We start from the raw sequence: 57671 nt of genomic DNA, 5'->3' as shown, positions 1-57671 counted from the left end.
GGCTGGTCAGATCGATGCGCAGCAGCGGCGCGAGGCGCTCCACATCGGCGCCGACGCCCAGCCGCCCCGTCAGGGCCTGGCCACGCGCATCGCGCAGGCAGAAGACGACGCGGCGAAAGCCCAGGGCGCGGTAGATGGTCTCCAGGATCATGCGCAGCACGGCATTGAGCTGGAAGTGCTCGACCATGGCGTCGGTGATGTCCTGCACCCCGGCCGCCAGCAGCTGGGTGGCGGCTTCAGCGGGCGTCTGCGGCGCGGTGGCCTGGGTGCGCTCCATGACGAGGGTGGGCGCGAGCTCGTGCGCGGTCAGCGAGTCATGCACCGAAGGCGTCAGCGGCGCGAGCAGGCGTTGGGCGCGCGAGTCCTTGGGCAGATGCAGCTCCAAAGCCTCGGTCATCTGCGCGAGATGCTGGCGCGCCGTGTCGGCGGCCTTCTCGAAGGCCTCGGCGCTCAGCCCCAAAGCGCGCGAATGCCGCTGGGCCATGGCACGCAGCTTGGCGTGGGCCTGCTCGGGCGGCGTGTTGAGGATGAGGTCGGCCATGTCGTTGCTGGCGCGCGCCAGCCAGCGCTGGCGCTCGGTGCCTTCTTCCAGCTGGCGCTGCGGCGGCTCGCCGCTGGGCCGGCGCATGGCGCGCTGCAGGCTGTCCGGCAGGCCCCATTGCTTGGCCACGCCCAGGCCCAGGGCCTCGTAGCTCATGCCCAGCACCTGGGCCGAGGCCGAAGCCTCGCTGAGGGCCGGCTGACCATCCTCGGCCGGGCTGACGAGGCGGCGCACGGCGTCGGCCTCTTCGGGGAAATAGAACTCCGTCAGCGAGCGGCCGAGGTGGTGGAACATCGCGCCGAGGAAGGCCTCCTCGGCCTCGCGCGGGTTGGGGCAGAGCTCGCGCGCCAGCGAGGCCGCCATCAGCGAGCGCAGATAGTCCTCGCGCAGCCGCTTCGCGTGGCCCTTGTTCTCCATGCGCTCCAGCAGCACCAGGCTCAGCGCCAGGTTGCGGATGCCGGCGAAGCCGATCAGCGCGACGGCCCGCGACACCGTGCTGATGCCGCCGCCGCCCGCATGCCGGTACTGGGCCGTGTTGACCAGGCGCAGCAGCTTCTGCGTGAGCGCCACGTCCTTGAGGATCTCGTTGGACAGGCTGGCCAGGCTCTCGTTCTCGGACTGCGTCAGGCGCTGGATGCGGCCGATGGCATCGGACAACGCCGGGAAGTCGCTCTTGTGGCGCATGCGGCGCAACAGGAAATCGAGCACGGGCGCGTCCTGGGCGTCGGCATCGGGCTCGGCGACGGGGCGCAGCCAGGCGGCCAGTGCGTCGCGCAGCAGTGCGGCGCTGGGCCAGCGCGCTTCAGGGCCGCGCGCCAGGCCGCGCTGCACGATGGCCCGCAGCGCGTCGTCGACGCTGGGGTCCAGGCCCGAGGGCAGCACGAGGTCGGTGGTCTGCACGCGCTGGACGGCGCGCCAGGGATCGGGGTCGTGGTTGAGGCGCTGGCCGCTCAGCATCTCGGCCAGCATGACGGCGGCGGCGAACACGTCCATCTGCGGATGCGGCGGCGCGCCGCGCGCGGCCTCGGGCGAGATATAGCCCGGCGTGCCGACGACGCGCGAGGGCGCATTGGCGTTGGACACGCGCGCCGCGATGCCGAAGTCCATCACGCGCGGCCGGCCGCGGGCGTCGATGAGGATGTTGCTGGGCTTGAGGTCGCGGTGCACCAGGCCGGCCGCGTGAGCGGCCGTCAGCCCGTCCAGGATGCCCAGCATCAGCGTGACGGCCTCGGCCGCGGTGGGCGGCGGGCCGGCGCGCAGGCGCTGGCTCAGCGTGCCGCCGCTGACGTACTCGAAGACGAGGTAGGACCAGCCGCCCTGGGTGTCCGCCTCGAAGACCGGCACGATGTTCGGATGGGTCAGGCGGCTGACGGCACGCGCCTCGTGCAGCCATTCGTCGACGCTGCCCTGCTCCGTCATGGCCTTGAGCAGCTTGACGGCGACCTCGCGGTCCAGCAGCGGGTCATGCGCCAGCCAGACCGTCGCCTGCGCACCCTCACCCAGACGCTGCAGCAGCCTGAAGCGGCCGAGCTGGGGAGGCATGTCGTCGGCCATGGCGAGCGTCTTACGAACCGCCGCGGGCAGACAGGCGTTCGCGCAGCGAGCCGGCCGCGCCGGATGCGTCCGCCGGTGGCGCGGCGGGCGGCTTCTGGGCGCCGGGGTTGAGTGCCTCCATGACCTCGCGCAGGCCCAGGCCCAGGGCCTTGGCATAGCGGCGCGTGGCCACTTCAACGCCCGCGCGGCGGCGCGCCTCGGGCAGGCCGAGGGCGTCGACGAGTTCGTTGGCGAAGCTGCAGGTCAGGCGCAGCGTGTCGGCGTCGCTGCGCGGCGGATGCACGGCGCCGTCCAGCGGCTGGCGGCGGATCATCTGCAGCAGCTCGTCGCCCAGGCCCCAGTGGCGGGCCACGGCCGCACCCAGCGCGTCCAGGTCGCAGCCGAGCACGGCATAGGCGGCAGCCTGCTCGCCCAGGGACGGCGGGTTGGGCTGCTCCTCGGTCGGCTCGGGCGGCACCATCAGCTGGCGGATCTGCTGGGCGTCGTCGGGGAAGTGGTACTGCAGCAGCAGGCGCCCCAGGTTCTGCATGACGGTGATCAGGTGCACGACCTCGCCGTCATAGCCGGCCGGGCGCAGCGCCTGCGCCACCTGAGCGGCCTTGGTCACGCGGGCCATCAGCTGGCGCAGCATCTCGGCGGCGACCGGCGGCAGCGGCCCCGGCCAGGGCTTGAGCGAATTGGCGGCGTATTGCAGCCCGTCCAGGCCCAGCATCTGGATGGCGCGCTGCATGTTCAGGATGGTCTCGCCCTGGTGGCCGGAAGCCTTCAGCGCGTTGTTGACGCGGCGCACCAGCTCCAGGCTGAGGGCCATGTCCTTGAGCACGTACTCCGACATGGCGCTGGCATGCTGGCCCTCGAAGCCCGAGCCGCCGGTGAAGCGGTGCAGGCCGGAGGTCGTCGTCGGCAGGTGGCCAATGCGCTGCAGCTTGTCCAGCAGCAGCACGATGGGCCCGCCGTCGTCGTGGGCGGCGGCCTGGCGCCAGCCGTCCAGGGCGCGCCAGAAGCTGCGCGCCAGGTGGTAGCGCTGGCGCAGCTGGCGGTCGGTGGCGCGGTTGCAGATGGCGCGCAGCGGGTCGGCGATGGGGTGGGGGGTCTCCCAGCCCAGCCTCACCATCTCGCGGCCCATGGGCTGCATCTGCTGCACCACATGCTGCAGGTCGTTCTCTTCCAGCACCGCCTTGCCGCTGAGGATGCGGTTGAGCAGCAGGCCGACGCAGAGCACGTCCTCCTCGGCCGACTCGCGCACGGCGCGGCGGGTCACGGCATTGAAGTCGACGGTGGCCGGGAAGACCTCCTGGGCCACTTCCAGGCCGACCAGGCGCACCTTGTCGCCGGCGTCGATGACAAGGCTGGCCGTCTGGATGTCGCGATGGGCATGGCCGGCCTCGTGCGCAAAGGCCAGGCCTTCCAGCAGCTGGGCGATCCAGTTGGCCGCGTCGATGGGCAGGGGCGCGTTCTGGCGGGCGAGGCGCTCGTCCAGGGTCTCGCCCAAGGCGCGGTCATAGGCGACGTAAGGCCAGCTCTCGACCTGGCCGATCTCGAAGGGCGGTGCGAGATTGGGATGCTGAACGCGCTCGGCACCCTGGGCCATGCGCAGCCAATGCTCCAGGGCCGCTGCGCTGTTGGGCTTGTCGCGCGGCATGCACAGCATCAGCTCCTGGCCATGGCGAGGATCGAAGACGCGCCAGATCAGGCTGCGGGCGCTCTTGGACAACAGGGCGCGCAGCTCGAAGCGGCCAAAGCCTTTCAGCGGTGGGGCGGCAGGGCTGGTTTCAGGCACGGCAGACGTGGGCAGGCTGTAACAGTTGGTGTCCCTGCATTGGACTCCAGGCTAGATGGGGCGAGCTTGCTGCCAAGCGTCGAAATGCGACGGATTTCCTCCCCATCCGCCTGCAATCGACAGCTTGTGTGCATCAGCTCACGCTCTGGCGCTTGTACACCCGCCCCCGCCACGGGCACGTCAGTCAAACCCTGGTTTCAGCTGGTCAGCTGAGACCAGACTTTGTCGAGTCTTTTCACGCTCACCGGCTGCGGAGTCCTGAGTTCCTGAGCAAACAGGCTGACCCGCAGCTCCTCCAGCTGCCAGCGGAAGTCGTCCAGGCGCGCGTCCTTCACGCCCTTCAGCTCGGCCAGGCGGCGCGTGTAGCGCTGCTCCAGCGGCTTGGCCTCGCTCATCAGCTTGGTATCGCGGGCGGGGTCGGCGCGCAGCTTGTCCAGGCGGACCGTGATGGCCTTGAGGTAGCGCGGCAGATGCTGCAGCTGGGCCCAGGGCGTGTCCAGCGCAAAGCGCTTGGGCACCAGGCGCTGCAGCTGGGCGGTGATGTCGTCGCCGACATCCTTGGCCGGCCGCGAGTCCTTGAGCTTGCGGGTCGCGTTGGCCAGCTCCTGCAGCACGGCATGCACGGCGCGGGCCACTTCCTGGGCAATCAGATTGAGCCGGCTGCGGCCTTCCTCGATGCGCTTCTTGAAGGACATCGCATCGGTGGGCAGCGGGTCGGCCAGGAAGGCGCGGTCCAGGGCCACGCCGATGATCTGGTCGCGCAGCTCCTCGGCCGTGCCCAGGCCCATGTAGAGCACCGACATGCGCTGCAGGTCGGGGATGTTCTTCTCGAGGAACTTCAGCGGCTCCTTCAGCTGCAGGGCGATCAGGCGGCGCAGGCCGGCACGGTGCTTGGCCGCCGCGACCTCGGGCTCGTCGAAGACCTCGATCTCGACCGCGTTGCCCTTGTCGATCAGGGCCGGGAAGCCGATCAGCGTCTGGCCTCCCTTGCGCACTTCCAGCAGCTCGGGCAGTTCGCCGAAGGTCCAGTCGGTGTAGGTCTGGCTGGCGTCGCGCGCCGGCGCCGCAGGCTTGACGATCTCGGCGCGGATGCCGCGCTCGGGTTGCGGCTTCGGGGCTAGCTCAGCCGCCGGCAGCTTCAAAGCCGCCAGTGCCTGGAAAGCCGAGCGCGCCTGCCCACCCAGCTCCGCCTTCAACGCGGCCAGCTGACGGCCCTGGCCGAGCTGGCGGCCGTGCTCGTCGACGACGCGGAAGTTCATGAAGAGATGCGGCGCCAGCTGCTCCAGCTTGAAGTCGTTGCGCTGCACGGCGATCTGGCTGCGGTCCTTCACGGCCCGGAGCAGGGTGTCCACCAGGCCGCCCTGGCAGAAGGGCTGCAGCTCGATGAACTCGGCGACGAAGTCCGGCAGCGGCGTGAGCCGCGCGCGCGGCTTCTGGTGCAGGCTCTTCAGCAGGGCCGTCACCTTCTGGGCCAGCATGCCCGGCACCAGCCACTCAGCACGTTCCTCGCTGACCTGGTTGAGGGCAAAGATGGGCACGGTCACCGTCAGGCCGTCGCGCGCATCGCCGGGCTGGTGCAGATAGGTCGCGGCGCAGTCCACGCCGCCCAGGCGGATGACCTTGGGGAAGGCCTCGCTGGTGACGCCGGCGGCCTCGTGGCGCATCAGCTCGTCCTGGCTGAGCTGCAGCAGCTTGTCATTGCTCTTGCTGGCCTCGCGCCACCACTTCAGCAGCGTGGCGCCGGAGTACACATTGGCCGGCAGCTTGTCGTCGTAGAAGGCGTAGATGAGCTCATCGTCGACCAGCACGTCCTGACGGCGCGACTTGTGCTCCAGCGCCTCGACCTTGCTGATCTGGCGGCGGTTGTGGCCCAGGAAGGGCAGCTGCTTGACGAGGTCTTCCGGCAGCTCGTCGTTGACCAGGCCCTCGCGGATGAAGATCTCGCGCGCCGCCTTGGGGTCGACGCGGCCGAAGTTCACGCGCTTGTTGCTGTAGAGGACGATGCCGTACAGCGTCGCCCGCTCCAGCGCCACGACCTCGGCGGCCTTCTTCTCCCAGTGCGGCTCCAGCAGCTGGGTCTTGATCAGATGGCCGGCAATCGGCGGCAGCCACTGCGGCTCGATGTTGGCGAGGCCGCGGCCGTAGAGGCGCGAGGTGTCCACCAGCTCGGCCGCGACGATCCAGCGGCCCGGCTTCTTGGACAGGTGGGCGCCGGGGTGGCGATAGAACTTGATGCCGCGCGCGCCGAGGTACCAGTCCTCGTCGTCGCTCTTCTGGCCGATATTGCCCAGCAGGCCGGCCAGCATGGACATGTGCACCTGCTCGTAGGTCGCATCGCTCTGGTTCAGCCGCCAGCCATGCTCGGCGACAACGGTCTGGAGCTGCGAATGCACATCGCGCCACTCGCGCACGCGCCGCGGGCTGACGAAGTTCTCGCGCAGCAGCGACTCGTGCTTGCGGTGCGAGAGCTTGTGGCCGCCCTCCTCGCCCTTGCTGTCGCCCAGCCATTTCCACAGCTTGAGGTAGCCCATGAACTCCGACTTCTCGTCGTCGAACTTCTTGTGCTTCTCGTCGGCGGCCTGGGCCTGCTCCTGGGGGCGGTCGCGCACGTCCTGGCCCGACAGCGCCGAGGCGATGACCAGCACCTCGGTCAGCGCATCCCGCGTGCGCGCTTCCAGGATCATGCGGCCCACGCGCGGGTCCAGCGGCAGGCGCGACAGCTCCTTGCCCAGGGCGGTGAGCTCGTTGTTGTCGTCGGTGGCGCCCAGCTCGGCCAGCAGCTGGTAGCCGTCGGCAATCGCCTTGGGCCGCGGCGCCTCCAGGAAGGGGAAGCGCTCGACATCGCCCAGATGCAGGGACTTCATGCGCAGGATGACGCCGGCCAGGCTGGACCGCAGGATTTCCGGGTCGGTGAACTTGGGCCGCTCGTTGAATTCCTTCTCGCTGTACAGCCGCACGCAGATGCCGTTGGACACGCGGCCGCAACGGCCGGCGCGCTGGTTGGCCGCGGCCTGGCTGATGTTCTCGATCAGCAGCTGCTCGACCTTGTTGCGGTAGCTGTAGCGCTTGACGCGCGCCAGGCCGGGGTCGATGACGTAGCGGATGCCCGGCACCGTCAGCGAGGTCTCGGCCACATTGGTCGCCAGCACGATGCGGCGCTGGCCGTGCGGCTCGAAGACCTTGTTCTGCTCGGCCTCGGACAGGCGCGAGAACAGCGGCAACACCTCCACGCCCGGCGGATGATGCTTGCGCAGGGCCTCGGCGGCCTCGCGGATCTCACGCTCGCCGGGCAGGAAGACCAGCACGTCGCCCCCGCCTTCGCGCCACAGCTCGTCCACGGCATCGGTGATGGCGTTGTTGAGGTCGTACTCGCGGCTTTCCTCGAAGGGCCGGTAGCGCTGCTCGACCGGGTAGAGGCGCCCGGACACCATCAGCACCGGCGCGGGCCCCTTGGCCGACTCGAAATGCTTGGCAAAGCGGTCGGCGTCGATGGTGGCCGACGTGACGATGATCTTCAGGTCGGGCCGGCGCGGCAGCAGCTCGCGCAGATAGCCGAGCAGGAAGTCGATGTTGAGGCTGCGCTCGTGGGCCTCATCGATGATCAGCGTGTCGTAGGCGCGCAAAAGCGGGTCGCTCTGCGTCTCGGCCAGCAGGATGCCGTCCGTCATCAGCTTGACGGACGCGCCCTTGGTCAGGCGGTCCTGGAAGCGGACCTTGTAGCCGACGACCTCGCCCAGCGGCGTCTTCAGCTCCTCGGCTATGCGCTTGGCCACGCTGCTGGCGGCAATCCGCCGCGGCTGGGTGTGGCCGATCAGGCCGCCGCCGTTCAGCCGCCCGCGGCCCATCGCCAGCGCGATCTTGGGCAGCTGGGTGGTCTTGCCGGAGCCGGTCTCGCCACAGACGATGACGACCTGGTGGCCGGCGATGGCCTGCGTGATTTCGTCGCGCCGCGCAGAGACCGGCAGCGATTCGGGAAAGGAAATGGAAAGAGCCGGTTGAGGCAACCGGCTCTCGGGTCGTTCGGAATTCATTGAGGCGGGATTGTCCCGCACTCGCTCATTCTTCTCTCGGGAAGTAGCTGATGACCTGGATGACCGCCCCTTGCGGGTCCTGCAGCACCGCCATGCGGCCTATGGTCGGGATGTCGAAGGGCCCGGCGCAGACCGTTGCCCCCAGGCCCTTGGCCTTCTCGACCGTGGCGTCGCAGCTCTCGACGGTCACATAGGCGCCCCAGGTCGCCGGCCCGGGCTGCTGCTGGCTCATGACGCCGCCGACGGCGACCTCACCGACCTTGATGACGTAATAGTCGCCCTGACCCAGGTTCATGGTGTCGAAGCTCCAGCCGAACAGGGTGCCGTAGAACTCGCTGGCAGCCTTGGGGTTGGGGCTGGACAGCTCGTTCCAGCTGAAGGCGCCGGGGGTCATGTAGACGTCTTGGTAGTCCTTCATCGCGGTCTCCGGGTGGTGAAAAGGCGATCCTCGGAGTCGGATATGGCAGCGTCAAGTGACCCGAGTCACGGGCGACAATTCGCCCATGACCGGTCTTGTCTTTCCCCATACCTTCGTGCCGTGGTTCCGCGCCGTGGCGCCTTATATCCACGCCTACCGCGGCGAGACCTTTGTCGTCGGCATGCCGGGCGAGCTGGTCGCCGCCGGCAAGCTGAACGCCTTCGTGCAGGACCTGTCCATCCTGCACGCCATGGGCATCAAGATCGTGCTGGTGCACGGCTTTCGCCCCCAGGTGAATGAACAGCTGGCCGCCAAGGGCCAGGTGCCGCGCTACAGCCATGGCCGGCGCATCACCGACGCCGTCGCCCTGGACTGCGCCCAGGAGGCCGCCGGCCAGCTGCGCTTCGAGATCGAGGCCGCCTTCAGCCAGGGCCTGCCCAACACGCCCATGGCCAACGCGACCGTGCGGGTCGTCTCGGGCAATTTCCTGACCGCCCGGCCGGTCGGCATCGTCGACGGCGTGGATTTCCAGCATTCCGGCCTGGTGCGCAAGGTCGACGGCGCCGCCATCCAGCGCGCCATCGACATCGGCGCCATCGTGCTGCTGTCGCCCTTCGGCTTCTCGCCCACCGGCGAGGCCTTCAACCTGTCGATGGAGGACGTGGCGACGTCCGCGGCCATCGCGCTGCAGGCCGACAAGCTGCTGTTCGTCTGCGAGGTCGACGGCGTGCCCGAGAACCCGGACGACCCGGAAAGCCCCATCGACACCGAACTGGCCGTGGCCGACGCCGACCGCATGCTGGCCAAGGCGGCTCCCAACCCGGAGCCGACCGACGTGGCCTTCTATCTGCGCCACTGCGCCGAGGCCTGCCGCGCCGGCGTGGAACGCTCCCACATCATCCCGTTCGCCGTGGACGGCGCCCTGCTGCAGGAGGTCTACACCCACGACGGCATCGGCACCATGGTCGTCGACGAGAAGCTGGAGAGCCTGCGCGAGGCCAGCGCCGACGACGTGGCCGGCATCATCCAGCTCATCGAGCCTTTCGAGCGCGACGGCACCCTGGTCAAGCGCAGCCGGACCGAGATCGAGCGCGATGCCGAGCTTTACACCGTCATCGAGCATGACGGCGTCATCTTCGGTTGCGCGGCCCTCTACCCTTATGTCGAGGCCCGCACCGCCGAGATGGCCGCCTTGACCGTGTCCAGCGAAGTGCAGGGCCAGGGCGACGGCGACCGCCTGCTGAAAAGAATCGAGCAGCGCGCCAAGGCCATGGGCCTGGACAGCATCTTCGTGCTGACGACGCGCACCATGCACTGGTTCATCAAACGCGGTTTCCAGCAGGTCGACCCGGAATGGCTGCCCGAGGAACGCAAGCGCAAATACAACTGGGACCGCCGTTCGCTGGTGCTGGTCAAACGATTCAACTAAGCCCCGCCGGGCGCCCCCGAACGGCCCGCGCGCTAAAGTGCCGGCCGTTTCTCTTTTCTCGTGTTTCAGGAGTCCGCCATGCCCCGCACCGTCCAATGTGCCTATCTGAAGAAGGAAGCCGAAGGCCTGGACTTCCCGCCCTACCCCGCCCATACCGAACTCGGCAAGAAGGTCTGGGAAAACGTCAGCAAGGAAGCCTGGGCGGCCTGGATGAAGCACCAGACCATGCTGGTCAATGAAAACCGCCTCAACCTCGCCGACCTGCGCGCCCGCCAATACCTGATGCGGCAAGCCGAGCAGTTTTTCTTCGGCACGGGTGCCGAAGCGGTGGCAGGCTATGTACCGCCGGCCGGCGAATAAACAAGCACTGCCAATTCAGCGCTTGCCCAAGGGGCCGGGACGAGAGTCGCCGGCCCTTTGTCATTTGACGCTGCCCTGTTGACCCAAGCGATTGGGCGAATAACCCGAACCCGTTAGAAACTCGTCGCTGCCGGCCAACGAAAACTCTTGCATTTATCCAGTCTGTCGCGATTTAATTCGCTCACGGAGATATTCGCGGCCAAACGGCCCAGGCCTCCGAGGCCGCGGCGGCCAATGCCGCGAGCCTCCCCGCTCAAATCGCAAGAGGAATAGCAGCATGTCCACCCTGAAAGAACTCCTGGCCCAGCGCGAGGCGCTCGATCAACAGATCAGCCAAACCAAGGACCGCGAACGCAGCGAGGCCGTGTCCAAGGTGAAATCCCTGATGAGCGAATATGGCCTGACGGTCGCCGACCTCAGCATGCGCACCCCCAAGCCGGCCAAGGTCTCCAAGGTGGCAGCCAAGTATCGCAACCAGGCCACCGGCGAAACCTGGAGCGGCCGCGGCCTGCAACCCAAATGGCTGAAGGCCGCCATTGCCGGCGGCGCCAAGCTGACCGATTTCACCGTCTGACCAGGGATTTCCGGGCCTCTTTTCACCGCCCGGGATCTGAACAAAACCCCGCTGCTCGCCACCATGGCGAGCCAGCCACCGGGCCATCCATCTACGGGATGGCCCTTTTCTTTTTTGGCGCCCCTCCCGCCTAAACTGCGCCATGCCTTTCGTCACGCTGTTTGCGGCCCAAATCTCGGGGTTTATCCCGAGTTCGCTGCGCCGCACCCGCGACGAGATTGTTCCGATGCCTGGCCCACGCCGCCCATCCCTGCTGCCCATGTCCGGTGCCCGCGCGCCGGCCCGGGTATCCGGCTGGCGGCCCGGGGCCTGAGCCATGGATCTGCATTCCGCCCCTCCGGAATCCATTGACGGCCAGGCGCCCGACCTGAGCGTCCAGGCCCCGCCGTCCACGACGCTGCCGCCCGGCCCGCGCCGCATCTATGACAGACGCGGCTGGCGCCGCCTGCGCCGCGTCGCGCTGGCGGGACTGGCCGGCCTGTGCGGTGGCCTGCTGGCCGCCTGGGGCCTGGCCGGCGAGGCGCTGCCGCCGATGCTGCGCATTCCGCAGCCCGCGGTGGCGGTGCCGGCCCAGGACCTGCTGCTGCCCATGCTGCTGGCGGCGCTGGGCCTGCTGGCACTGTGGCGGCTGAGCGCCTGGGTGCTGCCCCTCGTCATGGCCGGCCTGCTGCTGGGCGGCGGCCTGCCCCTGCTGGCGCGCTCGCCGACAGACCCGGCGGGGGCCATCGACCTTTTGATCTCCACCCCCGTGCTGACCGCGCTGGCCCTGCCCCTGCTGGCCCTGGTGCTGAACCGCACCCTGCTGCGGCGGCTGCATCTGACGGGCCGCCTCACCGGCAGGCGCGAGGTGCTGCTGTTCGGCCTGCTGGGCGGGCTGGCCGCGCCCGCGCTGGCCGGCCTGTTCGCATTTGCCGCCTTGATGATTGCCGGCCTGAGCTGGCAGGGCGCGGCCGGTGGCGCCTTCGAGATGGCGGCCGCCTGGGGTCTGGGACTGCTGAGCGTCGGCACCATCTTGCAGGCCAGCACCCAGCGCCCCCGCCGTGGCGGCCGCTGGACCGGCCGCCTGCTCGCCGCCGCCGCCGTGCTGGCCCAGGTCGGCCTGATCTGGCTGCCCCAGCCCGGCGCGGCCTTGCTGCTGCCGCATCTGCTGCTCTGCCTGCACGCGCTGCAGGCCTCGCCGCGCACCAACGCCCTGCTGGGCGCTGCGCTGCTGGGCCTGTGGGCGCTCAGCGCCCCCGCGGCCCTGGCCAGCTATGCCCTGGGGGCCGGCCTTGCCGCGCTGCCCCTGGCCCTCATCGCGCTGAGCCACCACCAGTTGCGCGACCGTGATGGCTGGCGCAGCGCCCTGGATGCCCAGGGCCTGGCCCTGGCCGAATGGCGCCTGCCCGAAGGCCGCCGCCACGCCTCGGCGCGCTGGCAGGCGCTGACGACACCGGTCGACGGCACGACGGCCGGTTCGGCACCACTGGATTGGGTGCGCCTGGCGCATCCGCGCGACCGCGAACCCGTGCGCCGCGCGCTGCGCGAAATGCTGGGCGATCCGCAGCGCAACCACCTCGGTGTCTCGCTGCGGCTGGCGGCCGACGGCGGCGACTGGCGCTGGCACGAGCTGCAGGCCCATGTGCCCGTGCGCGACCGCAACGGCCGGGCCCGCGGCCTCATCGCAACGCTGGCCGACGTCAGCTGGCGCCACACGGCCGAGGAACGCGAGCGCATGTCGGCCACCCTCTTCCAGCAGGCCAGCGAGGGCCTGGCCATCGTCGACACGCAGTGGCGCATCGTCGAGGTCAACCCGGCCTATTGCGACATCCTGCATGCGTCGCGCGAGGCGCTGATCGGCCGCATGGCCGCGCCGCTCAGCATTGCCAATCTGCAGCGCAGCGGACACGAGCCGACGGAGCTGCAGGCGATGCTGAATGCCGGCCAGCCCTGGGGCGGCCAGTTGCAGGCCGAGCTGGACGATGGCGGCCAGCATGTCTTCGCGGCCAAGCTCAGCCCGGTGCCCGAGCCCGAGGGCGTCAGCGCGCGCTGGCGCCTGCTGAGCCTGACCGATCTGGGCGAAAGCCTGCGCCAGCAGGATCTGCTGCGCCGCAGCCTGCGCTTCGACGTCGCCACCGGCCTGCCCAACCGCGACGAGTTCATGCGCCGCATGCAGCAGGCCCTGGGCGCGGCCAACCGCGACGGCTTCAAGCTGGTCGTCGCGCTGATCGACCTGGACGAATTCGCCCGCGTCAATGCCGAGCATGGCCCGCTCGTCGCCGACGCCGTGCTGCTGCAGCTCAGCGGCCGCCTGCAGGCCACGCTGCGCGGTTCGCGCGGCGACGCGCCCGACACCGCCGACCAGCTCGCCCGCCTGCATGGCGACGAGTTCGCCGTGCTGATGCGCGTGCAGACGCCTGAGGAAGCGCAGCGCGCCGCCGACCGCCTGCTGGCGGTGCTGTCCACGCCGGTGGCCATCCGCGAGAACCGCGTCGGCAGCGGCCTGGCCATCGAGATCGGCGCCAGCATGGGCGCCACCGTCTACCCCCAGGACGACGCCGACCCCGAGACCCTGCTGCGCCATGCCGGCCATGCCCTCTACCGGGCCAAGCACGCCGGCCGCGGCGGCATCCAGTTCCACGACCCGACGCTGGACCAGCGCGACGAGGCCGGCATGATCGCCGTCGCACGCCTGCAAAAAGCCCTGGACGGCAACGAGCTGCTGCTGCATTACCAGCCGCAGATCGACCTGCGCACCGGCCAGATCATGGGCGTGGAAGCCCTGCTGCGCTGGCAGCACCCCGAGCGCGGCCTGCTGGCGCCGGCCCATTTCCTGCCCCTCATCGAAACGACCGGCCTGGCCGTGCAGATCGGCGACTGGGTCATCGAGCATGCCCTGACGCAGGCCAACACCTGGCTGCGTGCCGGCGTCAACGACGGCAAGGGCCTGCCGGTCAGCGTCAACGTCGGCGCCCGCCAGCTGCGCCGCCACGACTTCCCGCAGCGCCTGCAGGAACTCATCCAGCGCCAGTCGCCCGATGTCGCCCACCTGCTGCACCTGGACGTGCTGGAATCCGACGCCCTGGCCGAGACCGCCGCCACCCAGGCCCTCATCCAGCGCTGCCTGGGGCTGGGCGTCGGCATCGCCCTGGACGATTTCGGCGCCGGCTACTCGCGCCTCAGCTCGCTGAAGCGCCTGACCGTCGACACCCTCAAGCTCGACCGCAGCTATGTGCAGGGCATGCTGGGCGACGCCCAGGACCTGTCGCTGGTGGAAAGCGTCATCGGCCTGGCCCGCAACATCGGCTGCGCGGTGCTGGCCAAGGGCGTCGAGAGCCGCGCCCATGCCCGCGAGCTGCTGCGCCTGGGCTGTCGCCTCGGCCAGGGCAATGGCATCGCCGCCGCCATGCCCCCCTCGGCCCTGCCCGGCTGGATGGATGCCTTCGGCAACGGCAACTGGGTCAGCCAGTTGCGCAGCCCCTCGCAGGCGAATCTCTAAAATCCCTGGGTGATCCCGCCCGGCTTTATCCATGACCTGCTGGCCCGCGTCGACGTCGTCGAGGTGGTGGGCCGCCATGTCGACCTGAAAAAGGCCGGCATCAACCACAAGGGCCTGTGCCCTTTCCACGGCGAGAAGTCACCCAGCTTCATCGTCAGCCCCAGCCGCCAGACCTACCACTGCTTCGGCTGTGGCGTGCACGGCAATGCCATCGGCTTCCTGATGGAGCACACCGCCGCCACCTTTGTCGAGGCGGTGGAAGACCTGGCCCAGCAGGTCGGCATGGTGGTGCCCCAGGACGACCGCAGCCCCGAGCAGCGCGAGCGCGCCAAGGCCGAGAAAGCCAGGCAGCAGAGCCTGACCGACGTGCTGGCGCGCGCCGCCGACTTCTACAAGGCCCAGCTGCGCAAGGCGCCACGCGCCGTCGAGTACCTCAAGGGCCGCGGCCTGACCGGCCAGATCGCCGCCCGCTTCGGCCTGGGCTATGCACCGGAAGGCTGGCGCTCGCTGGCCAGCGGCTTTCCGTCCTATGACGATCCGCAGCTGGTCGAGTCCGGCCTCGTCATCACGCCGGAGGCCGAGCCGGGCCAGGATGCCAAGCGCTACGACCGCTTCCGCGACCGCGTCATGTTTCCCATCCGCAACGTCCAGGGCGAGGTCATCGGCTTCGGCGGCCGGGTGCTGGACAAGGGCGAGCCCAAATACCTGAACTCGCCCGAGACGCCCGTCTTCCACAAGGGCAAGGAGCTCTACGGCCTCTTCGAGGGCCGCCAGGCCATGCGCCAGCGCGGCTATGCCCTGGTCGTCGAAGGCTATATGGACGTCGTGGCCCTGGCCCAGTACGGCATCGGCAACGCCGTCGCGACCCTGGGCACGGCCTGCACGGCCGAGCATGTGCACAAGCTCTTCCGCCACACGGAATCGGTCGTCTTCAGCTTCGACGGCGACGCCGCCGGCCGCCGCGCCGCCGTGCGGGCGCTGGAAGCCGCCCTCCCCCACGCGACCGAGACGCGCAGCGTCAAATTCCTGTTCCTGCCGGCCGAGCACGACCCCGATTCCTATGTGCGCGAGCTCGGCACCGAGGCCTTCGAGCGCTGTGTGGAGGGAGCTGTACCGCTGTCCCGCCAGCTCATCACCGTGGCTGGCGAAGGCTGCGACCTCGGCACGCCCGAAGGCCGCGCCCGCATGCTCAACCAGGCCCGGCCGCTGTGGAATCTGCTGCCAGACAGCCTGCTGCGCCGCCAACTGCTGGGTGAGCTGGCCCGCCAGGGCCAGATGCCCGAGACCGAGCTGCAGGCACTCTGGCTGGGTGAACCCTTGCCTGCAGCCGCTGCCGCCGGCGCCGAAGCCGCAGCGCCAGCCGAGAAGCCGGCGTGGAAACCCAAGGGCGAATGGAAACCCAAGGGCGAGTGGAAGGGCAAAGGCGACTGGAAATCGCGCCGCGAGGCCGAGCAGCGCCCCGCCGGCCCACGCGTGACACCGGCCACGGCCGCCGACAACGCCACCCGCCTGCTCCTGCAGCACAGCGAGCTCTGGGACAGCCTGCCGGACGAGGATCGCGCCCTGCTGCACGACCTGCCTGGCGGCCACGGCGAGCTGATCCACTGGCTGGAACGCCACCTGACCCACCACGGCGCCAGCCCCTGGGCCGTCGTGCAGGCCGGACTGGTGGCAGACGGCCATGCCGAGGCCGTGCACCGGCTGGTACGCAGCTTCCAGGAGCTGGGCATCGAGGAATCCAACCCCGGCGGCGACCTCGCCAGCGCCGTCGCCGGCCTTCGTACGCGCACGCCCGCCGCCCTGCCGGCCGGCAACGGCGCCACCGACGAGGAACGCCGCCTCGCCCTCGAGGCCCTGGCCCGTCTGCGCGAGCGGCACGGCGTGCAGAGCTAGGGTTTGCCTGTCACCGTTTTGCAATTTGGCTGCAAATCGCTGATAATCTTGTGTTTTCCGCGCGCGTCAACAAGAGTGACGGCAGAGAAATGCCGGACCCCGGCCACCCAGCGACACTGGGCAACCCAACGGGAAGACCCAAGGGGTTTTAAAGGCCAACTCATCCGCCAGCTCTGCATACCAAACGATCACGCCAGCTTGTTCGCGCCACGCCAGGGTCCCTCACTGATACCTTGACGACGAAAGCCACCGCCCCCATGCCCCGCCGGTTTGAGTCCGAGCCCGGGCTGGCAGCGGTGGCTGCTGCATTTCTGAATTGACCGCGCAAACCCGAAGGACCTGCATGACCGCCAAGAAGACCGCGCCCAAGGCTACCCCCGCCGAAGAACTCAAGAAGAAGCCTGCTGCCAAGACGGCAGCGGCTGAGGCGCCCGCGAAGACGACGAAGGCGGCAGCGGCCAAGCCCGCCGCCAAGGCGGCCAAGGCGACGGAAGAAGACAAGCCCAAGCGCGGCCGCAAGCCCAAGGCGGAAACCACGTCCAAGAAGGCCGGCGGCAAGAAGGAAACCGAGGACGAGGAAGACTTCTCCGACATCGACGCCGAGATCGAGGGCGAGGAAGGCGAAGCCGAAGTCGTCGAGGAGACGGCCGCGGTCGAAGAGGAAACCGTCAAGGCCAAGCCGCTGCGCATGAAGGTCAGCCGCGCCAAGGAGCGCGCGCTGATGCGTGAGTTCGGCCTGGAAGAGACCGCGCTGACCGAAGAGGAAGCCCACAAGCGCCGCAGCGAGCTGAAGACCCTCATCAAGATGGGCAAGACGCGTGGTTTCCTGACGCACCAGGAAATCAACGACCACTTGCCCGAGAAGCTGGTCAGCGAGGAAATCCTCGAGGCCATCATCTCCATGCTCAATGACATGGGCATCGCGGTCTACGAGCAGGCGCCCGACGCCGCCACGCTGCTGATCCAGGGCAACACGACGGCCACGTCGACCGAGGAAGAGGCCGAAGAAGCCGCCGAAGCCGCGCTGTCGACGGTGGACTCCGAATTCGGCCGCACGACCGACCCGGTGCGCATGTATATGCGCGAAATGGGCACGGTCGAACTGCTGACCCGTGAAGGCGAAATCGAGATCGCCAAGCGCATCGAAGGCGGCCTGCAGGCCATGATGCTGGCCATCTCGGCCTCGCCGACGACCATCGCCCACATCCTCGAGTTCGCCACCAAGATCCGCGCCGGCGAGATGCAGATCTCCGACGTCGTCGACGGCTTCGTGGCCGAAGACGAGGCCGACGACTACGTGGCCGAAGAAGACTTCGACGAATTCGACGAGGAAGACGACGACGACGGCAATGGCGGCTCCAAGGCCCTGACCAAGAAGCTCGAAGAGCTGAAGAACGCCGCGCTGGTCAAGTTGGACTCCATGTCCGCCGCCTTCGACAAGATGCGCAAGGCCTTCGAGAAGGAAGGCTACAAGTCGGCGTCCTACAACAAGGCCCAGCAGGCCATCAGCGCCGAGCTGATGACCATCCGCTTCACGGTCAAGACGATCGAGAAGCTGTGCGACATCCTGCGCAGCCAGGTCGATGACGTGCGCCGCTACGAGCGCGAACTGCGCAAGATCGTGGTCGACAAGTGCGGCATGCCGCAAGAGCACTTCATCAAGACCTTCCCGCCCAATGTGCTGAACCTGAAGTGGGCCGAAAAGGAAGTGGCGCTGGGCAAGCCCTACAGCGCCATCCTGGCCCGCAACCTGCCGCCGGTGCAGGAACTGCAGCAGAAGCTGACGGACATCCAGGCCAAGGCCGTCGTGCCGCTGGATGACCTGAAGGACATCAACAAGAAGATGAACGAGGGCGAGAAGGCCTCTCGTGACGCGAAGAAGGAAATGATCGAGGCCAATCTGCGCCTCGTGATCTCCATCGCCAAGAAGTACACCAACCGCGGCCTGCAGTTCCTGGACCTGATCCAGGAAGGCAATATCGGCCTGATGAAGGCGGTGGACAAGTTCGAATACCGCCGCGGCTACAAGTTCTCGACGTACGCGACGTGGTGGATCCGCCAGGCCATCACCCGCTCCATTGCCGACCAGGCCCGCACCATCCGCATCCCGGTTCACATGATCGAGACGATCAACAAGATGAACCGCATCTCGCGCCAGCATCTGCAGGAGTTCGGCTACGAGCCGGACGCCCCGACGCTGGCCGAGAAGATGGAGATCCCGGAAGACAAGATCCGCAAGATCATGAAGATCGCCAAGGAGCCGATCTCCATGGAGACGCCGATCGGCGACGACGACGACAGCCACCTGGGCGATTTCATCGAGGACACCAACAACACCGCGCCTATCGAGGCCGCCATGCAGGCCGGCCTGCGCGACGTGGTGAAGGACATCCTCGACTCGCTGACCCCGCGCGAAGCCAAGGTGCTGCGCATGCGCTTCGGCATCGAGATGCAGAGCGACCACACGCTGGAAGAAGTCGGCAAGCAGTTCGACGTCACGCGTGAGCGCATCCGCCAGATCGAGGCCAAGGCGATCCGCAAGCTGAAGCATCCCAGTCGCTCAGACAAGCTGCGCACCTATCTGGACAACCTCTGAGATAGCCACAAACACAAGGCCGGCTCGCCGGCCTTTTTTGCGCCATAAACTTGTGACATGACCGCGATCCGCGAGCGCACCGTCCTTTTTGCCGACCTGCGCGGCAGCACCGGGCTGTACGAGGCCCTCGGGAATGCCGAAGCCAGTGGCATGGTCACCCAGACCGTGGGCCAGATCAGCGAAGCTGTGCTGGAAAGCGGCGGCCAGCTGATCAAGACGCTGGGCGATGGGCTGATGGCCGCCTTCGATACACCGCGCGATGGTGTCCGCGCCGCCCAGCGCATGCAGGAAATGCTCGAGCGCACCGTGCAGCGCGCCCGCCGGCAGAACCACCCTGGCCTGCTGGCCCTGCGCCTTCAGGTGGCACTGGCCAGGGGCGAGGTGGTCGAACTCAACGGCGACTGCTTTGGCGATGCCGTCAACGTCGCGGCCCGCCTCATCGACCATGCCGGCGACGGCGAGATCCTCATCACCGCCGAAGTGCTGACCGGCCTGCATCACGCCTCCAAGGGGCGCTTCCGCAGCCTGGACCGCATCTCGGTGCGCGGCCGCATCGAGCCCGTGCATGTCTACCGCATGGATGCCGCTCCGCTGGTCAGCGCCGACGACACGGCCACCCAGTTCGGCGAGCCCATGCGCTCCACCGAGCCCGACGGCATGCGCCTGATCTGGCAGGACCTGGACCGCGTCTTCGACATCGGCGCCATGCCCATCGTGCTGGGCCGCAGCGTGCAGGCCACCTACTGCATCACCGACGCCCGCGTGTCGCGCTCGCATGCCCGCATCGACTGGCAGGGCAGCAGCTTCGAGCTGACCGACCTGTCCTACAACGGCACCTATGTGCGCTTCGGGGACTCGGGCGAGCTGCTCAGCCTCAAGCGCGGCAGTTGCACCCTGCACGGCAGCGGCATCATCGGCCTGGGCGGACTGCCCACCGACGAGCAGTCGCCCATCGTGCGCTTCGAGGTGCTGCACTTCTACGACACCGAGCCCCAACCCTTCGGCGGCCCGCGCTCACGCCGCTAACCCATGGCTTTTCTCCCCGAACCGCCGCAGCGCCACGGCGCGGCGCCCGCTGGCCCCGACGTTGCCGTGCTGTTCTGCAATCTCGGCACGCCCGACGCCCCGACCGCACCCGCGCTGCGTCGCTACCTCGCGCAGTTCCTGGCCGACCCGCGCGTCGTCGAGATCCCCCGGCTGCTCTGGCTGCTGATACTGCACGGCATCATCCTGCGCGTGCGCCCGGCCAAGTCGGCCGCCAAATACGCGACCATCTGGACGCCCGAGGGCTCGCCGCTGAAGGTCTGGACCGACAAGCAGGCCAAGCTGCTGCAAGGCAAGCTCGGCGTGCGGGTGGCCATGGCCATGCGCTACGGCCAGCCGGCGATAGCCGCGACGCTGGACGCGCTCAAGCGCGACGGCGTGCGCCGCATCCTGGTGCTGCCGGCCTATCCGCAGTATTCGGGCGCGACGACGGCCAGCGTCATCGACGATGTGGCGCGCTGGGCCCTGCAGACCCGCCACCTGCCCGAACTGCGCTTCATCAACCGCTATCACGACGAGCCCGGCTATATCGCCGCCCTGGCCCAGACCGTGCGCGAGCACTGGCAGCGCGAAGGCCGTGGCGACAAGCTGGTCATGAGCTTCCATGGCATGCCGGAGCGCACCCTGCACCTGGGCGACCCCTACCACTGCGAATGCCTGAAGACCGGCCGCCTGCTGGCCGAGGCCTTGGGGCTGCAGGACGGCGAATGGCTCGTGACCTTCCAGAGCCGCTTCGGCAAGGCCAAGTGGCTGGAGCCCTACACCGAGCCCAGCCTCATCAAGCTGGCCAAGGGCGGCACCAAGGCGGTCGACGTCATCTGCCCCGGCTTTGCGGCCGACTGCCTGGAGACGCTGGAGGAAATCAACCAGGAAGCCCGCGCGGCCTTCCTGGGGGCCGGCGGCCAGCGCTTTGGCTACATCCCCTGCCTGAACGACCATCCGGCCGGCATCAAGGCCCTGGCCCGGCTGGCCGAGCGCCATCTGCAAGGCTGGACCGCCGAGGTGCCCCACCCTGACACCCTGGCCCTGCAGCGCCAGCGCGCCCAAGCCGCGGGGGCCAAGCAGTGAGTGACGCGCCGACGAGCATGCGCCTGGACAAATGGCTGTGGGCCGCGCGCTTCTACAAGACCCGGGCCCTGGCCGTCGAGGAGATCAACCTGGGCCGAGTCCGGATCGGCGGCCAACCGGTCAAGCCGGCGCGGGACGTCAAGGTGGGCGATCTGCTCACCCTCCGCGCCGGCCAGATAACGCGCGAGGTGGAGGTCAAGGGCCTGTCCAACCAGCGCGGCCCGGCGCCGCAGGCCCAGGCCCTGTACGCAGAAACCGCCGCCAGCATCACCGCCCGCGAGGCCGCTGCCGAGGCGCGCCGGCTGGCGCCGGAGCCCGCGGCCACCATCGAACAGGGCCGCCCCACCAAGCAGGACCGGCGCCGCCTGGCGGACTGGGATCGCTGGTCGGCCTCGCTGGACGATGAAGATCCGGGTTGACCCGGATAATTCCTTTCCCAATCCCCCTCTTGAAACCAGGGCATCGCGCCCCATGTCGACGCGATAGCGTTTTTTCATGCCATGACGACCGAAAACCCCCTGCCCGAAGACGGCGCCCCCGACCCCACGGCCGCCGAACTGAACCCCGAAATCAAGATTGCCGAGCTGGAAGGCCGCCTGGCCGAGATGAGCGACGCCTATCTGCGCGCCAAGGCCGAGGCCGAGAATGCCCGCCGACGCGGTGAGGAAGATGTCGCCAAGGCCCGCAAGTTCGCGGTCGAGGCCTTTGCCGAAGCCATGCTGCCGGTGATGGACAGCCTGGAAGCGGCCATCGCCACGCCCAGCGCCACGGTCGAGACCGTGCTCGAAGGCGTGCACGCCACGCGCCGCCAGCTGTCCAGCGCGCTGGAACGCAACAAGGTGGTCGAGATCAACCCCGGCCAGGGCGCCAAGTTCGACCCCCACCAGCACCAGGCCATCTCCATGGTGCCGGCACCGGGCCAGGAGTCCAACACGGTGGTCACCGTGTTGCAAAAGGGCTTCCTGATCGCCGACCGCGTGCTGCGTCCGGCGCTTGTGACCGTGTCGGCTCCCAAGTAATTCACAACCCGCCGCCCTTGAAGGACGGCGAGTTATCCACAAATCGAAAACATCAACAAATCTTCAGGAGTTCCACATGGGAAAGATCATCGGCATTGACTTGGGCACCACGAATTCGTGCGTGGCCGTCATGGAAGGCAACACCACCCGCGTCATCGAGAACGCCGAAGGTGCCCGCACCACGCCGTCCATCATTGCCTACCAGGAAGACGGCGAGATCCTCGTCGGCGCCTCGGCCAAGCGCCAGTCGGTGACCAACCCGAAGAACACGCTGTACGCCGTCAAGCGCCTGATCGGCCGCAAGTTCTCCGAAAAGGAAGTGCAGAAGGACATCGACCTGATGCCCTACACCATCGCCGCCGCCGACAACGGCGACGCCTGGGTGGAAGTGCGCGGCAAGAAGTTCGCGCCTCCCCAGGTCTCGGCCGAAGTGCTGCGCAAGATGAAGAAGACGGCCGAGGACTACCTCGGCGAGGAAGTGACCGAGGCCGTCATCACGGTGCCGGCCTACTTCAACGACGCCCAGCGCCAGGCCACCAAGGACGCCGGCCGCATTGCCGGCCTGGACGTCAAGCGCATCATCAACGAGCCCACCGCCGCGGCCCTGGCCTTCGGCCTGGACAAGCATGGCAAGGGCGACCGCAAGATCGCCGTCTATGACCTCGGCGGCGGCACCTTCGACGTGTCCATCATCGAGATCGCCGACGTGGACGGCGAGATGCAGTTCGAAGTGCTGTCGACCAACGGCGACACCTTCCTGGGCGGCGAAGACTTCGACCAGCGCATCATCGATTTCATCGTCACCGAGTTCAAGAAGGAACAAGGCGTCGACCTGACCAAGGACGTGCTGGCCCTGCAGCGCCTGAAGGAAGCCGCCGAAAAGGCCAAGATCGAGCTGTCCAACAGCGCGCAGACCGACGTCAACCTGCCCTACATCACGGCAGACGGGACCGGCCCCAAGCACCTGAACGTCAAGCTGACCCGCGCCAAGCTGGAGTCCCTGGTCGACGAGCTGATCGAACGCACCATCGCCCCTTGCCGCACCGCGGTGAAGGACGCCGGCGTCGCGCTGAGCGACATCGACGACGTCATCCTGGTCGGCGGCATGACCCGCATGCCCAAGGTGCAGGACAAGGTCAAGGAGTTCTTCGGCAAGGACCCGCGCCGTGACGTGAACCCCGACGAGGCCGTGGCCGTCGGCGCCGCCATCCAGGGCCAGGTCCTGGGCGGCGAGCGCAAGGACGTGCTGCTGCTGGACGTCACCCCGCTGAGCCTGGGCATCGAGACCCTGGGCGGCGTGATGACGAAGATGATCAAGAAGAACACGACCATCCCGACCAAGTTCAGCCAGACCTTCTCCACCGCCGACGACAACCAGCCGGCCGTGACCATCAAGGTCTACCAGGGCGAGCGCGAGCTGGCCCAGGCCAACAAGTCGCTGGGCGAGTTCAACCTCGAAGGCATCCCGCCGGCCCCGCGCGGCGTGCCCCAGATCGAGGTCAGCTTCGACATCGACGCCAACGGCATCCTGCACGTCGGCGCCAAGGACAAGGGCACCGGCAAGGAAAACAAGATCACCATCAAGGCGAACTCGGGCCTGTCCGAAGCCGAGATCGAGAAGATGGTCAAGGACGCCGAAGCCAATGCGGCCGAGGACAAGAAGAAGGTCGAGCTGGTGCAGGCCCGCAACCAGGCCGACGGCTTGGTGCACAGCGTGCGCAAGTCGCTGAGCGAGCACGGTGACAAGCTGGAAGCTGCCGAGAAGGAAGCGATCGAGGCCGCCGCCAAGGACCTGGAAGAAGCCATCCAGGGCGACGACCAGGCCGCCATCGAGGCCAAGACCGAAACCCTGATGACGGCCAGCCAGAAGCTGGGCGAGAAGGTCTACGCCGACCAGCAGGCCGCACAAGCCGCAGCAGGTGCCGCAGCCGGTGCTGCCGAGCAGCCGCAGGCCGCGCCGCAAGGCGATGCGCCCAAGCGCCCGGCCGACGACAACGTCGTGGATGCCGAGTTCAAGGAAGTCAAGGACAACAAGTAATCCTTCGATGACTTCAACGGCCCGGGAGCACTCCAGAGTGCCCTCGGGCTTTTTCCCTTGAAAAGAGAAGCAGCAAGCATGGCTTCCAAGCGCGATTACTACGAAATCCTCGGCGTTGCCAAGAACGCCTCCGAGGACGACATCAAGAAGGCCTACCGCAAGCTGGCCATGAAGCACCACCCCGACCGCAACCAGGGCGACGGGGCGAAGAAGGCCGAGGAACAGTTCAAGGAGGCCAAGGAGGCCTACGAGATGCTGTCGGACGGCCAGAAGCGTGCGGCCTATGACCAATACGGCCATGCCGGCGTCGACCCCAACATGGGTGCCGGCCGCGGCGGCCCGGGCGCGGAGGGCTTTGGCGGCTTCGCCGAGGCCTTCGGCGACATCTTCGGCGACATCTTCGGCGGCCAGGGGGGCCAGCGCCGTGGCGGCGGTGGCCAGCAGGTCTACCGCGGCAGCGACCTCAGCTACGCGATGGAGATCACGCTCGAGGAAGCGGCCCGCGGCAAGGAAACGCAGATCCGCATCCCCAGCTGGGAGAGCTGCGAGACCTGCTCCGGCACCGGCGCCAAGCCCGGCACCAGCGCCAAGACCTGCGGGTCATGTCAGGGCTCGGGCACGGTGCATATGCGCCAGGGCTTCTTCAGCATCCAGCAGACCTGCCCACATTGCCATGGCAGCGGCAAGATCATTCCCGACCCCTGCACGACCTGCAACGGCCAGGGCAAGGTCAAGAAGCAGAAGACGCTGGAGGTCAAGATCCCGGCCGGCATCAACGAGGGCATGCGCATCCGCTCGGCGGGCAATGGCGAGCCCGGCGTGAACGGCGGCCCGGCGGGCGACCTCTACATCGAGATCCGCATCAAGCAGCACGAGATCTTCGAGCGCGACGGCGACGACCTGCATTGCACGATGCCAGTCTCCCTGGTCACGGCGGCCCTGGGCGGCAACATCGAGGTGCCGACGCTTGGCGGCAAGGCCGAGATCGAGCTGCCCGAAGGCACGCAGCACGGCAAGACCTTCCGCCTGCGCGGCAAAGGCATCAAGGGCGTGCGCTCCAGCTACCCCGGCGACCTCTACTGCCACATTGCCGTCGAGACGCCGGTCAAGCTCACCGAGCACCAGAAGAAGCTGCTCAAGGAGCTCGACGAGTCGCTGAAGAAGGGCGGCGAGAAGCACTCGCCGAACGCCAAGACCTGGACGGACCGGGTCAAGGACCTGTTCAAGTAAGTCCTTCGCTTGCGCGCCTAAGCCGTGGTCCCGCAAGGGTCCGCGGCTTTTTTCTGCGCGCTTCCTGCTCGTAACGCGAAGCCTCCCTGCGTCTTAAGTCACGGCAGGCAGCGCCGACACACGCAAACAAGGTCTCCCGGCTTGACGAGGAAACCCTAAAGTCCATCAATCGTCACACCGATGACTCATAAGTGATTCGATCTGCGCGCTTCCCGCTCACAGTCCACGGCTTTGCGCCGGGGAGGGAGCCCGCATGTTCCTGATGGATCAGACCATCCAGGAAGCGTCGGCGCTGATCATCGACAGCAACGCCAATTCGCGCAGCCTGATGTCGGCGCAGTTGCGCGACCTCGGCGTCGGCACGGTCAAGCAGACCCCGCGCGTCAAGGACGCCCGCGTGATGCTGGAGCACCAGACCTTCGACATCGTGCTGTGCGACTACCACTTCGACAGCAGCGACACCTCGGGCCAGGACCTGCTGGACGAGCTGCGCCGCGAAGGCCTGCTGCCCTATTCCACCGTGTTCGTCATGGTGACCAGCGAGGCCACCTACGCCAAGGTGGCCGAGGCCGCGGAAGCGGCGCTGGACGCCTATCTGATCAAGCCCTACACCAGCGCCAACCTGGCCGAGCGCCTGGCCAGCGCGCGGGCGCGCAAGCGCATCCTGAAGGGCATCTTCGAGGCCATCGAGAACCAGGACTTCGAGACCGCGGCCAACCTCTGCCTGGCGCGCTTCGAGGCCAAGGACAAATACTGGCTCTACGCCGCCCGCATCGGCGCCGAGCTGCTGCTGCGCCTGAAGCGCTTCGACGACGCCAAGACGCTGTACGAAGCCATCATCGCCGCCAAGACCGTGCCCTGGGCCCGCCTGGGCGTGGCGCGCACCGAAGTGGCCAGCGGCAATCTGCAGAAGGCCCGCCGCACGCTGGAAAACCTGATCGGCGAACTGCCCGACTACGCCGACTCCCATGACCTGATGGGCCATGTGCAGATGGAACAGGGCGACCTCGGCGAGGCGCTCAAGACCTACCAGACCGCCGCGACGCTGACGCCGGGCTGCCTGCTTCGCCTGCAGCGCTGCGGCACCCTGGGCTTCTACGCCGGCCAGCGCGCCGAGGCGCTGAAGATGCTGGAGCGCGCCATGTCGCAGGGCCTGCGCTCCAAGCTCTTCGACATGCTCAGCCTCATCCTGATCGGGCTGATGCGCTTCGATGCCAAGGACTTCAAGGGCTTCAAGTACACCCATGACTCGCTGATCGCGGCGCTGGAACGCGCGCCGGGCTCCATCCGCCTGCAGCGCTTCGACCTGGTCTTCCGCGGCCTGGCCTGCCTGCTGGAGCGCCGCGTCGGCCAGGCGCTGGTCATCGCGCGCGAGTTCACCGACCATGCCGATGCTGGCAATTTCGACCTCGAGGCCGCCTCGCTGCTGACGGCCCTGTGGGTGCGCCTGTCCAGCCAGGAGGTCGAACTCGAGGAGATGATGCCCATCCTGAAGGGCCTGGGTACGCGCCACTGCACGGCCAAGGCCAGCACCGAGATCCTGGTGTCCATGTCAGAGGGCCATCAGGGCGCGGCCGATCAGTTCCGCGACTGCCACCACCAGATCTTCAACGTCGCCGAGACGGCGATGCGCTATTCGCTGCGAGGCAGCGCCAAGGCCGCCGTCGAACTGCTGATCCAGCAGGGCGAGACGACACGCAACGCCAAGCTCATCGACATGGCCGGCCTGGTGCTCAGGCGCCATGCCGAGAAGATCGAGGGTGCCGAAGGCCTGGCCGAGCGCATCGAAGATCTGCACGGCCGCTATGTCAAGCCGATGACCGGCGCGCCCAGCAAGGCGCGCGCCGCCGGCGGCGTCACGCTGCGCACGGCGACGGCCCCGGTCGCGGCCTGAGCTGACCCGCCGCTGTCGGCCGTTCAGGCGCCGACTGAAAGCCCCCGCGGAGCCGCGAGAATTCGCGCCGCTCCCGCTGCCTTCCTGCTTCCTCGCATGCTCCTGCTCAAGCGCCTGCTGGCCTGGTTCCAGCCCGACACCTCGCGTCCCCTGACCCAGGCCTGGCTGGCCGCGCTGTGGATGGGCCTGGCTGCCAACTGGCCGCTGTGGCAGCAGCTGCAGACCCTGCCTGGCATCGGCATCGGCTTCACGCTCGCCTTCGCCGGCATGGTGACGGCGGCGACCGGCGCCGTGCTCAGCCTGCTGGCCTGGCCCCGCCTCATCAAGGGCGTGCTGGTCTTCCTGCTGCTGGCCGCCGGCGCCCTGGCCTATTTCATCGGCAGCTACGGCATCGTCTTCGACCCCACCATGGTCGTGAACATGGTGCAGACCGACGTGCGCGAAACGCGCGACCTGCTGAGCTGGCGGCTGCTCGTGAGCCTGGCGCTGCTGGGCGCCCTGCCCGCCTGGTGGCTGCTGCGCCGGCCTGCGGCACCGCCACAGGCCTGGCCGAAGCGCCTGGGCGGCAATCTGGCGGCCTTCGGCCTGGCGATCGTCGTCATGGTGCTGCTGGCGCTCAGTGTCTTCGCGACGCTGTCATCGACGATGCGCAACCACAAGAGCATCCGCTACATGGTCACGCCGTTGAACGCCGTCTATTCGGTCAGCACCGCCGCCGTGCGCAGCCTGTCCGGCCCCAAGGGCCCGCCGGCCGTCATCGGCGCGGACGCGCGCCTGCTGCCGCGCGGCGACGGCGCCAAGCCGCCCTTGCTGCTGCTGGTCGTCGGTGAAACCGCCAGGGCGATGAACTTCAGCCTGAATGGCTATGCGCGGCCCACCAACCCGGAGCTGTCCAGGCTGCCCGTGTTGAGCCTGCGCCAGGTGACGTCCTGCGGCACGGCCACGGCCGCGTCCCTGCCCTGCATGTTCGCGCCGCAGGGGCGCGTCGACTTCGACGCCGGCAAGCCGCAGGAGAACCTGCTGGACGTGCTGCAGCGCGCCGGCCTGGCCGTGCTGTGGCTGGACAACCAGAGCGGCTGCAAGGGCCTGTGCGACCGCGTGCCCAACAGCTTCACTGCCAAGCTGCCGGCCGGCGCCGCGCCGCTGCCTGCCGGCCTGTGCGACGGCGAGGAATGCTTCGACGAAGCGCTGCTGCACGAACTCGACAAGCGCATCGCGGCCCTGGACCCCGAACGCCTCAAGCGCGGCCTCGTCCTCGTCATGCACCAGATGGGCAGCCATGGCCCCGCCTACTTCAAGCGCTCCCCGCCCGACCTCAAGCCCTTCCAGCCCGAATGCCGCAGCAACGAACTGCAGCAATGCCCGCGCGAGCAGGTCGTCAACGGCTATGACAACACCCTCGTGACCACCGACCGCCTGCTGGCCCGCTCCATCACCTGGCTGCAGACGCAGCAGGCCTTCGACGTCGGCATGCTCTATGTGTCCGACCACGGCGAGTCCCTGGGCGAGAACGGCCTCTACCTGCACGGCATGCCCTTTGCCTTCGCGCCCGATGAGCAGACCCATGTCCCCATGATCCTGTGGACACCCGAGGGCGGCGCGCTGGCCAGCTCGCTCAAGCCCGGCTGCTGGAACGGCCTGCGCGACAAGCCCGCTTCGCATGACAACCTCTTCCATACCGTCATGGGCTGGGTGGGCGCGCGGGCGGATGTCTACCAACCCGAGCGGGATTTGCTGGCGGGCTGCCGAAGCTGAGGACCTTGCGGACCGCCCGGGCGCAGCGAGTAGCCCTGTCCTCAACTGGCTAAAACAGATCGCCCTGGGCCGAAGGCTTTCGGGGCTTCTGAAAGAGCGCCAGCTGCACGGGCCTTCGCTCCGTCCTCAACCCCAGCTTGGCCACCACCCGCCGCAGGCGCGCGCGCAGCAGGTCGGCCCAGATGCCCTCGCCGCTGAAGCGCGTGCCGAAGCGGGCGTCGTTGTCCTTGCCACCACGCATGTCGCGGATGCGGGCCATCACGCGGTCGGCGCGCTCGGGGAAATGGCGCTGCAGCCAGTCCTGGAACAGCGGGTTGACCTCCCACGGCAGACGGATCGGGATGCTGAAGGCTGAGCTGGCGCCCGCGGCCGCAGCCGCTTCCAGGATGTGCTCCAGCTCGGGCTCGTTGATGAAGGGAATGATGGGCGACACGCTGACGCCCACCGGCACACCGGCTGAAGCGAGTGCCTGGATGGTGCGCAGCCGCCGCGCCGGCGCCGCGGCGCGCGGCTCGAGGATGCGGGCCAATTCGTTGTCCAGCGTCGTGATGGACAGATAGACCGAGACCAGCCCTTGCGCCGCCATCGGCGCGATCAGGTCGAGCTCGCGTTCGATGCCGCTGCTCTTGGTGACGACGGAGAAGGGATGGCTGGTTTGCGCCAGCACTTCGACGACGCGCCGCGTGATGCCCAGCTTGCGCTCGATGGGTTGGTAAGCATCGGTCGCCGTGCCCAGCACCAGAGACTTGGGCACATACCGCGAGCCCGCCAGCGCCTCGCGCAGCCGCTCGGCCGCATTGACCTTGGCGACGATGCGGGTCTCGAAGTCCAGGCCCGGCGACAGGTTGAGATAGCTGTGCGTCGGCCGCGCAAAACAGTAGATGCAGCCGTGCTCGCAACCTCGATAGGGGTTGATGGAGTAGTCGAATGAGATGTCGGGCGACTGGTTGCTGGTGACGATGGTTTTGGCCATCTCCTCGATGACCTCGGTGGCCGGCGGCAGATGCTCCTCGGCGGCTTCCTGGTCCAGCGAGCCCCAGCCGTCGTCGTACTGCTCGCGCTCGCGCCGCTCGAAGCGATGCGGCATGGCCGTCGCCGTGCCGCGGCCCTTGATGGAGTCCAGGGTGACGAGGCCGGGCTGGGCGGCAGCGATGCGGATGCGAGCGGGCGACATGCTGTAAATATATACAGTATTTGGAGCCACTTCCAGGCAAACGCCGGCGCCTTCAAGGGATGGTCGCGCCCGCCGGCTTGCGTAGAGTGCACCCGATGCCCCATCCGCTTGCGCGGCGCCTGCCGCCGATCCTTTTCTCCCTGGCCGCGACCTGCGGCGCCGCATCCCCCCTGCCCTCGCCCGGCAACTACCGCATCGACGGCGAAGCCCATCTGCGCAGCGGCAGCGGCCCCCTGCTGGCCGAGCGCATCGAGCGCTGGGACGGCAGCAATGGCAACCGCGTCGTCACCACGCTGGCCGGCGGCCGTTCGCATCAGCAGACCTATGCGGGCACGGAGCCGGTGACCTGGTGCGTGTCGGGCGTCTCCGTATCGCCGAACCAGATGCCCGACCGCTGCAGGACGCGCTGGTGGCCGGCCCAGGGCGGTGCCGAACTGCATGCCGAATGCCAGGCCGGACGGCTGCAGGAACGCTGGAAGCAGATCGACGCCAGGACCTGGGAAAGGCAGATGAGTTTCACGCCGGCGCCAGGCGTTGGCGGCGGCGATCCCGCGGCCACGCTGGCCCTGGTCGAGAAAGGCCTGTCGCCCGCCGAGGCGGCCACGGCCCGCGCGGCCATCGCCGCGCTGCCTTCGGCCCAGCAACGGGCTGACGCCATGGCACCGGTCTACGAGAAGATCCACGAGACCATCCGCAACGGCACGCCGGAACAGGCGGCCGAGGCGCGCCAGCAGCTGGCGGCGCTGCAGGCCGCCCAGGGTGGCGGAGGTGGCGTGCTCTGGGCCACGACGCTGACCGAGCGCTGGACGCGCATCGCCGACAGCTGCAAGCCGCCGCGCAGGCCTTGAAGCGCCACCGGGGCCGACGTCCTTAGACTCTCGGCCGGATGAATATTTCGCAAGCTCTCCCCGGCGTGCCCGCCCGCCTGCGCGACCAGCGCGACTACCTGCACCTGCTGGCCGCCCGCGTGACCGGCGGCGCGGCCAACCAGATGCTGATGGTGGCCCTGGGCTGGCAGATGTACGACCTGACCGCCAGCGCCTGGGACCTGGGCCTGGTCGGCCTCGCGCAGTTCCTTCCCGCCCTGCTGCTGACGCTGCCCGCCGGGCATGTCGTGGACCAGCATGACCGGCGCCTGCTGCTGGCCGCCAGCCTGGGGCTGCAGCTCGTCGCGGCGGCCTTCCTGACCCTGGGCAGCGCCGGCGCCTGGGTGGGGCCGAACATGATCCTGCTGCTGTCCGTGCTGCTGGGTTGCGCCCGCGCGCTGCAGATGCCCTCGCAGCAGGCCCTGATGCCGACCCTGGTGCCGCCCGAGCTGCTGCCGCGCGCGGTGGCCGCGGCGAGCTCGACGATGCAGGTCTCCATCATCGCGGGCCCGGCCCTGGGCGGCGCCCTCTACGCCCTCGGCCCCTGGGCGACGGGCGCGGCCGCCCGCGGCGACGCGGCGCATTGGGGTGCGGCCATCGTCTATGGCGTCTCGCTGCTGCTGCTGGCCAGCGCCATCGCCAGCGTGCTGACCATCCGCCACCGCGCCGCCCAGCCGCGCCGCGCGGCGCCCGACCTCGCCCAGCTGACGGCCGGCATCCGCTTCATCTGGCAGCGCCCCGTCGTGCTCGGCGCCATCTCGCTGGACCTGTTCGCCGTGCTGCTCGGCGGCGCGACGGCCCTGCTGCCCATCTTCGCCAAGGACATCCTGCACACCGGCCCCGAGGGCCTGGGCCTGCTGCGCTCGGCCCCTGCGTTAGGCGCCGTCGTCGTCGGCGTCTGGCTGGCCCGCCACCCCATCGCGCGCCGGGCCGGCCACTGGCTGCTGGGCGCCGTGGCCGTGTTCGGCCTGAGCATGATCGCCTTCGCGCTGACGCGGTCCTTCCTGGTCGCCTTCATCGTGCTGGCCATCAGCGGCGCGGCCGACATGTTCAGCGTCGTCATCCGCCAGTCCCTGGTGCAGCTCGAAACCCCGGACGAGATGCGCGGCCGCGTCGGCGCGGTGAACTCGGTCTTCATCGGCGCGAGCAACCAGCTGGGCGAGTTCGAATCCGGCGCCACGGCCGCCCTGCTCGGCCCGGTGGGCTCGGTGCTGCTCGGCGGCATCGGCACGCTGGCCGTCGTCGCGCTGTGGTTCAAGCTCTTCCCGGCGCTGGCGCAGCGCGACCGGCTAGTCCAGTGAGGCGTTGGCGCGCTTGATGACGCCGGCGTACTTGGCCGACTCGGCCGCGACGAAAGCCGCAAATTGCTCGCGCGTGACCGGGAAGGGCTCGTAGCCCAGGGCCGCATAACGGTCCTTGATATCGGGCTCGGCCAGCGCGGCCTCGAGGTCCTGGCGCAGCTTGTCGGCCACGGCCTTGGGCACGGCGCGCGGTGCGGCGATGGTCGTCCAGCCCGTTACCTCGTAGCCCGCCGGGCCCTGGGATTCGGCCACCGTCGGCAGGTCCGGGAAGGCCGGATGCCGCTTGGGCGCCGTGACGGCGATGAACCTCAGCTTGCCGGCGCGCTGCAGCGGCCCGGCCGTCGCCAGCGAGCCCAGCGCGAAGCTCAGCTCCCCGTTGGCCACGCCGGTATAGAGCAGCGAGGTCTCCTTGTAGATGACGTGCTGCATCTGCGTGCCGCTCATGGCCTCCAACAGGGCCGAGCCCAGATGGACCGGATTGCCCACCGACCAGGAGCCGTAGTTCAGCTGGCCGGGGCGGGCCCTGGCGTCGGCCAGGATGTCGCCCACCGTCTTGTAGGGGCTGTTGGCCGCCACGGCGACGAAGAAATAGGTGCGGAACAGCGGCGCCAGCGGCTCGAAGTCGCGGGCCGGGTCGTAGGGCAGCTTCTTGAACAGATGCGGGTAGGCCACCAAGTGGACGTTGTCGAGCTGGATCAGCTCGCTGCCGTCGGCGGCGCCGCGCTTGAAGGCGTCGATGGCGATGAAGCCGTTGCCGCCGGGCCGGTTCTCGACGATGACCGGCTGGCTCCAGCGCCTTTGCAGCTTCTCGGCCAGCACGCGCAGCACAGCCTCCGGGCCGGCGCCTGCCGGGAAAGGCGTCAGGATGCGCGTCTGCCTTGCGGCATCGGCCGCCCAAGCTGGCCCAACGGTGCCTGCGGCCAGCAACGACCCCAGATAGCCCAACACCGCGCGGCGCGACTCTTCCATGCTCGTCATCTCGCTTGTCTCCTGTTCAGGCATGGGACGGGCCCAGCGCCAAGGTGCCGCGATCTTGTGGTGCGGCCGGCGCTGCGCCAAGCGCGGGGCGGCGCTAGCTGCTATGCCTTTGCGGCATGAGGCTGTCCACTGATCAGGCCGCGGTGCTGGTCGTCAGGTGGTGGGCGGCGCGATGCAGATGGGCGAGGAAATGGCGCACGCTGGGCTTGATCGCCGCGTCGGCGCGCGCCAGCGCCACCAGGTTCAGCTTCAAGGCGCCCTCCTGCACCGCGACGATCTCCAGGTGCTGCCCGGCGAAGGGATGCATGGCGATCTGGCGCGGCAGCAGACCCACGCAGTTGCCGCTGGCGATGATGGACAGCAGGCCCAGCGTCGAGTTGACGAGGGCGCCGGCCGGCGGCGGCTTCAGGCCATGGCTCTCGTACAGCGTCCGGGCATAGCCGGCATCGGCCGTCGCTCCGGTGTAGACCCAGGGCGCCTCGGCCAGGTCGGCCAGGCGACGCGCCCGCGCCAGCGGGTTGCCGCGGCGCACGACGATGACCATGTCGATGGGCATCAGCGTCTCCACGACGAACTCGCCCTGCGGCAGATGCTCGGGCAAGGGGCCCAGCGCGATATCGACCTCGCCCTTGCGCAGCCGCGTCAGTTGCGCGATGTAAAGCTCTTCGCTGATGCGCAGCTGGATGTCGGGGAACTCGCGGCCGAAGGTGCGCAGGGTTTCGGGCACCAGCAGCATGACGGCCAGCGGCACCGCGCCGATCGACAGCGTGCCCGTCATGCGGCCGCCGAGCTGCTGGATCTGGTCCACGGCCTGCGTGAGTTCGCGGTCGGCGGCGATGGCTCTTTCATAGAGCACCATGCCCTGGGCGGTGGCCAGCACGCCGGTCGTGGAGCGCAGCAGCAGCGTGGTCGCCAGCTCGCGCTCCAGCTCGCGGATCATCTTGGTCAGCGCGGGCTGTGACACCCCGATCTGCCGTGCCGCCGCGCGCAGGCTGCCCTGCTCGATGGCGGCGACCAGCGCGCGAAGATTTGTCAATTTCACGGGCTGATGATAACGAGCGGTTATCACGCCCCCTCGCACAGCATCTTCTGGCGGCAAGACCCGATTCCTAGACTGCGCCGCAGCTTGACCTGGATCAAGTCACGTCAGAGAGATTGCCGCCATCGCAGCGGCCACGCGAGGAGACATCGTTGGATTCACTACCCTCCGGCGCGCAGCCGCTGCTGCTGCGCCGATTGGAATGGCTTTGCGACGCGAGCGCCGCACTCGGCGCCCTGGTGCTCAGCGCCGTTGCACTGATGACGACGGTCAGCGTCGTCGGCCGCGCCTTCTTTGCCCACCCCATCCTCGGCGATGTCGAGCTGGTGCAGCTCGGCGGCGCCATCGTGGTCGCGAGCTTCCTGCCCTACACGCAGTTCCGCCGCGCCAATCTCATCGTCGACTTCTTCACCACCGGCGCCCGCGCCAGCACGCAGCGCTGGATGGACGCCTTCGGCACCCTGCTCTACACGGCGGTGCTGGCCCTCATCACCTGGCGTGTCGCCGCCGGCGGCATCGCCATGCACGCCTCGCAGGAGCGCTCCATGCTGATGGACCTGCCGCTGTGGATGCCCTATCTGCTGATGCTGCCGGGCCTGGTCCTTTGCGTCGTCATCGGCACGGTGCAGTCAGCCTCGCTGCTGCGTGGGCAGGTGGTGGCATGAGCACGATGTCCATTGGCCTTTCGATGTTCGGCGCCATGCTGGTGCTGATGGCCGTGCGCGTGCCCATCGCCATCGCGATGTTCGTGCCCGGCGCCATCGGCTATGTCTTCCTGTCGGGACTGGACCCGCTGCTGGCCCATCTGAAGGGCGCCGTCTACGGCCGCGTGTCGGTCTACGACCTGTCCGTCATTCCCCTCTTCATGCTGATGGGGGCAGTCGCCGTGCAGGGCGGCCTGTCCAAGGCGCTGTTCGACTTCGCCAACGCGCTGCTCGGGCGCTTCCGCGGTGGCATGGCCATGGCCGGTGTGCTGGCCTGCGCGGCCTTCGGCTCGATCTCTGGCTCGACGGTCGCGACCACGGCCACCATCGCCCAGGTCGCCTATCCGCAGATGCGCCGCATCGGCTACTCGGGGCGCCTGGCCACCGCGGCGCTCGCCACCGGCGGCACCATGGGCGTGCTGCTGCCGCCCTCGGTCACGCTGATGGTCTATGCCATCCTGACCGAGCAGAACATCACCAAGATGTTCTTGGCCGCCTATGTACCGGCGTTGATCGCGGCCCTCGGCTACATCGCGGCAATCGCCGTCATGGTGAGGCTCAACCCGCAGGACGCGCCCGCCGCCCAGGCTGCATCTCGCGAGGAGGTCGTCGGCGCGGCGCTCAAGGTCTGGCCCATCGTCGCGATCTTCGGCGTCGTCTTCGGCGGCATCTATGGCGGCCTGTTCACGGCGACGGAGGGCGCGGCCATCGGCAATGTGCTGACCTGCGCCATCACGCTGCTGCGCCGCGAGATGGACCGCGAGAAGTTCGTCGCCGCGGTGCGAACGACGGCCCAGACCAGCGGCATGATCTTCCTGATCTTCATCGGCGCCGACATGATCAACGCCGCCCTGGCGCTGTCGCAGCTGCCGGCGCAGCTGGCCGATGTCGTCAGCCACCTGCAGATCTCGCCGCTCTTGGTGATGGCCGGCGTGATGGTCTTCTACGTCGTCCTCGGCTGCGTGATGGACGAGATGAGCATGATCCTGCTCACCGTGCCCACCCTCTTCCCCGTCATCATGGGCATGGACTTCTTCGGCCTCGGCCCCGCCGACAAGGCGCTGTGGTTCGGCATCTTGATTCTGACGGTGTGCGAGATCGGCATGATCTTCCCGCCCGTGGGACTCAACGTCTACATCATGAACGGCCTGGCGCGCGACGTGCCCATGGTCGAGACCTACAAGGGCGTCGTGCCCTTCCTGATCACCGACGGCCTGCGCCTGTCGCTGCTGATCGCGTTCCCCGCCACGGCCCTCTGGCTCGTGCATCTGCTGACCTAGAACCCGGAGACAACATGAAACTCAACTTCCTGGCCGCTTGCGGCCTGGTTGCAGCCGCCGCATTGCCCGCACAGGCCCAGGACGTCACGCTGAAAGTGCACTTCTTCCTGCCGATCGGCTCCTTCGCCAGCACGCTGTTCATCCAGCCCTGGTGCGAGCGGATCGCCAAGGAGTCCAGCCAGCGCATGAAGTGCCAGCTGTATCCGTCGATGCAGCTCGGCGGCACGCCGCCCCAGCTCTTCGACCAGGTGCGCGACGGCGTGGCCGATGTGGTCTGGACCCTGCCCGGCTACACCGCCGGCCGCTTCCCCTCGGTCGAGGCCTTCGAGCTGCCCTTCATGATGCAAAGCCCCGAGGCCACCAGCAAGGCGCTGTGGGACTACGTGCAGCTGCACGGCCAGACGGAGTTCAAGGACGTCAAGCCACTGGCCTTCCATGTGCATGGCGACGGCGTCTTCCACATGGCCGGCAAGCCGGTGAAGAGCATGGCCGACCTGCGCGGCCTCAAGCTGCGTGCCCCCACGCGCATGACCAACAAGTTCATCGCCATGCTGGGCGCCACGCCGGTCAGCATGCCGGTGCCCCAGGTGGGTGATGCGCTGTCCAAGGGCGTCATCGACGGCGCCGTCGTGCCCTATGAAGTGGTGCCCTCGGTCAAGCTGCAGGAGCTGTCCAAGTACCACTCCGAGACCGACCCGGCCGAGCCGGCGTTCTACACGTCGACCTTCATCTTCGCGATGAACAAGGCCAGGTACGAATCGCTGCCGGCCGACCTGAAGAAGGTCATCGACAACAACAGCGGCCCGGCGCTGTCGGGGCAGATCGGCAAGGCCTTTCTGCAGGCCGACCACGAGGGCAAGAAGCTGGTGGCACCGGCTTCCGTCAACGTGATCCCGGCGAGCGAACTGGCCGGCTGGAAGCAGCTCGGCAACAAGCTGGCCGCCGACTGGGTCAAGGACATGGACGCCAAGGGATTGGCCGGCGCCAGGTTGCTCGACGACGCCAAGGCCTTGATTTCCAAGCACGCCGCGACGCGCTGAACACCCCATCCGGAGACACGACATGAAACCCTTGTTCGAGCGCCACCCGTTGGCGTTGAAGATCGCCCTCGCATGCGCCGCCGTACTGCCCGCGGCCTGCGGCGGCAGCAACCCCGATCCCGTGCCGCCTGCGCCGGCGGCCGCCGTCGTCGATGCCGAGGACGAAGCGCTGAAATTCGACGCCAGCAAGTACACGACAGTCACCGTCAGCGTCGACGGCGCCGCCGTCAAGCTGCGCCAGCACCGCATCGTCTACGTCGCCAAGCCCGTCAAGATGCTGCTGACCCAGGCGGGCCTGGGCGGCGGCAGCACGGTGACGCTGGCCGACCCCTACGCCTACCAGACCATGATCGTCTCGGTGCCGGAGGACCGGGTCGCCGACCAGAAGACCGCCCTGTACTTCCTCGTCAACAACGGCGGCTGGTGGGCCAGCCCGGTGTCGACCACGATCACCGAAGGCGCCAAGTTCGTCAGCACCAGCGACACCGACAACGTCGGCGCGGCGCTGAAGGCCGGCTATGTCTTCGTCAACGTCGGCACCCGCAGCCGCGGTGGCGCGGTGGCCGAGGATGGCCGCTTCACCGGCAAGGCGCCCGCGCCTGTCGTCGATGCCAAGGCCGCCATCCGCTATCTGCGCCTGAACGACGCGCTGATGCCCGGCTCGGCCGAACGCCTCATCGTCACCGGCACCAGCGGTGGCGGTGGCCTGACGTCGGCGGTGGCCGCCAGCGGCAATAGCTCGGACTACCTGCCCTTCCTCGACGAGGTCGGCGCCGCCGGCCTCAAGGGTTCGGGCGCCACGCTCGCGAGCACGATCAAGGACGATGTGTTCGCGGCGGTCGCCTACTGCCCCATCAACAACCTCGGCAATGCCGACGCCGGCTACGAATACGAGTACACCGCCGCGCGCAGCGACAAGAACACCGGCGCCCTCGGCGGCGTGGCTTATACGACCGGCCTGCAGCCCGCGGCGTCCACGGCCATTGCCGCCCGGTTTACCGCCTATGTGAGCAGCCTCGGCCTGAAGAACGAGGCCGGCGCGGCGCTGACGGCCCAGGGCCTGCGCGACAGCACCCAGGCCTTCATCAAGGCCGAGATCGAGCGCCAGATCGCCAAGGGTACGGCGGTGCCGGCCCTGGGCGGCAACTTCGTGACGGCGCGCGCGACACTCCCCAACGACTGGCTCACGCTCAATGGCACGACGGTGGCGAGCATCGACTACGCCAGGTTCGTCAGCTACGTCGCCGCCAACCAGGCGCTGAAGACGGTGGTGGCCTTCGACGCCGTCGGCGTCACCGGCAACAGGAGCGCGACGACGGGCGCCTGGAATGTCAGCGGCGAGACCAATCTCTTCGGCACCGCAAACACGCGCTATGCCAATTTCACCGAGTGGAGCTGGAACAACAACGCCGCCACCGGCGATGCCTCCGGCACCGACGACACGGGTTTGTCCTGGAACCAGTACACGGCGCTGACCACGACGACGCTGAACACCCAGCTCAAGCTCATCAACCCGCTGGCCTACCTCGGTACCGCTGCCGACAGCGCGCCCTACTGGTATGTGCGCCACGGCATGGTGGACCGCGACACGGCCTTCGCGATGCAGACCCTGCTGTACCACGCGATCAGGAACGACGCGTCGATCAAGGACGTGAACTTCAAGCTGCCCTATCTGGTCGGCCACAGCGGCAACTACGACGTGCAGGAAGCCTTTGCCTGGATCAAGGCCAAGCTGGACGCCAATCCCTGAGCAGCACCTGACATGGCCCAGATCATCGGCGGCATCGCCGCCTCCCATACGCCGACCATCGGCTTTGCCTTCGATCGCGACAAGCAGGACGACCCGGCCTGGGCGCCCATCTTCCAGGCCTTCGCGCCGGTGCAGCAGTGGCTCGCCGAGCGCAAGCCCGACGTGCTGCTGCTGGTCTACAACGACCACGTCACCTCCTTCTTCTTCGACCACTACTCGGCCTTCGCCCTGGGCGTGGGCGAGCGCTGGGCGGTGGCTGATGAGGGGGGCGGCGCGCGCGACCTGCCGGCCATCCAGGGCCATCCGCGGCTGGCCGCCCACATCGGCCAGTCGCTGATGACGGAGGAGTTCGACCTATCCTTCTTCCAGGACCGCGGGCTGGACCATGGCTGCTTCTCGCCGCTATCGGTGATGTGTCCCCACAAGCCGGCATGGCCCGTGCAGCTCGTGCCGCTGCAGATGGGCGTACTGCAGTTCCCCATCCCGAGCGCGCGGCGTTGCTACAAGCTCGGCCAGGCGCTGCGCCGCGCCATCGAAAGCTATCCCGAGGACTTGCGGGTCGCCATCGTCGCCACCGGCGGCCTGTCCCACCAGGTCCACGGCGAACGCGCCGGCTTCAACAACACCGACTGGGACGCGCGCTTCCTCGACCTCTTCGAGCGCGACCCCGAGGCGCTGGCCGACATGGCCCATGCGGAGTACGCGGAACTGGGCGGCTTCGAGGGCTCGGAGGTCATCATGTGGCTGGTCATGCGCGGCGCGCTGGCGGCCCAGATCAGGTGCCTGCACCGTGACTACACCTTGCCGTCCATGACGGGCATCGCGACGGCCATCTACGAGCCGGTTGAACAGGCCTTGCCGCCTGCCGTGCTGCGACGCCACCGCGCCCGCATGGCCGAGCAACTGAGCGGTGCCGAGGCCCTGCCCGGCACCTACCCCTTCACGCTGGAGCGCAGCGTCAAGGGCTACCGGCTGAACCGCTTCCTGCACGGCCTGGTGCGGCCCGAGTTCCGCGCCGCCTTCCTGGCCGACGAGGAAACGGCTTTCGAGCAGGCCAACCTGAGCAGCACCGAGCGCGACCTGGTGCGCCGCCGCGACTGGCGCGGCCTCATCCACTACGGCGCCATCTTCTTCATGCTGGAAAAGCTCGGCGCCGTCATCGGCGTGTCCAACCTGCACATCTACGCCGCCATGCGCGGCGAGTCGCTGGAGGCCTTCCAGCGCACGCGCAACACCCAGGCCCTGTATTCCGTCGCCGGCAAAGAGGCCGGCCCGCTGGACTGGAACAAGAACTCCTGATCCCGCCCACCAACCACAACGAGGAGACCAACCCATGATCAAGCAAGCAATCGCGCTGTCCGCCCTGGCCCTGGCCGCCGGCGCCCAGGCCCAGACCAACGTCACCATCTACGGCATCCTCGATGCCGCCGTGGAGCACCTCAGCAATGTCGGCGCCAACAGCGCCAGCCTCACGCGCGTGCCGGGCCTGACCGGCGGCATCTCGCCGTCGCGCCTGGGCTTTCGCGGCACCGAGGACCTCGGCGACGGCCTCAAGGCCGTCTTCACGCTGGAGCAGGGCCTGGGCGTGGACAGCGGCACGCTGAACCAGGGCGGCCGCGCCTGGGGCCGCCAGGTCTTCGTTGGCCTGCAGGGCAGTTGGGGCACGGTCTCGCTGGGCCGCCAGTACTCCATGCTGTTCTGGTCGCAGCTGGACGCCGACCTCCTCGGCCCGGCCATGTTCGGCTCCGGCTCGCTGGACAGCTATTTGCCCAATTCGCGGGTCGACAACGCACTGGCCTACCGCGGCACTTTCAACGGCTTCACCGTCGGCGCCACCTACAGCTTCGGCCGAGATGCGGTCAACGCCGGCCCCAGCCCCTCGGGCACCAACTGCGCCGGTGAGAACGGCAGCGACACCAAGGCCTGCCGGCAGTGGTCGGCGCTGGCCAAGTACGACGCGCCAACCTGGGGCCTGTCCGCCGCCGTCGACGAGATCCGCGGCGGCACCGGCGCCTTCGCCGGCCTGACCAGCAGCGCGCTGACCGATCGCCGCTCCACCTTGGCCGGCTGGGTCAAGCTCGGCACCGTCAAGCTCGGGGCCGGCGTCATCGATCGCAGGAACGAAGCCAGCGCCAGCACGCCCAAGAGCCAGCTCTGGTATCTGGGTGCCAGCTATCCCGTCAGCCAGGCCTTCTCGCTGGACGGCCAGGTCTTCAGGCTCGACTACCGCAACACCGCCAACCAGGCCACGCTGTTTGCCGTGCGTGGCGTCTACACGTTGTCCAAGCGCAGCTCGGTCTATGCCACGGCCGGCCGCATCGACAACGACGGCACGCTGGCCCTGGGTGTCTCCAACGCGGCCGCCGGCAGCGGGCCGGTGGCGGGTGGCAGTCAGACCGGCCTGGGCGTGGGGATGAGGCACAGCTTCTGACGCGTAGGCCGCGGCCTACACCCCGGCGCGGCCTCGGCGAGATGGCCGCAGCGAGCGCGAGCACCTAGAGTTGTTGCGTCGAAAGCCGGGAGCTGTTGCCTCAACAGGCCGCTCAGCAGGCCAACGACTGAAGGCCCGATGCCATGCGTCGGGCCTTCTCTTTGGGCGCTCAGCGTTCCGGCCAGTGCCAGGGCGGCGTGTCCGACAGGGTCTGCCCTTTCAAGCTCGTCTCGCCCAGCGTCTTGTCCAGCTCCCAGCTGCGGCAATCCTCCTGCTCCTCCAGCGTCGCGATGAGGCGGCGCGCATGCGAGACGACGATGAGCTGGCTGTGGCGGCTGGCGGCGGCGATGAGGCGGCCCAGCGCCGGCAGCAGGTCGGGATGCAGGCTGTTCTCGGGCTCGTTCAGCGCCATCAGCTCGGGCGGCCGCGGGCTCAGGAGAGCTGCCAGCAGCATCAGATAGCGCAGCGTGCCGTCGCTGAGTTCCGCTGCATCCAGCGGCCGCAGCAGGCCCGGCTGGCTCATGGCCAGCCGAAAGCCGCCGGCATCGCGCTGCACGGTCACGGCGGCGCCGGGAAAGGCGTCGTCCAGCGCCGTGTCGAGGGCGTCGCGATCGCCAATCTCGAGGATGGTCTGCCAGGCCGCCGCCAGGTCTGCGCCATCGCCCGCCAGCACGGGCGTGAAGGTGCCCGGCCGCACGCGCCGCGCGGGGGCCTCGGCATCGGTGCGCAGGCTGTCGTAGAAGCGCCAGCCGCGCAGCCGCTCGCGCATGCGCAGGGTCTCGGGCGCCTGCGAAGGGTCGGCATGCTGGGACAGCATGCTGTCAAAGCTCGCCACTGGCGCATCGACAGCCTGCCAGCCACGGCCTTCGCGCAGCTGCAGCAAGGCGTTGCGGCGCTCTGCCAGGGCCGAGGCAGGCCGGTAGACGGGCCCGGCCCAGATGGCTTCGCGCTTGATCTGCGGGTCCTGGGCAAACAGCGAGCCGCTGGGATGCGGCAGGCCCAGCTCGATGGCATAGCTCAGGTCCCCGGCCGCGATGCCCAGCTTCAGCGCCACGGGCTCGCGGCGCGCGCCGCCCTGCACGGGGACCTCGCCGGCCCGCATGGCCCGGGTGATCTCCTCCGGGCCGGCCCACAGCGCCGACGTGAAGCCGCCCTCCAGCGCCAGCGAGGGCAGCAGGCGATTCTGCGCCGCGTCCGCCAGCAGCCGCAGCGCGCGATAGAGGCTGGACTTGCCGCTGCCATTCGGCCCGGTGATCAGCGTGAGCTGGCCCAGCGGCAGGCGCAGTTGGCGCAGCGAGCGGTAGTTGGCAACGCAAAGGGCGGTCAGCATGGCGCGATCTTAAGAAGACCGCGCGGGCATATGGCTTGCCCCGCCCCGCGGGCGCGCGCATGCAGGCACACTGCCCGCACGCACCGCCCTCAACCCGGAAGGACGAACTTGAAAGCCGACGACGAAGGCCTGGCACCCGGCGAGGAACGGTTTCGCCTGCTGGTGGACAGCGTGCGCGACTACGCCATCCTGATGCTGGATACCGAGGGCCACGTGCTGACCTGGAATGCCGGCGCCGAGCGCTTCAAGGGCTACCAGGCCGACGAGATCATCGGCAGCCATTTCTCGCGCTTCTATCCGCCGGAAGCCCTGGCCCGCCGTCTGCCCGAGCATGAGCTGGAGATGGCCGCGCGTGACGGCGCCTTCGAGGACGAGGGCTGGCGCGTGCGCAAGGACGGCTCGCTGTTCTGGGCCAACGTCGTCATCTCGGCGATGCGAGCGCCGGACGGCCGCCTGGTGGGCTTCGCCAAGGTCACGCGCGACCTGACGCAAAGGCGCAACCACGAGGAGGCGCTCAAGCGCAGCGAGGAGCGTTTCCGCCTGCTCGTGGAGGGCGTAGCCGACTACGCCATCTTCATGCTCGACGTGAATGGCCGCGTGGCGTCCTGGAACGAGGGCGCCCAGCGCATCAAGGGCTACGCGGCCGACGAGATCCTCGGCCGGCATTTCTCGGTGTTCTACCCTGCTGAGGTGCGCGAGAGCGGCTGGCCGGAGTACGAGCTGCAGCAGGCCCAGGAGACCGGTCGCTTCGTTGACACCGGCTGGCGGCTGCGCAAGGATGGCTCCAGCTTCTGGGCCCAGGTGACGATCACGGCGCTGCGGGACGAAACCGGCCTGCTGATCGGCTATGCCAAGCTGACCCGCGACCTGACCGAGAGCATGCGCATCGAGGCCATGGAACTGGCCAGCCGCGAGCACGAGGAGATCCTGGGCGCCGAGCGCAACGCGCGCATCACCGCCCAGCGCGCCACGCGCATCAAGGACGAGTTCCTCGCCACCTTGTCGCATGAGCTGCGCACCCCGCTGACCGCCATCCTCGGCTGGACCCAGGTGCTGCTGCGCGCCAAGCCGGGTGACGAGCGCATCAACCTGCAGCGCGCCGTCGAGGTCATCGACCGCAATGCCCGTGCCCAGGTGCAGCTCATCGACGACCTGCTGGACCTGAACCGCATCATGACCGGCAAGCTGAGGCTGGACCTGCAGCAGCTGGGCATGGCTGCCGTCATCCAGGCGGCGGTCGAATCCGTGGCCCCCGCGGCGGCGGCCAAGGGCGTGGAGCTGCAGTCCCTGCTGGACGCCGGCCAGGCCAACGTCAACGGCGACAGCGGCCGCCTGCAGCAGGTCGTCTGGAACCTGCTGAACAACGCCATCAAGTTCACGCCGGCCGGCGGCCGCGTGCAGGTGCTGCTGCAGCGCGTCGACTCGCATGTCGAGTTCAGCGTCAGCGACACCGGCATCGGCATCCCGGCCTCCTTCCTGCCGCATGTCTTCGACCGCTTCACGCAGCAGGACGGCTCCACCACGCGGGCCCATGGCGGCCTCGGCCTGGGCCTGGCGATCTGCAAACAGCTCATCGAGCTGCACGGCGGCAGCGTGCGCGCCGAGAGCGCCGGCGAGGGCCGCGGCGCGAGCTTCTTCGCCCGGCTGCCGCTGTCCATCCTGCAAAAGGCCGAGGAAGAGGGGCAGCACCCGGCCCTGGCCGATGCCCGCGCCAGCGAGAACCTCGCCCTGCCCAAACTGGATGGGGTGCACATCTTCGTGCTGGACGACGAGCCCGATGCGCGTGGCCTGCTGCGCCGCATCCTGGAGGACCAGGGCGCTCGCGTGGTGGCCTTCGCGTCCGCCCAGGAGCTGCTCAAGGCCGTCCAGCTGTCGCGCCCGACCGTCATCGTCAGCGACGTCGGCATGCCCGGCGTCGACGGCTACCAGATGATCCGCGCGCTGCGGGCCACCGAGTCACGCGAATCGCGCATCCCCGCCCTGGCCCTCACCGCCTTTGCCCGCGCCGAGGACCGCAAGCGCTCGCTGCTGGCCGGCTTCCAGGCCCACCTGGCCAAGCCCTTCGACGTGGCCGAGCTCATCCTGCTGGTGGCCAACCTCGCCGAGAAATAGCCGGCGTCAGTACTCGTCGCGCTCCACGCCGACATAGCCCGGCGCGAGGTTCTCGAACTTGGTGTGCATGCGCTGGAACATCAGCTTCACGGTACCCACCGGGCCGTTACGCTGCTTGGCGATGATGATCTCCGCCACGCCCGGTTCCTTGCACTCTTCCTTGGTGTAGTACTCGTCGCGGTAGATGAACATGATGATGTCGGCGTCCTGCTCGATGGCGCCGGACTCGCGCAGGTCGGACATCATGGGCCGCTTGTCGGGGCGCTGCTCCACGGAGCGGTTCAGCTGCGACAGCGCGATGACGGGGCAGCGCAGCTCCTTGGCCAGGGCCTTGAGGCCCCGCGAGATCTCGCCCAGCACGGTGGCGCGGTTTTCCTCGCTGCCGCCACCGTTGCCGCTCATCAGCTGCAGGTAGTCGATGACGATCAGCCCCAGCTGGCCGCAGATGCGGGCCTGGCGGCGCGCACGGGCGCGCACTTCCGAGGGGGACAGGCCCGGGCTCTCGTCGATGAAGATGCTGGCCTTGCCGAGCTTGTCGACGGCCTCGGACAGCCGCCCCCACTCGTCGTCCTTGAGCTGGCCGGTGCGCAGATGGCTCTGGTCGATGCGGCCGATGGAGCCCACCATCCGCAGCGCCAGCTGGGCGGCGCCCATTTCCATCGAGTAGATGACGACGGGCAGGCCCTCGTTGATGGCGACGTTCTCGGCGATGTTGACCGCGAAGGCCGTCTTGCCCATGGAAGGGCGCGCCGCCAGCACGATGAGGTCGCCCGGCTGCAGGCCGGCGGTCTGCTTGTCCAGGTCATAGAAGCCGGTGCGCACGCCGGTGACGTCCTGATGCCCGGCCTCGGCCAGTTCATTGACGCGGTCGATCAGCTGCACGACGAGCTGGTCCATGCTCTGGAAGCCCTGCTTGCTGCGCGAGCCTTCCTCGCCGATCTTGAAGATCTTGCCTTCGGCCTCGTCCAGGATCTGCGTGACGGCGCGGCCCTGCGGGTTCATCGCGGCTGTCGCGATCTCGTCGGACGTCGACACCAGCTTGCGCAGGATGGCACGCTCGCGAACGATCTCGGCATAACGGCGCAGATTGGCGGCACTCGGCACGCTCTGGGCCAGCGCGTTCAGATAGGCCAAGCCGCCGCACTCCTCGGCGCGACCCAGCGAGGTCAGCTCGTCGAAGACGGTGACGACGTCGGCCGGCTTGCCCGCGTTGATGAGCTTACCGATGGCCGTGTACACATGCTTGTGCTCGAAGCGATAGAAGTCGCTCTCGGTCAGCAGGTCGGCCGCGCGGTCCCAGGCGGAGTTGTCGATCAGCAGGCCACCGAGCACGCTCTGCTCGCCCTCGACCGAGTGCGGCGGCACGCGCAGGCGCGCTACTTCATCGTCATGCGGTGCGGCGGAGGAGGAAGCGGGAAAGATCGCGGACATGCCTGTGGACAAACCTGTGGACGAACTGGGTACAGCCGGTGGGTCGAGCGGTAAAACTCAGGCCATAAAGACCGAAGGCCGAAACCCTGAGGGTATCGGCCTTCGTTCGATGATGCGGCGACCAAGTGTCACCGCGCCATCAGGGGAAGCGAGATTTACTCGGCTTCGGCAACCACCTGGACGGTGATTTCCACGACCACATCGGTGTGGGCGGCGACGCTGACCGGGAACTCGCCCACGGTCTTCAGCGGGCCGTTCGGCAGGCGCACTTGCGACTTGGCGATGGCGTTGCCACCCTTGGTCAGCGCGTCAGCGACATCGGCGTTGGTCACGGAACCGAACAGGCGGCCGTCCACGCCAGCCTTCTGGGCGATGCGGACGGTCTTGCCGGCGATGGCTTCACCCAGCTTCTGGGCTTCGGCCAGCTTGGCGGCGGCGATCTTTTCGAGTTCGGCGCGCTTGGCTTCGAATTCCTTGATCGCGGCTTCCGTGGCGCGGCGAGCGGCCTTGGTCGGGATCAGGAAGTTGCGGGCATAACCGTCCTTGACCTTGACGACGTCGCCGAGGTTGCCGAGGTTGGCCACTTTTTCAAGCAGGATCACTTGCATGTCGTCAGCTCCTTAGACCTTGTGCTGGTCGCTGTACGGCAGCAGGGCCAGGAAGCGCGCACGCTTGATGGACACCGTCAGCTGACGCTGGAAGAAAGCGCGCGTGCCGGTCAGGCGAGCGGGCGTGATCTTGCCGTTCTCGGAGATGAAATCGCGCAGCGTGTCGATGTCCTTGTAGTCGATCTGCTCGACACCGGCGACGGTGAAGCGGCAGAAACGCTTACGGCGGAACAGCAACGACTGTTGGTTGCGCTTGGGCTTCTTGTCCTTGGAGAAGCGACCTTTGCCACGAAGAGGGGGCATGTTGGACCTCTGTTAAATCTATCCGGATTCAATACATCCAGGTCTCAGGAAGCAGCGGGTTCGATCACGGTGACGTGGGCGATGAAGCCCCGGCCGTTGCGCTGGTGGGTCAGGAAGCCGCGAAAGATCGCGATGCCACCGACTCCCAGCGCCTGCAACTGCTTGGCCACCTCGCCCACCGCGACCGCCTTGATCTCCAGGGAGATCTTGCGCGGCTTGCCGGCTTCGATGACTTCGGACTCAGCCTTGAGGCTTGCGTCCAGGGCCATCAGCCCGGCGGGGGTGTAACGGATCAGACCGAGTTGCTGGATCTGTGCCTGCAGGTGAAGCTGGTTCACTCAGTAAGCACGCTGCTCGAAAAACCTGGTTCTTTTAGCGATGAGCAGTGCTCAGGCCGCTTCCTGTTGCGGAGCCTTGCGGGCTTCTTCGCGCTCGACGGCCTTCATCATGACCGAGGGGGTCGTGATGGCCTTGTCCTGAACCACGGTGAGGTGGCGCAGCACGGCGTCGTTGAAGCGGAAGCCGGTTTCGAGCTCAGCCAGGACTTCCTTGCTGCACTCGATGTTCAGGCACAGGTAATGGGCCTTGGCGAGCTTCTGGATCAGGTAAGCCATCTGGCGACGGCCCCAGTCCTCGACTCGGTGCACGACACCACCACCGGTGGTGATCAGGCCCTTGTAGCGCTCCAGCATGGCCGGAACTTGTTCGCTTTGATCCGGATGGATCAGCAGAACGATTTCGTAGTGACGCATATTGACTCCTTGTGGATTCCAGCCCGACGGGGGTGTCGGTCTGTGGAAGCCGCATCACGGCGTCTACACGCGGTGCGGCAAGGGGGAACCAAGGATTCTAGCCCGGAAGCGGTAAACGACCAAATCAGGACGCCGCGCGCGGGCGCATCAGAGCGGCGAGCGGCTGCGCAGGCCGTCAACGAAATCACGGTCGCGCTGGGCTGGCGCCGGAGTCAGCAGGCTGACGATGGCCAGCACGAGAGCCCCCGCGGGCACGCCGAACAGCCCGGCCGAAGCCGGTTGGATGCCCCAGATCAGCGTCGCCGGCCCGGGCAACCCGATCAGGGCCCGGGCGCCCGGGTGGGCCATGACGAGATAGCACAGGCAGACGACGAGGCCGGTCAGCATGCCCGCCAGCGCGCCGGCACGGTTGGCGCGGCGCCAGAACACGCCGGCAACCAGGGCGGGGAAGAAGGTCGAGCCGGCGATGGAGAAGGCCGCCGTGACGACGGCCAGGATGTCCGCTGGCCGGCTGGACGCCACCGCCGCCGCAGCCAGGGCCGCGGCCAGCAGCAGGGCCTTGGTCAGCGTGACGCGGCGGGTGCGCGAGGCCTCGGGATTGATGGCCTTGTAGTAGAGGTCATGGGACAGCGCGCTGGAGATGGCCAGCAGCAGGCCGTCGGCGGTGGACAGGGCCGCCGCCAGGCCGCCGGCCGCCACCATGCCCGAGATGACATAGGGCAGGCCGCCCAGTTCCGGCATGACGAGCATGACGAGGTCGGGATGCAGGCGCAGCTCGCCCAGCTGCAAGCGGCCATCGCCATTCAGGTCCACGGCCGACAGCAGGGCCGGATCGACGCGCTGCCACTGGCGTATCCAGGCCGGCAACTGGTCGAAGGACGTGCCGACGAGGCTGTTGAACACCTCCGTCTTGACCATGACGGCCAGGGCCGGCGCCGTCAGATAGAGCAGGCAGATGAAGACCAAGGACCAGGCCACCGACTGGCGCGCCGTCGAGACCGAGCTGGTCGTGTAGTAGCGCGTCAGCAGATGCGGCAGGCCGGCCGTGCCCACCATCAGGCACAGGGTCAGCGCGATGAAATTGCGGCGCGCCTCGCTGGCCTGCTCGCGTTCGGGCGGGCTGCCATCGGGGTTGCCGGCAAAGGGCTGGAGATGCGGCACCAGCCCGGACAGGGGCTGGGCCAACTGAGCCTCGCTGGCCTGCTCGCGCCGCCAGCGCTCCTCCGCTTCATGCGGCGTGCGCGGCAGGGCGGCGCGCTGCTTCTCGGCGGTCTGGATGCGGGCCAGGGGCGCATCCAGGGCCTTCAAGGCGGCGACCTGGGCCGCCGCCCAGGCCTGCTCGTCGGCCAGGGCCTGGGGCACGTCGGCCAGGCGCGCGGCGGCGGCGGCGGCACGCTGCTGGTGGATGGCGCGCACCTGCAGCTCGCCCGGGTCGTGCATCAGCTCGCGCTCGCGCTCGGCCAGCTGGTGCAGCTGCTGGCCATAGACGAGCTGGGGCAGCGGCCAGCCGGTCTGCTTGACGCTGAGCCAGATGACCGGCACCAGATAGGCCAGGATCATGATCAGGTACTGGGCCACCTGGGTCCAGGTGACCGCGCGCATCCCGCCCAGGAAGGAGCAGACCAGCACGCCCCCCAGGCCGACGAAGACGCCGACCTCGAAGGCCAGGCCGGTCAGCCGCGTCGTGATGAGGCCGACGCCATAGATTTGCGCCACCAGATAGACGAAGGACACCAGGATGGCCGCGCAGGCCCCGACGACGCGCAGGGCGCGGCTGTCGAAGCGCTCGGCGAGGAAGTCGCCCAGCGTGAACTGGCCGAAGCGGCGCAGATAGGGCGCGATGCACAGGGCCACGAGGACGAAGCCGCCGGTCCAGCCCAGCACATAGGCCAGGCCCGCGTAGCCGCCGGCATAGAGGGTGCCGACCAGGCCGATGAAGGTCGCCGCGCTCATCCAGTCGGCGCCGGCGGCCATGCCGTTGTACAGCGGCGGCACGCGCCGGCCGGCGACGAAGTATTCGGCCGGGTCGGTGGTGCGGCAGAGGATGCCGATGACGGCATAGACCGCCACCGTCGCACCCAGGAAGGTGTAGCCGATCCAGGACTTGGGCAGGCCGCGCTGCTCGGCCAGGCCCAGGCCGACCACCAGCGCGATGAAGCTCAGCGCGAAGAGGAAGTAGCGGCGGTGGAGGAAGCGGGCGGACACGGCCGCGATGATGGCAACAAAAAGCCCGGATTCCCCTTACGGAGAACCCGGGCTCAGCTTCAATCGCTCAATCGCGAAGACTTACTTGGCCGCCAGGCGCTGCCAGGTCTCGATGACGGTGTCCGGGTTCAGCGAGATGGACACGATGCCCTCCTCGGCCAGCCAGTCGGCGAAGTCGGGGTGGTCGCTGGGACCCTGGCCGCAGATGCCGATGTATTTGCCGGTGGCGCGGCAGGCGCGGATGGCGCGCGAGATCATGGCCTTGACGGCCGGATCACGCTCGTCGAAGTCGCCGGCCAGTTGCTCCAGGCCGGAGTCGCGGTCCAGGCCCAGCGTCAGCTGCGTCAGGTCGTTGGAGCCGATGGACATGCCGTCGAAGTGCTCCAGGAACTGCTCGGCCAGGATGGCGTTGCTCGGCACTTCGCACATCATGATGATGCGCAGGCCGTCGACGCCGCGCTTCAGGCCCCGGTCGGCCAGCATGGAGACGACCTTCTCGGCCTGCTTCACGGTGCGCACGAAGGGCACCATGATCTCGATGTTGCTCAGGCCCATTTCTTTGCGCACGCGCTTCAGAGCCTCGCACTCCATCGCGAAGGCGTCCTGGAAATCACCGCTGATGTAGCGCGACGCGCCACGGAAGCCCAGCATGGGGTTCTCTTCGTCCGGCTCGTAGCGGCTGCCGCCGATGAGCTTGCGGTACTCGTTGGACTTGAAGTCCGACAGGCGCACGATGACCGGGCGCGGGAAGAAGGCGGCGGCAATCGTCGCGATGCCTTCGGCCAGCTTGTCCACGTAGAAGGCGCGCGGCGAGGCATGGCCACGGGCCACCGATTCGACGGCCTTCTTCAGGTCGGCGTCGATGTTCGGATAGTCCAGGATGGCCTTGGGGTGGACGCCGATGTTGTTGTTGATGATGAACTCGAGGCGGGCCAGGCCCACGCCGCCCGAAGGCATCTGCGCGAAGTTGAAGGCCAGCTGCGGGTTGCCGACGTTCATCATGATCTTGATGGGGCAGTACGGCAGCTCGCCGCGGTGTACTTCGCTGACCTCGGTCTCCAGCAGGCCGTCGTAGATGTAGCCGGTGTCGCCTTCCGAGCAGGCCACGGTGACCAGCTGGCCGTCCTTGAGCTTGTCGGTGGCGTCACCGCAGCCGACAACGGCCGGGATGCCCAGCTCGCGCGCAATGATGGCCGCGTGGCAGGTGCGGCCGCCGCGGTTGGTGACGATGGCGCTGGCGCGCTTCATGACCGGCTCCCAGTTCGGGTCCGTCATGTCGGTGACGAGGACGTCGCCCGGCTGTACGCGTTCCATCTCGGCGACGCTGTCGACCAGGCGGACCGGGCCGGTGCCGATCTTCTGGCCGATGGCGCGGCCTTCGGCCAGCACGGCGCTGTGGGCCTTAAGCTTGTAGGCGAGTTCGACCTGGCCGGCCGCCTGGCTCTTCACCGTCTCGGGGCGGGCCTGCAGGATGTAGATCTTGCCGTCGACGCCGTCACGGCCCCACTCGATGTCCATCGCGCGGCCATAGTGCTGCTCGATGATCATGGCGTACTGGGCCAGCTCGGTGACCTCGGCGTCGTTCAGCGAGTAGCGGTTGCGCGACTCGACGGCGGTGTCCACCGTCTTGACCAGCTTGCCGGACGCGGCCTTCTCTTCAGGCGACGCGAACTCCATGCGCAGCAGCTTGGAGCCCAGGTTGCGGCGGATGATGGCCAGCTTGCCGTTCTTCAGCGCCGGCTTGTGAACGTAGAACTCGTCCGGGTTCACGGCGCCCTGCACCACCGTCTCGCCCAGGCCGTAGCTGGAGGTGATGAAGACGACGTCGGGGAAGCCGCTCTCGGTGTCGATGGTGAACATGACGCCGGCCGAGCCGAGGTCGCTGCGCACCATGCGCTGCACGCCGGCGGACAGGGCCACGTCGTTGTGGGCGAAGCCCTTGTGCACGCGGTAGCTGATGGCGCGGTCGTTGTACAGGGACGCGAAGACCTCGCGCATCTTGTGCAGCACCTCGTCGATGCCGACGACGTTCAGGAAGGTTTCCTGCTGGCCGGCGAAGGAGGCGTCGGGCAGGTCTTCAGCGGTGGCGGACGAACGCACGGCGAAGGACACGCCGGGGTTGTCGGCGGTCAGTTGCGCGAAGGACGCGCGCACGCCGGCTTCCAGGTCGGCCGGGAAGGGCTGGTGCTCGATCCAGCCACGGATCTCGGCGCCGGCCTCGGCCAGCGCGCGGACGTCGTCGGTGTTGAGCGTGGCCAGGCGCGCCGCGATGCGCGCGTCCAGGCCCTCGTGCTTGAGGAACTCACGGAAGGCATGCGCCGTGGTGGCGAAGCCTCCGGGGACACGCACGCCGCTGGCGGCGAGCTGCGAGATCATTTCGCCGAGGCTGGCGTTCTTGCCGCCAACAGACTCGACGTCGGTCATCCTCAGGTTCTCAAACGGTACGACCAGGGCGGTCGCCTCGAACAGGGTGGACATGGGGAAACTCCGGGAGGTTGAAAAACCGGTGTCGTCGCGTCGTCCGTGCCCAATGCCGAGCCAGGTTGCTCAAGGCAGGCGCGGCTCCACCCATTTCTGGATTCTTCTCGGAGGATGGGGCGGCGCATGGGGCTGATCGCGAGGAATTGCGGCGGATTCTAGGCTGCGGGTTTCACCTGGGTACGGGAAAAGCCTGTGCAATAAGTCCCAACCCGTCGCCATGTCCCCTCTTCCGGGGTGCCGTGAAAACGTTGCCACCCGGCCGACGCAGCCCGGCCGCCCCAACGCCCAGTCTGTGCAAAATGCCCATGTGACCACCGAAGCCGCTCCCGAAGTCAATCCGCACTATCTGGACCATGTGATCCAGACCTCCGAGTCGCGGCCGGTCGAGGCCAGCGAGGACATCCTGAGCCAGAACGGCATCAAGCTGCTGGCCAAGGGTGCCCAGATCAACGACAAGGTGCGCGAGCGCCTGCTGATGCACAAGCTGCAGAAGCCCCTGGAGGACTGCATCCAGGTCACCGACGGCGTCATGCCGGAGAGCTTCGGGCCGCTGGGCCAGGCCCTGTTCGAGCAGCACCCGCTGCTGCGCGCCCTCTGCGCCCACGACCTCTACCCCAGCGCACCGACGACGCTGGCCACGCTCAAGCTCAGTGCGCCGGTGCAGTCGCTGCTGACCGTCTACGCCGAATACCAGGGCGACCGCCTCAAGCACACCGTCGGCGTCGCCATGCTGGCCCTGGCGCTGGCGCGGCGCATGCTGCCCGGCGAGACCGAGCAGCACAGGATGCTGGCCCTGGCCGGCCTGGTGCACGACGTCGGCGAACTCTACATCGACCCGCAGTACATGCGCCCCGGCACGCCGCTGGGCCCGCAGGAGTGGCGGCATGTCGCCTCCCACCCCGTCGTCGGCGAGCGCGTGCTGCGCGGGATGCCGGGTGCGGGCAAGGAGGTGGCCAGCGCCGTGCTGCATCACCACGAGCGCCTGGACGGCTTTGGCTACCCGCGCGGCGTGCAGGGCAGCGCCCTGCCCCTGGCCGGCCAGATCTTGGCCGCCGCCGAATGGCTGATGGCCCTCATCGAGACCGGCGTGACGCCGCTGACGCGCGCCAGCGTCGCCACCAAACTCATTCCGGGCGAGTTCAGCCGCGAGCTGACCGAAGCCATCACGGCTGCGGCCCAGGCCGACCAGACCCCGGCCGCCAAGCCCGTCGAACCCCAGCCGCTGGAGACGGCCATCCCGCGCGTCGTCAACATCGCGGCCATGCTGAAGCGCTTCCGCGAAGCGCGGCCCTGGATCGAGGAGCGCATCGCCGCCGCCCGCCCGGGGCTCAAGGCCGTGCTGCAGGCCGGCCTGCAGCGGCTGCTGCGCATCCAGACCGCCTTTTCCAGCACCGGCCTCGACGCCCACGACCCCGACGCCCTGGTCGCCGTGCTGTCCGAGCAGCGCGATGCCGAGTTGCAGGTCGAGCTGATGACGGTGGTGGGCGAGCTGGAATGGCGGCTGCGTGAGCTGGAGCGCGAATCGCTGCTGCGCGCCGGCCTGCTGCCGGCCGAGGAAAGCGCCGTCATGGGCGAGCTCATCGCCAAACTGAAAGGCTAGACTGGCCTCGCCCTGAACTTCGCGAGCAGTCCCCATGAACGCCAGAACCGTCTATTTCGTCTCTGACGGCACCGGCATCACCGCCGAGACCTTCGGCAACTCCATCCTCGCCCAGTTCTCGATCAAGGCCCGCCATGTGCGCCGGCCCTTCATCGACTCGGCCGACAAGGCCCATGCCGTCGTCGCCGAGATCAACGAGGTCGCCGTGCGCGAGGCCCAGAGGCCCATTGTGTTCGCCACGCTGGTGGACCGCGATGTGCTGAAGGTCGTGCGCGAACACTGCCAGGGCAAGGTCATGGACATGTTCGGCACCTTCATCGAACCGCTGGAAGAAGAGTTCGGCATCAAGAGCAACCACCGCGTGGGCCGTTTCTCCGATGTGGCCGAGAGCAAGGAATACCACGACCGCATCGAGGCCATCAATTTCTCGCTGGCCCATGACGACGGCCAGTCGGCGCGCAACCTCGACGTCGCCGACGTCATCCTGGTCGGCGTGTCGCGCTCGGGCAAGACGCCGACCTCGCTCTACCTGGCCATGCAGCACGGCATCAAGGCCGCCAACTACCCGCTGATCCCCGAGGACTTCGAGCGCCGCAAGCTGCCCGCACCGCTGCTGCCACACAAGCGCAAATGCTTCGGCCTGACCATCGACCCCGAGCGCCTCTCCTCCATCCGCAACGAGCGCCGTCCCGGCAGCAAATACGCCGACGTGCTGAACTGCCGCTATGAAGTGAACGAGGCCGAGGCCATGATGAAGCGCGACGGCATCTCCTGGCTGTCGTCCACGCACAAGTCCATCGAAGAGATCGCGACGACCATCCTGCGCGACATCCGGCCGGATCGATTGATGTACTGATGCCGGCCCACGCCTTAGCGCTCGTCCTCGCCGCCGCCCTCCTCCACGCCCTCTGGAACCTCGCCGCCAAGAAGTGGGGCGGTGGCACGCATTTCGTCTTCAGCTGCGCCTTGGGCGTCTGCGTGCTGTGGCTGCCCGCCGTGCTGTGGGTGGGCCTGGACGAACTGCCACGCTGGTCCTGGCTGGCCTGGGGCTTTGTCGCGGCCAGCGCCGTCATCCACCTCGGCTATTTCAACTGCCTGATCGCCGGCTACCGCGCCAGCGACCTGACGGTGGTCTACCCCGTCGCTCGCGGCAGCGGGCCCTTCCTGTCGGCGCTCGCCGCGGTTCTGCTGCTCGGGGAGCACCTGGGCGTCTATGGCGCCCTGGGCCTGACCGGCGTCGTCGGCGGCATCCTGCTGATCACGATGGGCCCGCGCCTCATTGGCCGCGGCATCACCCATGACGCCGAGGCTGCCAGGCGCCGCCGCCATGGCGTCTACTGGGGCGCCGCCACGGGCACGCTGATCGCCGGCTACACCGTGCTGGACGGCTATGCGGTCAAGGTGCTGGCCATCTCGCCGCTGATGCTGGACTACTTCGGCAATGCGCTGCGCGTGCCGCTGCAGCTGCCGACGCTGCTGCGCCAGCCGCACAGCTTCTGGCCGGAGCTGAAGCGTTCATGGAAAGGCGTGCTCGCCGTCGCCGGCCTGGGGCCGCTGGCCTACATCCTGGTGCTGATGGCCATGCGCGAGGCGCCGCTGTCGCGCGTGGCGCCGGCGCGCGAGGTGTCGATGCTGTTCGCGGCCTTGCTGGGTGGGCAGCTACTGGGCGAAGGCGAGCGCGGCTGGCGCATCGCGGGTGCGGCGCTGATTGGCGTCGGGGTCATCGCGCTGGCGGTTTAGGACAGCATCGAGGCATTCACCGCGCCGCACTCGGCATCGTCGTCATCGAAGATCACGATGAACCAGAAGGCCTGCTCCGGTGCTCCATGCACCTCGCTCAAGGCCGATGCCGGCCTGGACAGCTTCAGCCTGAGGTCCAGCGACAGCTCCTCGGCCGCGGCCAGGTCTTCACGCGCCACGGCCTGCAGCTCCACGGGCTGGTCGCGGAAGTCGAGCACTACCACGAGGTCATTGGTCTTGAAATGACGCTGCGCGGCTTGCGCGAAGTCGGTGACGCGTTCGTCGAGGATCTCTTGAATGCGGTCGGGCAGGTTGTCACTCACGGAGGCCCCCATGGATGGATGGGCCCATTGTGACAACCCGATCAGAAGCGCTGCGCCTTCAACTGCGCGCACTGCCTGGTCGCGTCCGCCGAGCAGGGCGCACTCGGCTCCACCCAGGCAGCGATGGCGTCGCCGTCGTAGGTGATGGACACCAGCGGCGCGGAGCTGCCGGCGGCCATCACGAGCTTGGTCTGCTTGAGGGTCCAGCTCGTGGTGCTCTGGGACTTGGTCAGCCAGGTCGTGCACACGGCATCGGCTGCCATGCTGTCGCACTCCTGCCAGGCGATGGCGATCCATCCCGACATGGTGGCCTGGCCCAGCAGCCGGGAGACGGCCAGTTGGGACGCCTTGGTGAAGCCCGACCAGGTGTACGTGGTGGTGGAGTACTGGTTCACGAAAACCGAGGGCGGGCCGGACTTGTCGTTGAGTGCCTGCTGCTCGGAGATCGCCCAGACGCCCGACGAGACGACCTTGCGCACATGGTTGATGCGCGGGTTGATGACGACGTATTCCACATGCATGTCGCAGCCCGTGCCGGCATCGTTTGACTCCAGCCACATCACCCGGGCGCCGAGCGAGCCCGGCGAAGTCCCGGTCACGGAGGGGAATCCGGGGCTGTCGTTGCGGCAACCGGGCACGTCCGTCAGCCCCGCACGCGGGTCGCCGTTCATCATGCCTGCGCCGGAATAGGCACCGCTGCCGTCGCGGTTCACCGCAATGCTGAAGCCCTGGCCGAGACCGTTGGAGCCCAGCCATTGGATGGCCGTCTTGCCCTGGAAAGTCATGTACGGCAGCAGGCGTTCGCGAACCGGCTTGGTCGTCATGTAGCCGATCAGCGGGGGCAAGGCTGCGACGTAGCCCTGGACGCCGCCACCCAGATTGATCGAGCCGGGTGTGGCGCCCCAGGAGAAGGTGGTCAGTTCGTTGTCGGCGGCAATATCCCCGTAATTCAGGATCTCGGTGAAGTTGCGCACCTGCTCGTCGGGCAGGCCCGTCGTCAGCTTGTCCGAAAAGACGGGCTCACCGGACGAGGCGGTCGAGAAATCCGCCAGGAAGCCCCGCCAGGTCGTCCCCCACTCCTTCAGCAGCACCGTGTACTTGTTGGGCGCTGCGGTCAGCACCCGGAAGGCGTAGTCCACATTGGCCGAGATCTGGCCGCGCCGCAGCACGCTGGCGCCACTGGGGAGCAGGCCCATGTGTGAACCGGTGGCATAGCTCGGCGCGCGCTCGCGCCAGGACAGCATGGTGCGTCCGGACCGGTCCAGGCGAACCGCATCCAACGCGAGGCAATCGTTCGTGCCCTTGGCGCACGGCGCCGACAGCTCGGCCAGCACCATCGCTGCGGGAGCCGGTGCCGGTGCCGGTGCCGGTGCGGGTGCGGGTGCGGGTGCGGGTGCGGGTGCGGGTGCGGGTGCGGGTGCAGGTGCAGGTGCAGGTGCAGGTGCAGGCGCAGGCGCAGGCGCAGGCGCAGGCGCAGGCGCAGGCGCAGGCGCAGGCGCAGGCGCAGGCGCAGGCGCAGGC

43 protein-coding genes (1 of these 43 only partly in view) are annotated in these 57671 nt (G+C 68.4%); 26 read left to right on the top strand and 17 right to left on the bottom strand.

Going from position 1 to position 57671, the window contains the following annotated elements; all coding sequences use genetic code 11:
* The 4 genes from AC07OY_RS05650 to AC07OY_RS05635 form a co-directional block, all read right to left on the bottom strand.
* On the bottom strand, window positions 1-2095 hold the 5' portion of the coding sequence (locus tag AC07OY_RS05650) for a protein kinase domain-containing protein (RefSeq protein ID WP_495041536.1). Its footprint begins 284 nt before the window's first position; only the first 2095 of its 2379 coding nucleotides appear in the window; its start codon is at window positions 2093-2095; its stop codon lies off the left edge, out of view.
* A gap of 10 nt (window positions 2096-2105) precedes the next feature.
* Window positions 2106-3875 (bottom strand): HDOD domain-containing protein, encoded by a 1770-nt coding sequence (locus AC07OY_RS05645; RefSeq protein WP_495041535.1) that lies wholly within the window; start codon window positions 3873-3875, stop codon window positions 2106-2108.
* Window positions 3876-4072: 197 nt separating this feature from the next.
* Window positions 4073-7906, bottom strand: a complete 3834-nt coding sequence (hrpA, locus tag AC07OY_RS05640) for an ATP-dependent RNA helicase HrpA (RefSeq protein WP_495041534.1) — start codon at window positions 7904-7906, stop codon at window positions 4073-4075.
* Between the two features lie 25 nt (window positions 7907-7931).
* Window positions 7932-8324 carry a VOC family protein gene (locus AC07OY_RS05635; RefSeq protein ID WP_495041533.1) on the bottom strand — a complete coding sequence of 131 codons (393 nt, stop codon included), beginning with the start codon at window positions 8322-8324 and terminating at the stop codon, window positions 7932-7934.
* Window positions 8325-8409: 85 nt separating this feature from the next.
* On the opposite strand from AC07OY_RS05635, the gene argA reads away from it, so the two are divergent.
* The 14 genes from argA (at window position 8410) to AC07OY_RS05565 (ending at window position 28702) form a co-directional block, all read left to right on the top strand.
* Window positions 8410-9753 (top strand): amino-acid N-acetyltransferase, encoded by a 1344-nt coding sequence (argA, locus tag AC07OY_RS05630; protein ID WP_495041532.1) that lies wholly within the window; start codon window positions 8410-8412, stop codon window positions 9751-9753.
* A 78-nt stretch (window positions 9754-9831) separates the two neighbouring features.
* Window positions 9832-10113, top strand: coding sequence for an oxidative damage protection protein (locus AC07OY_RS05625; protein ID WP_495041531.1), 282 nt, complete (start codon window positions 9832-9834; stop codon window positions 10111-10113).
* Window positions 10114-10390: 277 nt separating this feature from the next.
* Window positions 10391-10687, top strand: coding sequence for an H-NS histone family protein (locus AC07OY_RS05620; RefSeq protein ID WP_495041530.1), 297 nt, complete (start codon window positions 10391-10393; stop codon window positions 10685-10687).
* A 316-nt stretch (window positions 10688-11003) separates the two neighbouring features.
* Window positions 11004-14165, top strand: coding sequence for a putative bifunctional diguanylate cyclase/phosphodiesterase (locus AC07OY_RS05615; RefSeq protein ID WP_495041529.1), 3162 nt, complete (start codon window positions 11004-11006; stop codon window positions 14163-14165).
* A 9-nt stretch (window positions 14166-14174) separates the two neighbouring features.
* A complete protein-coding gene (gene dnaG, locus AC07OY_RS05610; protein WP_495041528.1) occupies window positions 14175-16058 on the top strand; it encodes a DNA primase in 1884 nt (627 codons plus the stop codon).
* Between the two features lie 343 nt (window positions 16059-16401).
* Window positions 16402-18654 carry an RNA polymerase sigma factor RpoD gene (rpoD, locus tag AC07OY_RS05605; protein ID WP_495041527.1) on the top strand — a complete coding sequence of 751 codons (2253 nt, stop codon included), beginning with the start codon at window positions 16402-16404 and terminating at the stop codon, window positions 18652-18654.
* 57 nt (window positions 18655-18711) lie between these two features.
* A complete protein-coding gene (locus AC07OY_RS05600) occupies window positions 18712-19680 on the top strand; it encodes an adenylate/guanylate cyclase domain-containing protein (RefSeq protein ID WP_495041526.1) in 969 nt (322 codons plus the stop codon).
* A gap of 3 nt (window positions 19681-19683) precedes the next feature.
* On the top strand, window positions 19684-20766 hold the full coding sequence (gene hemH, locus AC07OY_RS05595; RefSeq protein ID WP_495041525.1) for a ferrochelatase: 1083 nt from the start codon (window positions 19684-19686) through the stop codon (window positions 20764-20766).
* A 17-nt stretch (window positions 20767-20783) separates the two neighbouring features.
* Window positions 20784-21185 (top strand): RNA-binding S4 domain-containing protein, encoded by a 402-nt coding sequence (locus AC07OY_RS05590; protein WP_495041980.1) that lies wholly within the window; start codon window positions 20784-20786, stop codon window positions 21183-21185.
* Window positions 21186-21266: 81 nt separating this feature from the next.
* Window positions 21267-21785, top strand: a complete 519-nt coding sequence (gene grpE / locus AC07OY_RS05585) for a nucleotide exchange factor GrpE (RefSeq protein ID WP_495041524.1) — start codon at window positions 21267-21269, stop codon at window positions 21783-21785.
* 76 nt (window positions 21786-21861) lie between these two features.
* Window positions 21862-23823 carry a molecular chaperone DnaK gene (gene dnaK, locus AC07OY_RS05580; protein WP_495041523.1) on the top strand — a complete coding sequence of 654 codons (1962 nt, stop codon included), beginning with the start codon at window positions 21862-21864 and terminating at the stop codon, window positions 23821-23823.
* Window positions 23824-23901: 78 nt separating this feature from the next.
* Entirely contained in the window at window positions 23902-25053 is a 1152-nt protein-coding gene (dnaJ, locus tag AC07OY_RS05575) for a molecular chaperone DnaJ (protein ID WP_495041522.1), read from the top strand.
* 253 nt (window positions 25054-25306) lie between these two features.
* Window positions 25307-26947 (top strand): response regulator, encoded by a 1641-nt coding sequence (locus AC07OY_RS05570; protein WP_495041521.1) that lies wholly within the window; start codon window positions 25307-25309, stop codon window positions 26945-26947.
* 96 nt (window positions 26948-27043) lie between these two features.
* Window positions 27044-28702, top strand: a complete 1659-nt coding sequence (locus AC07OY_RS05565) for a phosphoethanolamine transferase (RefSeq protein WP_495041520.1) — start codon at window positions 27044-27046, stop codon at window positions 28700-28702.
* Window positions 28703-28751: 49 nt separating this feature from the next.
* On the opposite strand, the gene AC07OY_RS05560 is transcribed toward AC07OY_RS05565, so the two are convergent.
* Window positions 28752-29876: a PA0069 family radical SAM protein gene (locus AC07OY_RS05560; protein WP_495041519.1), complete on the bottom strand. Its 1125-nt coding sequence runs from the start codon at window positions 29874-29876 to the stop codon at window positions 28752-28754.
* 95 nt (window positions 29877-29971) lie between these two features.
* Here AC07OY_RS05560 and AC07OY_RS05555 point away from each other — a divergent pair, with 95 nt between their 5' ends.
* Both AC07OY_RS05555 and AC07OY_RS05550 read left to right on the top strand, forming a co-directional pair.
* A complete protein-coding gene (locus AC07OY_RS05555; RefSeq protein ID WP_495041518.1) occupies window positions 29972-30724 on the top strand; it encodes a hypothetical protein in 753 nt (250 codons plus the stop codon).
* Window positions 30725-30762: 38 nt separating this feature from the next.
* Entirely contained in the window at window positions 30763-32043 is a 1281-nt protein-coding gene (locus AC07OY_RS05550; RefSeq protein WP_495041517.1) for an MFS transporter, read from the top strand.
* On the opposite strand, the gene AC07OY_RS05545 is transcribed toward AC07OY_RS05550, so the two are convergent.
* Both AC07OY_RS05545 and AC07OY_RS05540 read right to left on the bottom strand, forming a co-directional pair.
* Complete coding sequence (locus AC07OY_RS05545; protein WP_495041516.1) at window positions 32032-33021, bottom strand: Bug family tripartite tricarboxylate transporter substrate binding protein; 990 nt, start codon at window positions 33019-33021, stop codon at window positions 32032-32034. The genes AC07OY_RS05550 and AC07OY_RS05545 overlap by 12 nt on opposite strands.
* A 133-nt stretch (window positions 33022-33154) precedes the next feature.
* A complete protein-coding gene (locus AC07OY_RS05540) occupies window positions 33155-34063 on the bottom strand; it encodes a LysR family transcriptional regulator (protein ID WP_495041515.1) in 909 nt (302 codons plus the stop codon).
* A gap of 149 nt (window positions 34064-34212) precedes the next feature.
* On the opposite strand from AC07OY_RS05540, the gene AC07OY_RS05535 reads away from it, so the two are divergent.
* Genes AC07OY_RS05535 through AC07OY_RS05510 form a run of 6 tightly spaced genes read left to right on the top strand, consistent with a single transcriptional unit; the run spans window position 34213 to window position 41265 of the window.
* Entirely contained in the window at window positions 34213-34725 is a 513-nt protein-coding gene (locus tag AC07OY_RS05535; RefSeq protein WP_495041514.1) for a TRAP transporter small permease, read from the top strand.
* Complete coding sequence (locus AC07OY_RS05530) at window positions 34722-36044, top strand: TRAP transporter large permease (protein WP_495041513.1); 1323 nt, start codon at window positions 34722-34724, stop codon at window positions 36042-36044. Before AC07OY_RS05535 ends, AC07OY_RS05530 begins: the two co-directional genes overlap by 4 nt.
* A gap of 14 nt (window positions 36045-36058) precedes the next feature.
* On the top strand, window positions 36059-37084 hold the full coding sequence (locus tag AC07OY_RS05525) for a TRAP transporter substrate-binding protein (protein ID WP_495041512.1): 1026 nt from the start codon (window positions 36059-36061) through the stop codon (window positions 37082-37084).
* Window positions 37085-37106: 22 nt separating this feature from the next.
* The gene (locus tag AC07OY_RS05520; protein ID WP_495041511.1) at window positions 37107-38834 is read left to right on the top strand and encodes a subtype B tannase; all 1728 of its coding nucleotides are present in this window, start codon (window positions 37107-37109) and stop codon (window positions 38832-38834) included.
* Between the two features lie 12 nt (window positions 38835-38846).
* A complete protein-coding gene (locus AC07OY_RS05515; RefSeq protein WP_495041510.1) occupies window positions 38847-40133 on the top strand; it encodes a gallate dioxygenase in 1287 nt (428 codons plus the stop codon).
* A 34-nt stretch (window positions 40134-40167) separates the two neighbouring features.
* Window positions 40168-41265, top strand: a complete 1098-nt coding sequence (locus AC07OY_RS05510; protein ID WP_495041509.1) for a porin — start codon at window positions 40168-40170, stop codon at window positions 41263-41265.
* 169 nt (window positions 41266-41434) lie between these two features.
* Here the strand turns inward: AC07OY_RS05510 and AC07OY_RS05505 are convergent, their stop codons facing one another.
* A complete protein-coding gene (locus AC07OY_RS05505) occupies window positions 41435-42595 on the bottom strand; it encodes an AAA family ATPase (RefSeq protein ID WP_495041508.1) in 1161 nt (386 codons plus the stop codon).
* A gap of 108 nt (window positions 42596-42703) precedes the next feature.
* On the opposite strand from AC07OY_RS05505, the gene AC07OY_RS05500 reads away from it, so the two are divergent.
* Window positions 42704-44707, top strand: coding sequence for a PAS domain-containing hybrid sensor histidine kinase/response regulator (locus AC07OY_RS05500; protein ID WP_495041507.1), 2004 nt, complete (start codon window positions 42704-42706; stop codon window positions 44705-44707).
* Window positions 44708-44713: 6 nt separating this feature from the next.
* Here AC07OY_RS05500 and dnaB read toward each other — a convergent pair whose 3' ends face one another.
* From dnaB to ppsA, 7 genes are all read right to left on the bottom strand, one after another.
* Window positions 44714-46138, bottom strand: a complete 1425-nt coding sequence (gene dnaB / locus AC07OY_RS05495) for a replicative DNA helicase (RefSeq protein WP_495041506.1) — start codon at window positions 46136-46138, stop codon at window positions 44714-44716.
* 155 nt (window positions 46139-46293) lie between these two features.
* The gene (gene rplI / locus AC07OY_RS05490) at window positions 46294-46746 is read right to left on the bottom strand and encodes a 50S ribosomal protein L9 (protein WP_495041505.1); all 453 of its coding nucleotides are present in this window, start codon (window positions 46744-46746) and stop codon (window positions 46294-46296) included.
* A 12-nt stretch (window positions 46747-46758) separates the two neighbouring features.
* On the bottom strand, window positions 46759-47049 hold the full coding sequence (rpsR, locus tag AC07OY_RS05485) for a 30S ribosomal protein S18 (protein ID WP_119045494.1): 291 nt from the start codon (window positions 47047-47049) through the stop codon (window positions 46759-46761).
* Window positions 47050-47093: 44 nt separating this feature from the next.
* Window positions 47094-47387, bottom strand: coding sequence for a primosomal replication protein N (priB, locus tag AC07OY_RS05480; RefSeq protein ID WP_495041504.1), 294 nt, complete (start codon window positions 47385-47387; stop codon window positions 47094-47096).
* A 51-nt stretch (window positions 47388-47438) separates the two neighbouring features.
* Entirely contained in the window at window positions 47439-47801 is a 363-nt protein-coding gene (gene rpsF / locus AC07OY_RS05475; protein ID WP_119045492.1) for a 30S ribosomal protein S6, read from the bottom strand.
* 147 nt (window positions 47802-47948) lie between these two features.
* Complete coding sequence (locus tag AC07OY_RS05470) at window positions 47949-50006, bottom strand: sodium:solute symporter family protein (RefSeq protein ID WP_495041503.1); 2058 nt, start codon at window positions 50004-50006, stop codon at window positions 47949-47951.
* A gap of 81 nt (window positions 50007-50087) precedes the next feature.
* Window positions 50088-52484: a phosphoenolpyruvate synthase gene (gene ppsA / locus AC07OY_RS05465; protein WP_495041502.1), complete on the bottom strand. Its 2397-nt coding sequence runs from the start codon at window positions 52482-52484 to the stop codon at window positions 50088-50090.
* Between the two features lie 310 nt (window positions 52485-52794).
* On the opposite strand from ppsA, the gene AC07OY_RS05460 reads away from it, so the two are divergent.
* The 3 genes from AC07OY_RS05460 to AC07OY_RS05450 are packed head-to-tail and all read left to right on the top strand — an operon-like array spanning window position 52795 to window position 55827.
* Complete coding sequence (locus AC07OY_RS05460) at window positions 52795-54087, top strand: HD-GYP domain-containing protein (protein ID WP_495041501.1); 1293 nt, start codon at window positions 52795-52797, stop codon at window positions 54085-54087.
* Window positions 54088-54121: 34 nt separating this feature from the next.
* The gene (ppsR, locus tag AC07OY_RS05455) at window positions 54122-54943 is read left to right on the top strand and encodes a posphoenolpyruvate synthetase regulatory kinase/phosphorylase PpsR (protein WP_495041500.1); all 822 of its coding nucleotides are present in this window, start codon (window positions 54122-54124) and stop codon (window positions 54941-54943) included.
* A complete protein-coding gene (locus AC07OY_RS05450) occupies window positions 54943-55827 on the top strand; it encodes an EamA family transporter (RefSeq protein WP_495041499.1) in 885 nt (294 codons plus the stop codon). Before ppsR ends, AC07OY_RS05450 begins: the two co-directional genes overlap by 1 nt.
* Here AC07OY_RS05450 and AC07OY_RS05445 read toward each other — a convergent pair.
* Window positions 55824-56150 (bottom strand): hypothetical protein, encoded by a 327-nt coding sequence (locus AC07OY_RS05445; protein ID WP_495041498.1) that lies wholly within the window; start codon window positions 56148-56150, stop codon window positions 55824-55826. The genes AC07OY_RS05450 and AC07OY_RS05445 overlap by 4 nt on opposite strands.
* Before the next feature lie 41 nt (window positions 56151-56191).
* A complete protein-coding gene (locus AC07OY_RS05440) occupies window positions 56192-57487 on the bottom strand; it encodes a hypothetical protein (RefSeq protein WP_495041497.1) in 1296 nt (431 codons plus the stop codon).
* Between the last annotated feature and the right edge of the window lie 184 nt (window positions 57488-57671).

It is taken from the genome of Roseateles sp. GW821-FHT09H10, assembly GCF_059415865.1.
This window is presented reverse-complemented; position numbering and strand designations above follow the sequence as displayed.

What these genes read in the sequence shown, in the direction of transcription:
- hrpA (WP_495041534.1), bottom strand. Translation starts at nt 7,906, where the DNA reads ATGAATTCCGAACGACCCGAGAGCCGGTTGCCTCAACCGGCTCTTTCC.
- AC07OY_RS05635 (WP_495041533.1), bottom strand. Translation starts at nt 8,324, where the DNA reads ATGAAGGACTACCAAGACGTCTACATGACCCCCGGCGCCTTCAGCTGG.
- argA (WP_495041532.1), top strand. Translation starts at nt 8,410, where the DNA reads ATGACCGGTCTTGTCTTTCCCCATACCTTCGTGCCGTGGTTCCGCGCC.
- AC07OY_RS05625 (WP_495041531.1), top strand. Translation starts at nt 9,832, where the DNA reads ATGCCCCGCACCGTCCAATGTGCCTATCTGAAGAAGGAAGCCGAAGGC.
- AC07OY_RS05620 (WP_495041530.1), top strand. Translation starts at nt 10,391, where the DNA reads ATGTCCACCCTGAAAGAACTCCTGGCCCAGCGCGAGGCGCTCGATCAA.
- AC07OY_RS05615 (WP_495041529.1), top strand. Translation starts at nt 11,004, where the DNA reads ATGGATCTGCATTCCGCCCCTCCGGAATCCATTGACGGCCAGGCGCCC.
- rpoD (WP_495041527.1), top strand. Translation starts at nt 16,402, where the DNA reads ATGACCGCCAAGAAGACCGCGCCCAAGGCTACCCCCGCCGAAGAACTC.
- AC07OY_RS05600 (WP_495041526.1), top strand. Translation starts at nt 18,712, where the DNA reads ATGACCGCGATCCGCGAGCGCACCGTCCTTTTTGCCGACCTGCGCGGC.
- hemH (WP_495041525.1), top strand. Translation starts at nt 19,684, where the DNA reads ATGGCTTTTCTCCCCGAACCGCCGCAGCGCCACGGCGCGGCGCCCGCT.
- AC07OY_RS05590 (WP_495041980.1), top strand. Translation starts at nt 20,784, where the DNA reads ATGCGCCTGGACAAATGGCTGTGGGCCGCGCGCTTCTACAAGACCCGG.
- grpE (WP_495041524.1), top strand. Translation starts at nt 21,267, where the DNA reads ATGACGACCGAAAACCCCCTGCCCGAAGACGGCGCCCCCGACCCCACG.
- dnaK (WP_495041523.1), top strand. Translation starts at nt 21,862, where the DNA reads ATGGGAAAGATCATCGGCATTGACTTGGGCACCACGAATTCGTGCGTG.
- dnaJ (WP_495041522.1), top strand. Translation starts at nt 23,902, where the DNA reads ATGGCTTCCAAGCGCGATTACTACGAAATCCTCGGCGTTGCCAAGAAC.
- AC07OY_RS05570 (WP_495041521.1), top strand. Translation starts at nt 25,307, where the DNA reads ATGTTCCTGATGGATCAGACCATCCAGGAAGCGTCGGCGCTGATCATC.
- AC07OY_RS05565 (WP_495041520.1), top strand. Translation starts at nt 27,044, where the DNA reads ATGCTCCTGCTCAAGCGCCTGCTGGCCTGGTTCCAGCCCGACACCTCG.
- AC07OY_RS05560 (WP_495041519.1), bottom strand. Translation starts at nt 29,876, where the DNA reads ATGTCGCCCGCTCGCATCCGCATCGCTGCCGCCCAGCCCGGCCTCGTC.
- AC07OY_RS05555 (WP_495041518.1), top strand. Translation starts at nt 29,972, where the DNA reads ATGCCCCATCCGCTTGCGCGGCGCCTGCCGCCGATCCTTTTCTCCCTG.
- AC07OY_RS05550 (WP_495041517.1), top strand. Translation starts at nt 30,763, where the DNA reads ATGAATATTTCGCAAGCTCTCCCCGGCGTGCCCGCCCGCCTGCGCGAC.
- AC07OY_RS05545 (WP_495041516.1), bottom strand. Translation starts at nt 33,021, where the DNA reads ATGACGAGCATGGAAGAGTCGCGCCGCGCGGTGTTGGGCTATCTGGGG.
- AC07OY_RS05530 (WP_495041513.1), top strand. Translation starts at nt 34,722, where the DNA reads ATGAGCACGATGTCCATTGGCCTTTCGATGTTCGGCGCCATGCTGGTG.
- AC07OY_RS05525 (WP_495041512.1), top strand. Translation starts at nt 36,059, where the DNA reads ATGAAACTCAACTTCCTGGCCGCTTGCGGCCTGGTTGCAGCCGCCGCA.
- AC07OY_RS05520 (WP_495041511.1), top strand. Translation starts at nt 37,107, where the DNA reads ATGAAACCCTTGTTCGAGCGCCACCCGTTGGCGTTGAAGATCGCCCTC.
- AC07OY_RS05515 (WP_495041510.1), top strand. Translation starts at nt 38,847, where the DNA reads ATGGCCCAGATCATCGGCGGCATCGCCGCCTCCCATACGCCGACCATC.
- AC07OY_RS05510 (WP_495041509.1), top strand. Translation starts at nt 40,168, where the DNA reads ATGATCAAGCAAGCAATCGCGCTGTCCGCCCTGGCCCTGGCCGCCGGC.
- AC07OY_RS05505 (WP_495041508.1), bottom strand. Translation starts at nt 42,595, where the DNA reads ATGCTGACCGCCCTTTGCGTTGCCAACTACCGCTCGCTGCGCCAACTG.
- dnaB (WP_495041506.1), bottom strand. Translation starts at nt 46,138, where the DNA reads ATGTCCGCGATCTTTCCCGCTTCCTCCTCCGCCGCACCGCATGACGAT.
- rplI (WP_495041505.1), bottom strand. Translation starts at nt 46,746, where the DNA reads ATGCAAGTGATCCTGCTTGAAAAAGTGGCCAACCTCGGCAACCTCGGC.
- rpsR (WP_119045494.1), bottom strand. Translation starts at nt 47,049, where the DNA reads ATGCCCCCTCTTCGTGGCAAAGGTCGCTTCTCCAAGGACAAGAAGCCC.
- rpsF (WP_119045492.1), bottom strand. Translation starts at nt 47,801, where the DNA reads ATGCGTCACTACGAAATCGTTCTGCTGATCCATCCGGATCAAAGCGAA.
- ppsA (WP_495041502.1), bottom strand. Translation starts at nt 52,484, where the DNA reads ATGTCCACCCTGTTCGAGGCGACCGCCCTGGTCGTACCGTTTGAGAAC.
- ppsR (WP_495041500.1), top strand. Translation starts at nt 54,122, where the DNA reads ATGAACGCCAGAACCGTCTATTTCGTCTCTGACGGCACCGGCATCACC.
- AC07OY_RS05450 (WP_495041499.1), top strand. Translation starts at nt 54,943, where the DNA reads ATGCCGGCCCACGCCTTAGCGCTCGTCCTCGCCGCCGCCCTCCTCCAC.
- AC07OY_RS05440 (WP_495041497.1), bottom strand. Translation starts at nt 57,487, where the DNA reads ATGGTGCTGGCCGAGCTGTCGGCGCCGTGCGCCAAGGGCACGAACGAT.